This is a genomic window from Caulobacter sp. UNC358MFTsu5.1 (assembly GCF_000712075.1).
GTDB lineage: Bacteria > Pseudomonadota > Alphaproteobacteria > Caulobacterales > Caulobacteraceae > Caulobacter.
In genome coordinates this window covers 56,234-111,116 of sequence record NZ_JONW01000009.1, presented here as the reverse complement: position 1 = coordinate 111,116, position 54,883 = coordinate 56,234, and the positions used below count along the sequence as shown (strand labels likewise).

Annotated in this window: 58 protein-coding genes (1 of these 58 only partly in view); 34 read left to right on the top strand and 24 right to left on the bottom strand. The window is 69.0% G+C overall.

Annotated elements, in window-relative coordinates:
- Together astB and BR39_RS0117945 are read left to right on the top strand one after the other, a co-directional pair.
- A protein-coding gene (gene astB, locus BR39_RS0117950; RefSeq protein ID WP_029914752.1) for an N-succinylarginine dihydrolase crosses the window boundary here: on the top strand, positions 1 to 612 show its final stretch. Its footprint begins 732 nt before the window's first position; 612 of the gene's 1,344 nt are visible here — the last part of the coding sequence; its start codon lies off the left edge, out of view; the stop codon is at positions 610 to 612.
- Positions 613 to 614: 2 nt separating this feature from the next.
- Entirely contained in the window at positions 615 to 1,127 is a 513-nt protein-coding gene (locus tag BR39_RS0117945; RefSeq protein ID WP_029914750.1) for a GNAT family N-acetyltransferase, read from the top strand.
- Here the strand turns inward: BR39_RS0117945 and BR39_RS0117940 are convergent.
- On the bottom strand, positions 1,124 to 1,927 hold the full coding sequence (locus BR39_RS0117940; protein ID WP_035018648.1) for a LytTR family DNA-binding domain-containing protein: 804 nt from the start codon (positions 1,925 to 1,927) through the stop codon (positions 1,124 to 1,126). The genes BR39_RS0117945 and BR39_RS0117940 overlap by 4 nt on opposite strands.
- Positions 1,928 to 2,110: 183 nt before the next feature.
- On the opposite strand from BR39_RS0117940, the gene BR39_RS0117935 reads away from it, so the two are divergent.
- Positions 2,111 to 3,301 carry an acyltransferase family protein gene (locus BR39_RS0117935; protein ID WP_231499502.1) on the top strand — a complete coding sequence of 397 codons (1,191 nt, stop codon included), beginning with the start codon at positions 2,111 to 2,113 and terminating at the stop codon, positions 3,299 to 3,301.
- Here BR39_RS0117935 and phhA read toward each other — a convergent pair.
- On the bottom strand, positions 3,259 to 4,140 hold the full coding sequence (gene phhA, locus BR39_RS0117930; protein WP_029914744.1) for a phenylalanine 4-monooxygenase: 882 nt from the start codon (positions 4,138 to 4,140) through the stop codon (positions 3,259 to 3,261). The genes BR39_RS0117935 and phhA overlap by 43 nt on opposite strands.
- Positions 4,141 to 4,323: 183 nt before the next feature.
- Here phhA and BR39_RS0117925 point away from each other — a divergent pair, with 183 nt between their 5' ends.
- Positions 4,324 to 6,129: a DUF3422 family protein gene (locus BR39_RS0117925; RefSeq protein ID WP_029914742.1), complete on the top strand. Its 1,806-nt coding sequence runs from the start codon at positions 4,324 to 4,326 to the stop codon at positions 6,127 to 6,129.
- Here the strand turns inward: BR39_RS0117925 and hspQ are convergent.
- The gene (gene hspQ / locus BR39_RS0117920; RefSeq protein ID WP_029914740.1) at positions 6,126 to 6,455 is read right to left on the bottom strand and encodes a heat shock protein HspQ; all 330 of its coding nucleotides are present in this window, start codon (positions 6,453 to 6,455) and stop codon (positions 6,126 to 6,128) included. The two genes, BR39_RS0117925 and hspQ, sit on opposite strands and share 4 nt — an antisense overlap.
- 160 nt (positions 6,456 to 6,615) lie before the next feature.
- On the opposite strand from hspQ, the gene BR39_RS0117915 reads away from it, so the two are divergent.
- The 7 genes from BR39_RS0117915 (at position 6,616) to guaA (ending at position 13,637) form a co-directional block, all read left to right on the top strand.
- Positions 6,616 to 7,743 (top strand): Ppx/GppA phosphatase family protein, encoded by a 1,128-nt coding sequence (locus BR39_RS0117915; RefSeq protein WP_029914738.1) that lies wholly within the window; start codon positions 6,616 to 6,618, stop codon positions 7,741 to 7,743.
- Positions 7,740 to 8,447 (top strand): RlmE family RNA methyltransferase, encoded by a 708-nt coding sequence (locus BR39_RS0117910; protein WP_029914734.1) that lies wholly within the window; start codon positions 7,740 to 7,742, stop codon positions 8,445 to 8,447. The genes BR39_RS0117915 and BR39_RS0117910 overlap by 4 nt, the downstream gene beginning before the upstream one ends.
- Positions 8,448 to 8,547: 100 nt before the next feature.
- The gene (locus BR39_RS0117905) at positions 8,548 to 8,760 is read left to right on the top strand and encodes a hypothetical protein (protein WP_029914733.1); all 213 of its coding nucleotides are present in this window, start codon (positions 8,548 to 8,550) and stop codon (positions 8,758 to 8,760) included.
- Between the two features lie 100 nt (positions 8,761 to 8,860).
- Positions 8,861 to 10,324, top strand: a complete 1,464-nt coding sequence (gene guaB / locus BR39_RS0117900) for an IMP dehydrogenase (RefSeq protein WP_029914732.1) — start codon at positions 8,861 to 8,863, stop codon at positions 10,322 to 10,324.
- 3 nt (positions 10,325 to 10,327) lie between these two features.
- Positions 10,328 to 10,723, top strand: a complete 396-nt coding sequence (locus tag BR39_RS0117895; protein WP_029914731.1) for an MAPEG family protein — start codon at positions 10,328 to 10,330, stop codon at positions 10,721 to 10,723.
- Between the two features lie 8 nt (positions 10,724 to 10,731).
- Positions 10,732 to 12,012, top strand: coding sequence for an RsmB/NOP family class I SAM-dependent RNA methyltransferase (locus BR39_RS0117890; protein ID WP_029914730.1), 1,281 nt, complete (start codon positions 10,732 to 10,734; stop codon positions 12,010 to 12,012).
- 62 nt (positions 12,013 to 12,074) lie between these two features.
- Positions 12,075 to 13,637 carry a glutamine-hydrolyzing GMP synthase gene (guaA, locus tag BR39_RS0117885; RefSeq protein WP_029914729.1) on the top strand — a complete coding sequence of 521 codons (1,563 nt, stop codon included), beginning with the start codon at positions 12,075 to 12,077 and terminating at the stop codon, positions 13,635 to 13,637.
- A 60-nt stretch (positions 13,638 to 13,697) separates the two neighbouring features.
- On the opposite strand, the gene BR39_RS25885 is transcribed toward guaA, so the two are convergent.
- Complete coding sequence (locus tag BR39_RS25885; RefSeq protein WP_231499501.1) at positions 13,698 to 14,591, bottom strand: sensor histidine kinase; 894 nt, start codon at positions 14,589 to 14,591, stop codon at positions 13,698 to 13,700.
- Between the two features lie 9 nt (positions 14,592 to 14,600).
- Here BR39_RS25885 and BR39_RS27085 point away from each other — a divergent pair, with 9 nt between their 5' ends.
- Positions 14,601 to 14,762, top strand: coding sequence for a hypothetical protein (locus BR39_RS27085; RefSeq protein WP_231499500.1), 162 nt, complete (start codon positions 14,601 to 14,603; stop codon positions 14,760 to 14,762).
- 249 nt (positions 14,763 to 15,011) lie between these two features.
- Here BR39_RS27085 and BR39_RS0117875 read toward each other — a convergent pair whose 3' ends face one another.
- Both BR39_RS0117875 and BR39_RS0117870 read right to left on the bottom strand, forming a co-directional pair.
- A complete protein-coding gene (locus BR39_RS0117875) occupies positions 15,012 to 15,449 on the bottom strand; it encodes a D-Ala-D-Ala carboxypeptidase family metallohydrolase (protein WP_029914727.1) in 438 nt (145 codons plus the stop codon).
- Between the two features lie 74 nt (positions 15,450 to 15,523).
- A complete protein-coding gene (locus tag BR39_RS0117870; protein WP_029914725.1) occupies positions 15,524 to 16,114 on the bottom strand; it encodes a hypothetical protein in 591 nt (196 codons plus the stop codon).
- Positions 16,115 to 16,212: 98 nt separating this feature from the next.
- Between BR39_RS0117870 and BR39_RS0117865 the strand changes: the two genes are divergently transcribed.
- Positions 16,213 to 16,782: a 2'-5' RNA ligase family protein gene (locus BR39_RS0117865; RefSeq protein WP_029914724.1), complete on the top strand. Its 570-nt coding sequence runs from the start codon at positions 16,213 to 16,215 to the stop codon at positions 16,780 to 16,782.
- A gap of 119 nt (positions 16,783 to 16,901) precedes the next feature.
- On the opposite strand, the gene BR39_RS0117860 is transcribed toward BR39_RS0117865, so the two are convergent.
- The gene (locus tag BR39_RS0117860; RefSeq protein WP_035018646.1) at positions 16,902 to 18,272 is read right to left on the bottom strand and encodes a PLP-dependent aminotransferase family protein; all 1,371 of its coding nucleotides are present in this window, start codon (positions 18,270 to 18,272) and stop codon (positions 16,902 to 16,904) included.
- A 65-nt stretch (positions 18,273 to 18,337) separates the two neighbouring features.
- Between BR39_RS0117860 and BR39_RS0117855 the strand changes: the two genes are divergently transcribed.
- Positions 18,338 to 18,733, top strand: coding sequence for a DUF983 domain-containing protein (locus tag BR39_RS0117855; protein WP_029914720.1), 396 nt, complete (start codon positions 18,338 to 18,340; stop codon positions 18,731 to 18,733).
- Between the two features lie 112 nt (positions 18,734 to 18,845).
- Here BR39_RS0117855 and manD read toward each other — a convergent pair whose 3' ends face one another.
- Positions 18,846 to 20,057 carry a D-mannonate dehydratase ManD gene (gene manD, locus BR39_RS0117850; protein WP_029914718.1) on the bottom strand — a complete coding sequence of 404 codons (1,212 nt, stop codon included), beginning with the start codon at positions 20,055 to 20,057 and terminating at the stop codon, positions 18,846 to 18,848.
- A gap of 366 nt (positions 20,058 to 20,423) precedes the next feature.
- Between manD and BR39_RS0117845 the strand changes: the two genes are divergently transcribed.
- The 3 genes from BR39_RS0117845 to BR39_RS0117835 all read left to right on the top strand — a co-directional run bounded on the left by BR39_RS0117845 (position 20,424) and on the right by BR39_RS0117835 (position 25,499).
- Positions 20,424 to 22,646, top strand: coding sequence for a TonB-dependent receptor (locus BR39_RS0117845; RefSeq protein ID WP_029914717.1), 2,223 nt, complete (start codon positions 20,424 to 20,426; stop codon positions 22,644 to 22,646).
- A 140-nt stretch (positions 22,647 to 22,786) separates the two neighbouring features.
- Entirely contained in the window at positions 22,787 to 24,733 is a 1,947-nt protein-coding gene (gene uidA / locus BR39_RS0117840) for a beta-glucuronidase (protein ID WP_029914714.1), read from the top strand.
- Between the two features lie 7 nt (positions 24,734 to 24,740).
- Entirely contained in the window at positions 24,741 to 25,499 is a 759-nt protein-coding gene (locus BR39_RS0117835) for a FadR/GntR family transcriptional regulator (RefSeq protein ID WP_029914713.1), read from the top strand.
- Here the strand turns inward: BR39_RS0117835 and BR39_RS0117830 are convergent.
- Both BR39_RS0117830 and BR39_RS0117825 read right to left on the bottom strand, forming a co-directional pair.
- Positions 25,496 to 25,735 (bottom strand): hypothetical protein, encoded by a 240-nt coding sequence (locus tag BR39_RS0117830; RefSeq protein WP_029914710.1) that lies wholly within the window; start codon positions 25,733 to 25,735, stop codon positions 25,496 to 25,498. The genes BR39_RS0117835 and BR39_RS0117830 overlap by 4 nt on opposite strands.
- Positions 25,736 to 25,744: 9 nt before the next feature.
- On the bottom strand, positions 25,745 to 26,485 hold the full coding sequence (locus BR39_RS0117825; RefSeq protein ID WP_029914708.1) for a thioredoxin family protein: 741 nt from the start codon (positions 26,483 to 26,485) through the stop codon (positions 25,745 to 25,747).
- Between the two features lie 75 nt (positions 26,486 to 26,560).
- Between BR39_RS0117825 and BR39_RS0117820 the strand changes: the two genes are divergently transcribed.
- The 14 genes from BR39_RS0117820 (at position 26,561) to der (ending at position 36,368) form a co-directional block, all read left to right on the top strand.
- Positions 26,561 to 27,004 carry a MarR family winged helix-turn-helix transcriptional regulator gene (locus tag BR39_RS0117820; protein ID WP_029914706.1) on the top strand — a complete coding sequence of 148 codons (444 nt, stop codon included), beginning with the start codon at positions 26,561 to 26,563 and terminating at the stop codon, positions 27,002 to 27,004.
- 112 nt (positions 27,005 to 27,116) lie between these two features.
- Complete coding sequence (locus tag BR39_RS0117815) at positions 27,117 to 27,473, top strand: ArsC family reductase (RefSeq protein WP_029914704.1); 357 nt, start codon at positions 27,117 to 27,119, stop codon at positions 27,471 to 27,473.
- Positions 27,474 to 28,133, top strand: a complete 660-nt coding sequence (locus BR39_RS0117810; protein ID WP_029914702.1) for an HAD hydrolase-like protein — start codon at positions 27,474 to 27,476, stop codon at positions 28,131 to 28,133. It begins immediately after the preceding gene.
- A gap of 47 nt (positions 28,134 to 28,180) precedes the next feature.
- A complete protein-coding gene (locus tag BR39_RS0117805) occupies positions 28,181 to 28,372 on the top strand; it encodes a hypothetical protein (protein WP_029914700.1) in 192 nt (63 codons plus the stop codon).
- A 36-nt stretch (positions 28,373 to 28,408) separates the two neighbouring features.
- Positions 28,409 to 28,855, top strand: a complete 447-nt coding sequence (locus BR39_RS0117800) for a hypothetical protein (RefSeq protein ID WP_029914698.1) — start codon at positions 28,409 to 28,411, stop codon at positions 28,853 to 28,855.
- Complete coding sequence (locus tag BR39_RS0117795; RefSeq protein WP_029914696.1) at positions 28,855 to 29,370, top strand: RNA polymerase sigma factor; 516 nt, start codon at positions 28,855 to 28,857, stop codon at positions 29,368 to 29,370. Before BR39_RS0117800 ends, BR39_RS0117795 begins: the two co-directional genes overlap by 1 nt.
- Positions 29,367 to 29,684: a hypothetical protein gene (locus BR39_RS0117790; protein WP_029914693.1), complete on the top strand. Its 318-nt coding sequence runs from the start codon at positions 29,367 to 29,369 to the stop codon at positions 29,682 to 29,684. The genes BR39_RS0117795 and BR39_RS0117790 overlap by 4 nt, the downstream gene beginning before the upstream one ends.
- Before the next feature lie 158 nt (positions 29,685 to 29,842).
- The gene (locus BR39_RS0117785) at positions 29,843 to 30,238 is read left to right on the top strand and encodes a DUF6249 domain-containing protein (protein WP_029914691.1); all 396 of its coding nucleotides are present in this window, start codon (positions 29,843 to 29,845) and stop codon (positions 30,236 to 30,238) included.
- 28 nt (positions 30,239 to 30,266) lie between these two features.
- A complete protein-coding gene (locus tag BR39_RS0117780; protein ID WP_029914689.1) occupies positions 30,267 to 30,854 on the top strand; it encodes an RNA polymerase sigma factor in 588 nt (195 codons plus the stop codon).
- Positions 30,847 to 31,212: a hypothetical protein gene (locus tag BR39_RS0117775; protein ID WP_029914687.1), complete on the top strand. Its 366-nt coding sequence runs from the start codon at positions 30,847 to 30,849 to the stop codon at positions 31,210 to 31,212. Before BR39_RS0117780 ends, BR39_RS0117775 begins: the two co-directional genes overlap by 8 nt.
- Positions 31,213 to 31,315: 103 nt before the next feature.
- On the top strand, positions 31,316 to 32,143 hold the full coding sequence (gene panB, locus BR39_RS0117770; RefSeq protein ID WP_029914686.1) for a 3-methyl-2-oxobutanoate hydroxymethyltransferase: 828 nt from the start codon (positions 31,316 to 31,318) through the stop codon (positions 32,141 to 32,143).
- A gap of 166 nt (positions 32,144 to 32,309) precedes the next feature.
- The gene (locus BR39_RS0117765; protein ID WP_029914684.1) at positions 32,310 to 33,062 is read left to right on the top strand and encodes a tetratricopeptide repeat protein; all 753 of its coding nucleotides are present in this window, start codon (positions 32,310 to 32,312) and stop codon (positions 33,060 to 33,062) included.
- Positions 33,063 to 33,073: 11 nt separating this feature from the next.
- On the top strand, positions 33,074 to 34,489 hold the full coding sequence (locus tag BR39_RS0117760) for a PQQ-binding-like beta-propeller repeat protein (protein WP_029914682.1): 1,416 nt from the start codon (positions 33,074 to 33,076) through the stop codon (positions 34,487 to 34,489).
- A gap of 109 nt (positions 34,490 to 34,598) precedes the next feature.
- Positions 34,599 to 36,368: a ribosome biogenesis GTPase Der gene (der, locus tag BR39_RS0117755; protein ID WP_029914680.1), complete on the top strand. Its 1,770-nt coding sequence runs from the start codon at positions 34,599 to 34,601 to the stop codon at positions 36,366 to 36,368.
- Here der and BR39_RS0117750 read toward each other — a convergent pair.
- On the bottom strand, positions 36,365 to 37,267 hold the full coding sequence (locus BR39_RS0117750) for an NAD(P)/FAD-dependent oxidoreductase (protein WP_029914678.1): 903 nt from the start codon (positions 37,265 to 37,267) through the stop codon (positions 36,365 to 36,367). The genes der and BR39_RS0117750 overlap by 4 nt on opposite strands.
- A gap of 94 nt (positions 37,268 to 37,361) precedes the next feature.
- On the opposite strand from BR39_RS0117750, the gene BR39_RS0117745 reads away from it, so the two are divergent.
- A complete protein-coding gene (locus tag BR39_RS0117745; protein WP_029914676.1) occupies positions 37,362 to 37,934 on the top strand; it encodes an alpha-ketoglutarate-dependent dioxygenase AlkB in 573 nt (190 codons plus the stop codon).
- Here the strand turns inward: BR39_RS0117745 and BR39_RS0117740 are convergent.
- From BR39_RS0117740 to radA, 6 genes are all read right to left on the bottom strand, one after another.
- Positions 37,931 to 39,424, bottom strand: a complete 1,494-nt coding sequence (locus BR39_RS0117740; protein WP_029914674.1) for a methyl-accepting chemotaxis protein — start codon at positions 39,422 to 39,424, stop codon at positions 37,931 to 37,933. The genes BR39_RS0117745 and BR39_RS0117740 overlap by 4 nt on opposite strands.
- Positions 39,425 to 39,707: 283 nt before the next feature.
- Complete coding sequence (locus BR39_RS0117735) at positions 39,708 to 40,460, bottom strand: SDR family NAD(P)-dependent oxidoreductase (RefSeq protein WP_029914672.1); 753 nt, start codon at positions 40,458 to 40,460, stop codon at positions 39,708 to 39,710.
- 66 nt (positions 40,461 to 40,526) lie between these two features.
- The gene (locus BR39_RS0117730; protein ID WP_029914670.1) at positions 40,527 to 41,510 is read right to left on the bottom strand and encodes a bile acid:sodium symporter family protein; all 984 of its coding nucleotides are present in this window, start codon (positions 41,508 to 41,510) and stop codon (positions 40,527 to 40,529) included.
- A gap of 110 nt (positions 41,511 to 41,620) precedes the next feature.
- Positions 41,621 to 43,120: an amidophosphoribosyltransferase gene (purF, locus tag BR39_RS0117725; protein ID WP_029914668.1), complete on the bottom strand. Its 1,500-nt coding sequence runs from the start codon at positions 43,118 to 43,120 to the stop codon at positions 41,621 to 41,623.
- The gene (locus BR39_RS0117720) at positions 43,117 to 43,740 is read right to left on the bottom strand and encodes a CvpA family protein (RefSeq protein WP_029914666.1); all 624 of its coding nucleotides are present in this window, start codon (positions 43,738 to 43,740) and stop codon (positions 43,117 to 43,119) included. The genes purF and BR39_RS0117720 overlap by 4 nt, the downstream gene beginning before the upstream one ends.
- A complete protein-coding gene (gene radA, locus BR39_RS0117715) occupies positions 43,737 to 45,119 on the bottom strand; it encodes a DNA repair protein RadA (protein WP_029914664.1) in 1,383 nt (460 codons plus the stop codon). Before radA ends, BR39_RS0117720 begins: the two co-directional genes overlap by 4 nt.
- 172 nt (positions 45,120 to 45,291) lie before the next feature.
- Between radA and BR39_RS0117710 the strand changes: the two genes are divergently transcribed.
- The gene (locus BR39_RS0117710; RefSeq protein WP_029914662.1) at positions 45,292 to 46,479 is read left to right on the top strand and encodes a Yip1 family protein; all 1,188 of its coding nucleotides are present in this window, start codon (positions 45,292 to 45,294) and stop codon (positions 46,477 to 46,479) included.
- A 9-nt stretch (positions 46,480 to 46,488) separates the two neighbouring features.
- Here the strand turns inward: BR39_RS0117710 and alr are convergent, their stop codons facing one another.
- On the bottom strand, positions 46,489 to 47,571 hold the full coding sequence (alr, locus tag BR39_RS0117705) for an alanine racemase (RefSeq protein WP_029914660.1): 1,083 nt from the start codon (positions 47,569 to 47,571) through the stop codon (positions 46,489 to 46,491).
- A gap of 131 nt (positions 47,572 to 47,702) precedes the next feature.
- Here alr and BR39_RS0117700 point away from each other — a divergent pair, with 131 nt between their 5' ends.
- A complete protein-coding gene (locus BR39_RS0117700; protein WP_029914658.1) occupies positions 47,703 to 48,422 on the top strand; it encodes a hypothetical protein in 720 nt (239 codons plus the stop codon).
- Positions 48,423 to 48,426: 4 nt separating this feature from the next.
- Here the strand turns inward: BR39_RS0117700 and BR39_RS0117695 are convergent, their stop codons facing one another.
- The 6 genes from BR39_RS0117695 to rpsF form a co-directional block, all read right to left on the bottom strand.
- Positions 48,427 to 49,110: a MarC family protein gene (locus BR39_RS0117695; protein WP_029914655.1), complete on the bottom strand. Its 684-nt coding sequence runs from the start codon at positions 49,108 to 49,110 to the stop codon at positions 48,427 to 48,429.
- 74 nt (positions 49,111 to 49,184) lie between these two features.
- Positions 49,185 to 50,708: a replicative DNA helicase gene (locus BR39_RS0117690; protein ID WP_029914653.1), complete on the bottom strand. Its 1,524-nt coding sequence runs from the start codon at positions 50,706 to 50,708 to the stop codon at positions 49,185 to 49,187.
- A gap of 170 nt (positions 50,709 to 50,878) precedes the next feature.
- Positions 50,879 to 53,293 (bottom strand): TonB-dependent siderophore receptor, encoded by a 2,415-nt coding sequence (locus BR39_RS0117685; RefSeq protein WP_029914651.1) that lies wholly within the window; start codon positions 53,291 to 53,293, stop codon positions 50,879 to 50,881.
- A 198-nt stretch (positions 53,294 to 53,491) separates the two neighbouring features.
- Positions 53,492 to 54,076, bottom strand: a complete 585-nt coding sequence (gene rplI, locus BR39_RS0117680) for a 50S ribosomal protein L9 (RefSeq protein ID WP_029914649.1) — start codon at positions 54,074 to 54,076, stop codon at positions 53,492 to 53,494.
- Between the two features lie 13 nt (positions 54,077 to 54,089).
- On the bottom strand, positions 54,090 to 54,365 hold the full coding sequence (gene rpsR / locus BR39_RS0117675; protein WP_029914647.1) for a 30S ribosomal protein S18: 276 nt from the start codon (positions 54,363 to 54,365) through the stop codon (positions 54,090 to 54,092).
- A gap of 15 nt (positions 54,366 to 54,380) precedes the next feature.
- Positions 54,381 to 54,761 carry a 30S ribosomal protein S6 gene (gene rpsF, locus BR39_RS0117670; RefSeq protein WP_029914645.1) on the bottom strand — a complete coding sequence of 127 codons (381 nt, stop codon included), beginning with the start codon at positions 54,759 to 54,761 and terminating at the stop codon, positions 54,381 to 54,383.
- Between the last annotated feature and the right edge of the window lie 122 nt (positions 54,762 to 54,883).

Sequence of the window (54,883 nt, the reverse complement as noted above, 5' to 3'; positions counted from 1 at the left end):
GCGTTCCACAACGACGTGGTCTGCGTCGGCACGCGCGAGTGCCTGCTGTTCCACGAGCGGGCCTTCGAGGACGGCGCGGCGATGCAGGACGGGATCCGCCGCGCGGCCGACGGCCTGTTCGAGCCGGTCTTCGTCGAGGTCTCCGAGGCCGACCTGCCGATGGACGACCTGGTGAAGAGCTATCTCTTCAACTCCCAGCTCCTGGTCCTGCCGGGCGCGGACCGGCTGGTGCTGCTGGCGCCGGGCGAGACGCGGGACAACCCGCGCGCCCACGCGGTCGCCCAGGGCCTGGCCAGCTCGAACGGCCCGATCGGACGGGTCGAGTATGTCGACGTCCGCCAGAGCATGCGCAATGGCGGCGGCCCGGCCTGCCTGCGCCTGCGGGTGGTGCTGACCGACGCCGAGCTGGCGGCGACGAACCCGGGGCAGCGCTTCGACGCGGGCCTGCACGACCGCCTGAACGCCTGGGCCGGGCGCCGCTACCGCGACCGCCTGGCGCCCGCCGACCTGGCCGATCCGGCGCTGATCGTCGAGAGCCGCGAGGCGCTGGACGAACTGACCAGGATCCTCAACCTTGGCGGCGACTTCTATCCGTTCCAGCGAGCCGCCTGACCATGAGCGACTTCACCGTCCGGCCCGCGCGGCCCGAGGACGCGCCGGCCATCCTGGCCCTGCACCGCAAGGTCGCGGCCCAGCCGGGTGGCCTGGCGCGCCGGCCGGACGAGGTGACCGCCGACTATGTCGCCCACGCCATGGCGACGGCCGCCGACGGCGGGGTCAATCTGGTGGCGGTCGACGCCGGCGGCGGGATTTGCGGCGAACTGCATGTCGAGCGGATGAAGGTCGGCATCTTCACCCATGTGCTGACCGACCTGACCGTGGCCGTCGATCCGGACTGGCAGGGCAGGGGCGTCGGCTCGGCCCTGTTCCGCGTCCTGATCGAGACGGCCCGAACCCTGACCCCGCCGGTCGGCCGCATCGAGCTGTGGACCGGCGCGAACAATCTCGGCGCCCAGAGGCTGTACGAGCGCCTGGGCTTCAGGATCGAAGGCCGGATGATCGGGCGAGGCCGCTATCCCGACGGCCATGTCGAGGACGACATCGTCATGGGCCTGATGCTGGATTAACGGCGCAGGGCGGCCAGGGCCTGGGGGAAGCGGCGCGACAGCGGCGCCTCCACGGCGCCGAGCTCGATCGCGAAGTCGCCCGAACCTTCCGGGCGCAGCCCCGTCACGCGGGCCGGATTGACCAGCCACGAACGATGGGTCCGCAGGAAGCCGTGCCGCGCCATGTCGGCCTCGAGCGCGCTCAGCGAGGACCGCATCAGGGGCCGCCGATCGTCGGCGAGCACGAACTCGGCGTAGTTCCCCGCCGAACGCACGGCCAGGATCTCGGACACCGGCACCCGCACCAGCCGGGCGCCGTCGCGGATGTCGAAGGTCGGCGCGGGCGCCGCCGTCTGCGTGTGGTCGGCGGCCTCGCGGGCGCTGCGCCTCAGCGACAGGTAATAGATGATCGAGGCCAGGCCGTAGGCCATCAGGTCCTTGCGAAACTCGTAGGGGAACTCGGTCGACAGCGGCCCGAACTGGTAGGGACCGCCCATGAAGGCCAGGTAGGCCAGCTTGCGCAGGGCCACGAAGCCGCTGACGTGCAGCACCGAGTAGAGCACGACCGCCGCCAGGTGGACCGGCGCGGCGCGCCACCAGCGCGGCTTCTTGCGAAACGTCCAGACCGCGACCCCGGCGGGGATCGCGAAGATCAGCATGGTGATGAAGGCGCTGCTGCCTTCCCAGATCGCTGGCCCCAGGATTCCCAGGCGCGGCGCGTCGTGGCGGAGGGTCAGGACGTTGACCACGGCGATACAGGCGATGAGGCCCACACCCAGCAGCCAGGCCTGGGCGACGCCCTGACGCTCTTCGCCGCTCATCCCGAAAAGCGCGCCGCTGGTCCCCGTGGGTTTTCCGTTCGTCCCTGCCGGCGGCCGCCCGTCCCCGGGCCCTTGGCTGCCGGCGGCCGCCCGGGTCACGACGTTCGCATCGTTTTTCAAGCCGGACGCCTTGTCATGCCTTCGCCCGTCATGTCTTCGCCAGTCATGTCTTCGACTGTCTCAATGCCCGATCGCCGCTACGACCTCGACTGGATTCGGGTCGGCGCGTTCTTCCTGCTGATCCTCTACCACGTCGGAATGTTCTATGTGCCCTGGGATTGGCACGTGAAGTCGCCGCATCCGGTGGAAGCGCTAGAACTGGCCATGTTCCTGACCAATCCCTGGCGGCTGACGCTGCTGTTCCTGGTCTCGGGCGCGGCCACCCGGTTCATGGCCGACAAGGTCTCGGTCGGCAAGCTGACCGGGGCGCGGGTGGCGCGCCTGCTGCCGCCGCTGCTGTTCGCCATGGCCGTGATCGTGCCGCCGCAGTCCTACTACCAGGTCGTCGAGTACATCGCGGCCCATCCGGGGACGTCGCTGACCGTCGACCACTTCTGGGTCCGCTACATCACCGCCTCGGGCCACTGGTGCAGCCCGGACGGCTGCCTGATCACCCCGACCTGGAACCACATGTGGTTCGTCGCCTACCTGCTGTTCTACACCCTGGTGCTGGCCGGGCTGCTGCTGGTCTGGCGCCGGCTGGGGGCGCACATCCAGGCGGCGGCCGAGACGGTGCTGCGGGGACCCGGCCTGATCCTGTGGCCGGTGCTCTTCCTGGGCCTGCTGCGCGCCACCCTCTATCCGCGCTTCGGCGAGACCCATGCCCTGATCGGCGACCACTATGTCCACGCCGTGTCGGGTTCTGCCTTCCTGCTGGGCTTCGGCCTGGCCAAGTCGGACCTGCTGCGCCGGAGGCTGATCGCGGCGCGCTGGCCGGCCCTGGCCCTGGCGGTCGCGGCCTACCTGGGCTGGGCGAGCTACGCCTTCGTCTACCGCAACGACACGCCGATCCCGTCCGACGGGCTGCGGATGGCGATGCGCCTGGTCCATCCCCTGGACGCGTGGTGCTCGATCGTCGCCATCCTGGGTTTCGGCGCCAAGCACCTGAACCGCGGCGGACCGGCCCTGCGCTACCTGACGCTCGGGGTGTTCCCGTTCTACCTGGTCCACCAGACCCTGATCGTGGTGATGGCCCACAACCTGGCCAAGCTGGGCCTGCCCCAGCCGCTGGAGGCCACGATCCTGATCGTCCTGACCTTCGCCGGCTGCTTCGCCACCTACGAGATCGTCCGCCGGGTTCCGGGGTTGAGGATCCTGTTCGGCCTGAAAGGTCAGCCGGCCGCCGAGGCCAGCCGCCCGCCGGCCTTCGCATAGGCCTGGGTGCCGGCGGTGATCACCCGATCGCCGCCGGCGATCTCGGCGATGCCCAGCTCGCTGGCCCCGGCCAGGCGCCCGTAGAGGGCCCCGAAGTCTTGCAGGGTCACCTCCTGCAGGGTCTGGATCGAGGGGATGACGAAATAGACCTGCTGGAAATCGTCGATCCGGTAGGGCGTGCGCATCACCCGCTCCAGGTCGAAGCCGATGCGGTTGGGGGAGGGATCGTCGAGGGCGAAGATCGACTCCGTGCGCGAGGAGACGATGCCGGCGCCGTAGATCCGCAGCCCGGCCTTCGTCTCCATCAGACCGAACTCGACCGTGTACCAGTAGAGCCGCGCCAGGTTGGTCAGCCGTCCCAGCCCCAAGGCCCGCTGGCCGCCCTGGCCGTAGGCCTGCATGTAATCGGCGAAGGTGGGGTCGGTCAGCATCGGCACGTGGCCGAACACGTCGTGGAAGACGTCGGGCTCCTGCAGGTAGTCCAGCTCGTGCGGCTTGCGGATGAACTGGCCGGCCGGGAAGCGGCGGTTGGCCAGGTGGTCGAAGAACACGTCGTCGGGCACCAGGCCCGGCACGGCCACCACGCTCCAGCCGGTGAGGCGCTGGAGTTCCTCGTTGATCCGCTTGAAGTCCGGAATGCCCGAGCGATGCAGGTCCAGGGCGTCCAGGCCGCGCAGGAACTCGTCGCAGGCCCGGCCGGGCAGCAGGTCGGTCTGGCGCTCGTAGAGGGTGATCCAGACGTCGTGCTCGGCCTGGGAATAGGCCTCCCATCCCTGATCGATGGTCCAGTCGGCGGCCGCGCCGGGCGGGGGTTCGGGCAGGATGTGCAGAGCGTCCATGGCGACAGTCTAGGCCGCGCCGGAGAGTAAAACCTTCCGACCATGCCTCTTCAGAACGGTGTTTCGAGAAGGGTTTTGCGCGGCCGGCGACGCTGGAAGACGAAAGATGTCGCCTAAGGCGTTGCGCGCGGAGGTAGAGCTTACTAACGTCACCGTAGCACGCAACCTTGGGGGAGGAGCGCGATGCCATACGAGAGTCCGCTGGTCGAGGCGGCGAGGCAGTCCCACCGGCGAGCGCCCAGGCCCTGCGGCGCGCCGGCCGTCACCGCGCACATCGGCTTCTGGCACCGCCTGCCGGCCAGTTCGGGCGAGACGGCGGCCGAGCACATCCGCAACGGCGCCGCGGCGCTCGGCGCGGCCTATCGGGAAATCAACGCCGCCATCCACCGCTTCCAGGAGCTGCTGGGCATTCCGGCCGAGCGCCGGAAGCGGTTTATCGACAGCCATGGCGGCGATGCTCCGGAGCACTATTTGCCGTTGGAGTTCGAATTCGGCGGCCTGATCGGCAAGGCGGTCTTCTCGCGTAACAGCGAAGCCGTCAGCGCCACCTTCATCATCGACCTTTCGAAGGAACCCGGAGATCAGCTCTATCCGCTGCCGGGACGTTGGGTCCGCGAGGCGGCGGACAAACTGAAGGCCGGCTTCGCCGATCTGGCGGGGCAGTTGCCCAAGCCGAGCGATCCTGGCCGGCTCCAGGCGCACGCCGATTATCTGTACGACGGCTTTTGGACCCTTTTCTTCCGCAATCTCGAGATCGAGGCGATCGTTGGCCGAGGCGATGGGGGCTGGCAGAAGTTCGTCGACGTGCGCGGCGTCGTGCTCAATGTGGGCGACGAAAACAACGTCCACCGGGTAAAGGCCGAGCCGCTGCCGCACGACTTCCTCAACGTAGTGCCCGGCTTCGACAGCGCGGAATCGGCCGAGGCCCTGCATCGGATCTGGCCGTTCGTGCAGGCGTCCCACACCGAGGCGCGGGACGTCGAATTCGTGATGAACAAGGTACTCGCCGGGCGGGCCCTGTTCGTCTCGGCGTTCGGCGACCTGGGCGTCGGGATCGCCCGTCCGAAGTCGCCGCCGGCGCGCCTGGGGTCGGGCGTCGTGCGCTATCTGGTGATGACCAACGGCCTGGGCGCGACGCGGCTTCGGCCGGGCAGCCAAGTGGAGGTGCCGTTCAACCGCTGGCAGATCGGACGGCTGGTCTTTCGACTGCACGAACTGGCGACGATGCGAATGATGGCCCTGCGCGATCTGCGGCTGGTCAAGGGCGCTGGTCAACAGGCGATGGTGCTGGGCAGCCGGCTCGACGACCTCTATCGGCGACAGACCCAGGGCAAGCGGACCACCCGCGATCAGATCAACGACCTCTTCAAGGCGCTGAACAACCTGGGCTCTGACGCTGTCGGGGGGTTGAGTTACCGGATCAACCGATCACGCCTGATGGCCCAGGGCTACAAGCAGACGCTTTTGGACCTCGAGATCGAGCGGGTCGACGGCTGCCAGCCCTACGACGAGTTCGTGCGTCGCCGGCTGTACCACGAGTTCGACACGATCGACCGCATAGGCATCCGGGTGGAGAGCCTGTCCAAGCGGGCCGCCAATCTGCTCTCGCTGGTCGATACGACCAACCAGCTGGACTACGGACGCGACATCGCCACGTTCACCTCGAAGGTGGCCGAGGGGCAAGTCCTAATGGCTGAAAGCCAGAAGTCGATGGCCGAAAGCGAGCGGCAGATCGAACATCTGCAAGGCACCGCCGAAATTCTCGTCGCCGCGGGCGCCTGGTACTATGTCGCCAGGGGGCTGACCGGCATCGCGATCTTCAAGTGGGTTGAAGGCTTGCCTGTCTGGGCCCCATGGCGATCAACATTCATCCTCGGCGACTGCATCGCGGCGGCGGACGAGGTGACCAGCTTTCTGCTGTCCGGCGTATTGGTGACCCTGATCCTCCTGTGGCGGAGGTCCGCTCGGAAGAAACAGCGACGCCGCTAGTGCGAGATCCGCGGCCGCAGCTTGTACGCCCCGTGGTCGAAGCTCTCGAAGATCACCGCCGTCTGGGGGTGGCCCACGGGCTCGCCGGTGTCGTCCGCCAGCAGGTTCTGCTCGGAGACGTAGGCGACGTAGGTGTTGTCGTCGTTCTCGGCCAGCAGGTGGTAGAACGGCTGGTCCTTGGTCGGCCGGATATCCTCGGGAATGGAGTTCCACCATTCCTCGGTGTTGGCGAACACCGGGTCGACATCGAACACCACGCCCCGGAAGGGGAAGATGCGATGCTTGACCACCTGGCCGATCGCGAATTTGGCGAGTCTCGGGTTCATGTCGCGCAGTTTACACGAGTCTCCTGACTAGAACCTGAACGTAGAGTTCCGTGGCCGGATAACAAGGCGAGGCCTTCCGGTGGGGGAATCCGGCCGCTATGCTCGCTCCCGAAGTGAGGCGGTTCGGCTCGAATCGCCTGCGAGACAAGGTGGAACGACCATGTCGGAGGCGCCGCGAGCGCCCGGCGCGCCTCAGCCTTCGGGCTCGGGCCGGCGCCGGCCGCCAGGCGAGCAGTCGTGCTATGCGGCGCTCGACCTGGGTACGAACAACTGCCGCCTGCTGGTGGCCACGCCTTCACCGCGCGGCTTCCGCGTCGTCGAGGCCTACTCCCGGATCGTCCGGCTGGGCGAGGGGCTTTCCCAGACAGGACAGCTGTCCGACGAGGCCATGGATCGCTCGATGGCGGCCCTGAAGGTCTGCGCCGAGAAGATCCGCCGCCGCAAGGTGGTGCGGGTCAAGGCCGTGGCCACCCAGGCCTGCCGGGGCGCGGCCAATGGCCCCGATTTCGTGCGCCGGGTCGCCGAGGAGACGGGCCTGCGGCTGCAGATCATCACGCCCAAGGAAGAGGCCCAGCTGTCCGTGGCCGGCTGCATGAGCCTGTTCGACCGCGACGCCGAGGCCGCTCTGGTGGTCGATGTCGGGGGCGGCTCGACCGAGCTGTCCTGGGTGGACCTCAAGGGCGAGGGGCTGGACAGCAAACCCCGCCAGTTCGCGACCTGGAAGCTGCCGATCAAGGCCTGGCTGTCGATCCCGATCGGCGTGGTCACCCTGGCCGAGCGCTTCCCCGAGGGCGAGCGGGCGGAGGAGGGCTGGTTCCGGGCCATGGTCGACGCGGTCAAGGCGCGGATCGAAGCCTTCCCGCACGCGGAGCCGATGCGACGGCTTTTCGAGAGCGGCCGGGCCCACATGGTCGGCACCTCGGGCGCCATCACCAGCCTGGCCGGCCTGCACCTGGGCCTGCCGCGCTACGACCGCAACATCGTCGACGGCCTGTGGATGCAGCGCCAGGAATGCGAGGCGGCGGCCGACCGGCTGCTGGCCCTGACCGCGCGGGAGCGGGCCCTGGAGCCCTGCATCGGGGCCGATCGCGCCGACCTGGTGCTGGCCGGCGCGGCGATATTGCAGGCCGTCCAGGAGCTTTGGCCGTGTTCGCGCGTGCGTGTCGCCGACAGGGGGCTTAGAGAGGGGCTCCTGATGTCCCTGATGTCCGATCAGCAGAAGAAGCCGCGCCGGCGTCGGCGAGGCGGCGCCGGTCGGTCGTCCCGCCCCTCGACGGTGAACGCATGAACGACGAACCTCCCCGCAAGCGCATGGTCAAGCCGCCGGCCGGCGGCAACGAGAGCGGCCGCGCCAAGCCGGCGCGCCTGAAGACCGCCTTCGGCCGCACGCCCAGCCAGCAGGCCTGGCTGGAGCGCCAGATCAACGACCCGTTCTCGGCCAAGGCTCGCGCCCTGGGCTATCGCAGCCGCGCGGCGTTCAAGATCAGCGAGATCGACGACAAGTTCCATTTCTTCCGCAAGAACGCGCGGGTGATCGACCTGGGCTGCGCGCCCGGCGGCTGGCTGCAGATCGCCGTCGAGCGCGGCGTGACCCAGCTGGTCGGCGTCGACCTGCTGCCGGTCGACCCGGTGGCCCCGGCCCACATCCTGGAGATGGACTTCACCGACCCGTCCTGTCCGCCCAAGCTGATCGAGCTGCTGGGCGGCGCGCCCGACCTGGTGATGTCGGACATGGCCCCCAACACCGTCGGCCACCGCGAGACCGACCACCTGCGGATCGTGGGCCTGATCGAGATCGGCGCCGAGTTCGCCATCGAGGTGCTCAAGCCTGGCGGCGCCTTCGTGGCCAAGGCCTTCCAGGGCGGCGAGACGGCCGAGGTGATCGCCCGCCTGAAGAAGCACTTCGACAAGGTCGTGCACTTCAAGCCCAAGGCCAGCCGCAGCGACAGTTCCGAGGTCTTCCTCGTGGCGACCGGGTTCAAGGGCCGGTAAGCCCTCCAGGCCCGGCTAGGGTGTTCGACCGATTGTCGGGCGGCGCCGGCGGGCCTGTTCTCTGCGGCGCGCAGTCACGCGCAGTCGTGAGAGTAGCCCGATGTCCAAGTCTTTCAGCCTCGCCGTCGCCCTGGCCTTCGCCCTGTCGGCTTTCGGCTCGTCCGCCCTGGCCGACAAGCAGTGCCGCGACTCCAAGGGCAAGTTCATCAAATGCCCGGCGGCCGCTTCCGCGCCGGCCAAGCCCAAGCAGTGCAAGGACGCCAAGGGCAAGTTCGTCAAATGCGGCTCGCCCGGCGCCAAGCCGGTGAAGTAGGGCGCCTGGCGCTCGCGAACTTTCGTCCCATTTCTGCGGTCGGGCGGGTCGACAGGTCGTCGTCCCGACGCTATACCCGCGCCGCAAAATGGAGACTCCAATGGAGATTCGCGAAGGGCTCACCTTCGACGACGTTTTGCTCGAACCCGGTCCGTCAGACGTCATGCCCACCCAGGTGACGACCGAGACCAAGTTCACGCGTGAAATCAGTCTGAACATCCCGCTCGTGTCCGCCGCCATGGACACGGTCACCGAAAGCCGGCTCGCCATCGCCATGGCCCAGGCCGGCGGCATGGGCATCCTGCACCGCAACCTGACGGTGGAAGAGCAAGCCGACCACGTGCGCGAAGTGAAGCGTTACGAAAGCGGCATGGTCATCAACCCGCTGACCATCAATCCCGAAACCACCCTGGCCGAGATCCGCGAGATCAAGGCCCGGCGCAAGATCTCGGGCTTTCCCGTGGTGGAGGCCAAGAGCGGCAAGCTGGTCGGCATCCTGACCAACCGCGACATGCGGTTCGAGGGCGACGACAAGGTCCCGGCCTCGGCCCTGATGACCCGCGAGAACCTGATCACGGTCTCGGAAGGCATCGATCATCGCGAGGCGCGCGAGCTGCTGCGCAAGCACAAGATCGAGCGCCTGATCGTCGTCGACGACGCCTACCGCGCCGTCGGCCTGATCACCGTCAAGGACATCGAGAAGGCCCAGGCTCACCCCCTGGCCGCCAAGGACGACAAGGGCCGGCTGCTGGTCGGCGCGGCCTCGACCGTCGGCGACGCCGGCTTCGAGCGCTCGATGGGCTTGGTGGAGGCCGGCGTGGACGTCGTCGTCATCGACACCGCCCACGGCCACTCCAGCCAGGTCGCCCAGGCGGTCGCCCGCCTGAAGCGCGAAGCCAACCGCGTGCAGATCGTGGCGGGCAACATCGCCACCTACGACGCCGCCCGCGCCCTGATCGACGCCGGCGCCGACGCGGTGAAGGTCGGCATCGGTCCGGGCAGCATCTGCACCACCCGCATCGTCGCCGGTGTGGGCGTGCCCCAGCTGACCGCCATCGCCGAAGCCGTCCGCGCGGCCCGCGACAGCGGCACGCCGGTGATCGCCGACGGCGGCATCAAGTACTCGGGCGACCTGGCCAAGGCCATCGCGGCCGGGGCCTCGACCGCCATGATGGGCTCGATGTTCGCCGGCACCGAAGAGGCGCCCGGCGAGGTGTTCCTGTACCAGGGCCGCTCGTACAAGAGCTATCGCGGCATGGGTTCGGTGGGCGCCATGGCCCGCGGCTCGGCCGACCGCTACTTCCAGAAGGACATCACCGACAGCTTCAAGCTGGTGCCGGAAGGCATTGAAGGGCAAACGCCTTTCAAGGGCCCGATCGCCCCGGTGCTGCACCAGCTGGTCGGCGGCCTGCGAGCCGCCATGGGCTATGTCGGCGCGCCCGACATCCTCGAATTCCAGCGTCGAGCCCGCTTCGTGCGGATCACCGGCGCCGGCCTGCGTGAGAGCCACGTCCACGACGTGATGATCACCCGGGAAGCGCCGAACTATCCGAGCGCGGTCTAGGCCGTGCGGATGGCCCTCGAACTTCAGATGCTGGGCTGGGCCGTCGTGATCGGCCTGGTCCACCTGCTCTGGGCGGCCGCGGCCGCCCAGCCGCAGCGTGGTCTGAAGTGGAACATCGGGCCGCGCGACACGCCGGTGGTGCTGACGGGAATGGCGGGGCGCCTGGAGCGCGCCTTCGCCAATTTCCGCGAGACCTTCCCGTTCTTCGCCGCCGCCGTGCTGGTCGCCTATCTGGGCGGACGCCTCGGCATGCTCTCGGCCCATGGAGCGGTGCTCTATGTCGGGGCGCGGGCGGTCTACATCTTCCTCTACGCCTTCGGCGTGCCGGTCGTCCGGTCGCTGGTCTGGCTGGCTTCCCTGATCGGCATCGGCCTGATCCTGGCGGCCTTGGTGATCTGAAAGCAAAAATGCGCGACGGCGGCAGACTAGCAGCGGCGATCGAGGTCTTCACCGAGATCGAGACGCGTCATTTCCCCGTACGGATGGCGCTGAAGCGCTGGGGCGAGAGCGCCCGGTACGCCGGCTCCAAGGACCGCGCCTTCGTGTCGGGCCTGGCGCTGGACGCCCTGCGCCGCAAGCGCTCGCTGGGCTGGATGATGGGCGACGACAGCCCGCGCGGCGTGGTGCTGGGCGTGCTGGCCCACGACTGGAAATGGCCGGTCGACCGCATCGCCGAGGCGGCCGGCGAGGAGCACGGCCCCGGCGCCCTGACCGACGCCGAGCGCGAACGCGTCGCCTCGCCGCGCGCGCTGGACGACGCGCCGCCCGCCGTGGCCGGCGACTATTCCGACTGGATGGACGCCTCGCTGGCGCGGGCGCTGGGCGAGAGCCGGGCCGCCGAGATGGCCGCCCTGTCCGAGCGCGCCCCGGTCGATCTGCGCATCAACCTGCTGAAGACCGACGTCGAGCGCGGCGCCAAGGCCGTCGCCCTGATCGGCGCCGAACCCGCGGGGGTGCTGGACACCGCCTTCCGCATCCCCGCGCCCCAGGCCGCCGACCGCACGCCGTCGGTCGAGGCCGTGCCCGCCTTCTCCAAGGGCTGGTTCGAGGTTCAGGACCTGGGCTCGCAGATCGCCGCCGCCGTGGCGGGCGACGTCAAGGGCAAGCAGGTGCTGGACTTCTGCGCCGGGGGCGGGGGCAAGACCCTGGCCCTGGCCGCCGCCATGGACAATCGCGGCCAGATCTACGCCCACGACAGCGACGCCCGCCGCCTGGCCGACACCATCCGTCGCGGCCAGAGGGCAGGGGTCCGCAACCTGCAGATCCGCTCGCCGATAGAGGGCGCGCCGCTGAAGGGCCTGGAAGGCAAGCTGGACCTGGTGTTCGTCGACGCGCCGTGCACCGGCTCGGGCACTTGGCGCCGCCACCCCGACGCCAAGTGGCGCCTGTCGCCCGACCAACTGGCCAAGCGCCAGATCGAGCAGGACGCCGTGCTGGCCGACGCCTCGGACTTCGTGAAGCCCGGAGGCCGCCTGATCTATGTCACCTGCTCGCTGCTGGCCGAGGAGAACGAGGACCGCGTGGCGGCCTTCGTCGAGCGCCATCCGGGCTTCTCGGTGAAGCCCGTCACCCTGGCCGGCGTCGAGCAGCACATCACGCCGGAAGGCTATCTGCGCCTGACCCCGCATCGCGCCGGCACGGACGGCTTCTTCGCCGCCGTGATCGAGCGCGGGTCCTACGCGCCCTGAACCTGGATTGCTCCCGCAGGGGAGACCGAACCGAAACGACGAACGCTGGAGAGCCTGACCCTATGACCGCCGAACCCCATCACCAGCGCGTCCTGATCGTCGACTTCGGCAGCCAGGTGACCCAGCTGATCGCGCGCCGGGTGCGCGAGGCCGGCGTCTATTGCGAAATCCATCCGTTCGACAAGGCCGAAGGCCTGGTCGACGACTACAAGCCTTCGGCGATCATCCTGTCGGGCGGCCCCGCCAGCGTGCTGGAGGCCGACAGCCCCCGGATCGGGACCAAGCTGTTCGATCTGGGCGTGCCGATGCTGTGCGTCTGCTACGGCGAGCAGCTGCTGTGCGACGTGCTGGGCGGCAAGGTCGAGGGCGGCCACGCCGGCGAATTCGGCCGCGCCGAGCTGACCATCGGCAAGCAAAGCCCGCTGTTCCAGGGCCTGGCCGAGGTCGGCGGACTGGAAACCGTGTGGATGAGCCACGGCGACCGCGTCACCGCCATCCCGGAAGGCTTCGAGGTGATCGCCACCTCGACGGGCGCGCCCTTCGCCGCCATCGCCAACGACGCCCGCAAGATCTACGGCGTGCAGTTCCACCCCGAGGTGGTCCACACCGTCAACGGCGCCAAGATCTACAAGAACTTCCTGTTCAACATCGCCGGCCTGAAGGGCGACTGGACCATGGCGGCCTTCCGCCAGGAGATGGTCCAGAAGATCCGCGACCAGGTCGGCGACGGCAAGGTGATCTGTGGCCTGTCGGGCGGCGTCGACAGCTCGGTGGCCGCCGTCCTGATCCACGAGGCGATCGGCGCCCAGCTGACCTGCGTCTTCGTCGACACCGGCCTGCTGCGCAAGAACGAGGCCGAGCAGGTCGTGACCCTGTTCCGCGACCACTACAACATCCCGCTGATCCACGTGGACGCCGGCGACCTGTTCCTGGGCGAACTGGCGGGCGTCTCCGACCCCGAGACCAAGCGCAAGACGATCGGCAAGCTGTTCATCGACGTCTTCGACAAGGAAGCCGCCAAGATCGAGGGCGCGGCGTTCCTGGCCCAGGGCACGCTCTATCCGGACGTGGTCGAGAGCGTCTCGGCGCGCGGCGGTCCGTCGGCGGTGATCAAGAGCCACCACAACGTGGGCGGCCTGCCGGACTACATGAAGCTGAAGCTGGTCGAGCCGCTGCGCGAGCTGTTCAAAGACGAGGTCCGCGCCCTGGGCGTCGAGCTGGGCCTGGCCCCGGCCTTCGTCGGCCGCCACCCGTTCCCCGGCCCGGGCCTGGCCATCCGCATTCCCGGCGACATCACGCCCGAGAAGGTCAAGGTCCTGCAGGACGCCGACGCCATCTATCTGGAAGAGATCCGCAACGCCGGCCTCTACGACAAGATCTGGCAGGCCTTCGCCGTGCTCCTTCCCGTCAAGACGGTCGGGGTCATGGGCGACGCCCGCACCTACGAGAACGTCCTGGCCCTGCGCGCGGTCACCTCGACCGACGGCATGACCGCCGACTTCTTCGAATTCCCGTGGGACGTGCTGGGCAAGACCGCCACCCGGATCATCAACGAGGTCCGCGGCGTCAACCGCGTGGTCTACGACGTGACCTCCAAGCCGCCCGGCACGATCGAGTGGGAGTAGGTTTCCGGCTTTGACGCGCTTTCTTCACGCGAACCGGTTCCCACTTCGCTTGAAAGCGCTCTAGCCGGCCGCCTTCGGCTGGAACGGCGCCCAGGCCTCCACCAGCAGGCCTGGGACCGCGTTGTTCAGCGAGATGTGGCCGTTCACGAACTCCAGCCTCAGGCGCATGCCGGCCAGGCCGACGCCGGCCGTCGCCTGGGTGTTTTCGGGCAGGCCGACGCCGTAGTCGCGGATCGACAGCAGCACCATCTCGCCCGCCTGGCGCAGGCCGATGGTCGCCCGGGGGCTGCCGGCGTGGCGATGCACGTTGGCCAGGGCTTCCTGGGCGACGCGATAGAGCGCCACCTCGATCGACCGGGCCATCTTGGGGAAGTCGTCGGCGATATCGATCTGCAGGGCCAGACCGGTGCGGCGGGCGAAGCCTTCCGCCATCTGCCGGATGGCCGGCCCCAACCCCATCTCCTCCAGGCCCGGGGGATGCAGCACGTAGGACAGGCTGCGGATTTCCTCCAGCGCGTTGGCGAGCAGGGCCTCGACCTCGACGCGGGTCTTCTCGGCGCGGCCTTCGGCCTTCATCGCGCCCAACATGAGCTTGGCGCCGGTCAGGTATTGGGCCGTGCCGTCGTGGAGTTCGCGCGCGATCCGCCGGCGCTCGTCGTCCTCGGCGTGGAGCAGGGCGGCGGTGGCTCGTCCCAGCGCGGCCTGGGTGTGGCGTTGGACCGTGATGTCCTCGTGCGCCAGGACGATCAGGGTCCGATCGTCGCGCGAAATCCGCGTCGCGGTCAGCCGGGTCCACAGCGGGCCGTTGTCCAGGAAGATCTGGTATTCAAAACGCAGGGGACCAGGCTCGCCGGCAAGCAGATCGCGCAGACCCTGTCTGGCTTCCGCTGCGTCAGGCGCGTCGAGGCTCTCGCAGAACGAGATATAGTCGAGGCCTAGTCCGTAGTTTTCCACAGGCAATTCGTGAAACTCGGCGAACTGCATCCAGGCGTCATTAACCGCGATGATTTCGCCCTGGTCGTTCAGGATCGCAACATTCGCGGCAACGGCGTCGAGTATGGATTCGTGCAAGCTAAACGCGGACCATTCGCTCATCTCGTGAGCCGTATGCATTTCGGTATTTAGCCCTGTGTTTTGATTGTTCGTCTCACGCAAGCCACTGTGCAGGATTCGCGCGACGAGGCACGCGAAGAGAACGCATATATTTCATCGCCGCGCATCCGGAGTTTCGGATTTATATTTCAACCGGCGCGATCAGACGTGTGCGGAACACCCGTCGCGAAATGCGGGCGAAAGCCATCGGTTCCTGAAACGCCCGGAAGCGAAGGTTCGCCCCGCCGCGTACGGGAAATACCGGCGCGTGAGATCGGAAGCCTAGGGTTCCAGGCCGTTATAGACCGTCGAGCCGGGACCGCCGGGCTGGCGCAAGACCTGCTGGCGCAGCCTGGGATCGAAGCTGATGTGCACGCAGCGGCTCTTCTCGTAGATCAGCTGGTCGAACTTCAGCCCGCTGTCGCGGATGGTCTTGGCGGCTTCCAGGTCGGTGAGGCTGTCGACATGGAAGTCGGCGGCGTGGCCCAGGGCGTGGGCCGAGTTGGGCACGCCCCCGACCGCGGCGTTCACCTGGGGATTGCGATAGGCGCTGGTGATCTCGATCGGCCGGTTGAACAGCGCCCGGACCCCCTCCATCCGTTCGGCCAGCCGCTTGAGGTTCTCCAGATGCGCGGGCGTCGGGTCGTTCTTCACGCCCATCGACAGGGCCTTGCTGGAGATCGTGAATTCCTCGAGCGAGAAATGCGCGCTGAGTTTCATGAGCGCCCCTCCTGGTGCCGTCAGAGGTTAGCGTTTACGCGACACAATCCAAGCGGGAATTTCTCAAGGGGCGCCTACTGAATGTGGCCGTAGTGGCGGGCGACGTAGATCACGAAATAGATCAGGGCGCCGCCGGCGAAGAGCGTGTGGAAGCGCAGGTTGCGGATGAAGCAGCCGGCCAGGCTGAGCCCGACCATCAGGGCGATGCGGATCGGATATTCCGGGCTGAGGCTCAGGAAGTGCGCCACGCCCTTCAGCAGGGTGTCCAGGACGTCCATGAGAAGGCTGACGATCAGCAGGCCGAAGAACCAGGCCCGCCGCGACATGAAGTAGTCGCCGTAGCCGTCGTACTCGCTGATCTCGGTGGGGAAGATCACGCTGCACAGCAGGAAGATCATCGCCGCTTCCGAGATCAGGAAGAGATAGGTCTCGAAGGTGAGGGCCCGCAGTTCGGTCAGCTGGAACTGCCACCACCAGAAGGCGGTGATCGAGACCATCATGTAGAGCACCCAGCACAGGTGGGGCCACCACAGGTGCTCCTTCTTGGGATGCTGGATCAGGCCGGCGACGCCGTTCAGCAGCCGCGCCAGGCTGAGGCCCATGATGATGCTGATCATCGTGCGGGCGTGGACCAGGAGATCGTGGGTGGGCGGGGCGACCTGCATGCCGCAAGATGACCACTCGGCGCGGTTGTGCGCTAGCCCCTGGTTTCGCGTGTTGGGAGGTCGTGGCGCCGGTCCCGGAATCCGGGCAGGGTGCGGGGGTGTCCGACCAGTTCTCCCTCTTCGACGTGCCGCCGGCCACCGACCGGCTGTTCTTCGCGATCTTTCCCGACCCGGCGACGGCGGCCGACATCGCCCGGCGGGCCGATGCGCTGCGCACGGCGCACCGGCTGAGCGGCCGGCCGCTGGCGGCCGAGCGCTTCCACATCACGCTGCACCATCTGGGCGACCATGCCGGCGTGCGGCGCGACATCGTGGCCATGGCCGGCGAGGCGGCTCAGGCGATCGCGACCGCGCCCTTCGAGGTGGCCTTCGACCGCGCCGCCAGCTTCCACAACGGCGGCAACAATCCCTTCGTCCTGCAAGGCGGCGACGGGCTGGAGGCGCTGAAGGCCTTCCAGCGCGACCTGGGCCTGGCGATGGCGAGAGCCGGCGGCGGCAAGTGGGTGGACAAGACCTTCACCCCGCACGTGACGATGCTCTACGACCGGCAGCTGATCGGCGAGCAGGCGATCGAGCCCGTCAGATGGACCGTGGGCGGCTTCACCCTGGTCCACAGCCTGCTGGGGCGAACCGAGCACATTCCGCTGGCGCGGTGGACGCTGGGCTGAGCCCGCGAAGGAAATTCGCGTCCAAGCTGAACCAATCGCCGTTTCGCGCATTGTCCAGCTGTATCCCCCCTTGATTTGAACTGACCCCGGCGCCGTCAGGCTCCGGGGTTTTTGTTGGTTCAGACGATCGCGGTCGGCTTCAGCAGGGCCGCGACATTGCCCAGGGCCTCGCGCAGCTGCGCCGCCTTGGCCGGACCGCCCAGCGAAATGCGCAGGCCGCCGGGGGCGTCGGGCGTCGCGGCGAAGGCGTCGGCCGTGACCAGGGCCAGGCCGCGCGCCGCCGCCAGGGCGCGAAGGCCGGCCGGGTCGACGCCGGCGGGCAGGTCCAGCCAGACGTGGAGGCTCTCGGCGTCGCCGCGCGCCGCGGGCAGGACCTCGGCGGCGATGGCGCGGCGGGCGCGGGCCTCCAGCCGCACGCCCGCCAGGATGCGGTCGGCTAGGCCGTCGCGGATCCAGCGGACGGCGACGGCCGTGGTCAGGGGCGAACCCATCAGGGCGGTGGCGCGCAGCGCCTCGGCCACCCGCGCGGCCATCGGGCCGGGCGGCGCCGCCAGGAACGCGGTCCGCAGGCCGGGCGTCAGGGTCTTCGACAGGGTGGCGATGTGCAGGGTGTGTTCGGGCGCCAGGGCGGCCAGGGCGGGCAGGGGACTGTCGAACAGCCGGCTGTAGGGATCGTCCTCGATCAGCCAGGCGTCGCTGGCCCCGACGATGGCCGCGATCGCCCGGCGCCGCGCCAGGCCCATGGTCGTGGCGACCGGATTGCGGGTGGTCGGAACCAGATAGATGGCGGCCGGCCGCTCCTCGGCGCAGAGCCGCTCCAGCGCCTCGGGCAGGAATCCTTCGTCGTCGACCGGGCAGGGGACGAGCCTCACGCCCAGGCGCTCGGCCAGGGCGATGATCCCGGGATAGGTCAAGGGCTCGACGACGATGCGGTCGCCGGGCTTGGCGAGGGTGGTCAGGACGGCGGTCAAGGCCGACTGGGCGCCGGGACAGACCACGATCCGCTCGGGGCCGATCTCGCCCAGCACCGGCGCCAGCCAGGCCGCGCCGGCGGCCCGCTGGCCCGGCGCGCCGGCCCCGGCGTGATAGGCCATCAGGGTCGCGACGTCGGTGCGCTCGAGGACCGCGGCGGTCGTCTCCTTGAGCAGGGCGGCCAGCGACACGCCCTGGGGCGGGGGCGGCAGATTCATGCTCAGGTCGACCAAGCCGGCCTCGTCGTCCACGGCGCGGCGACGCACGAAGGTGCCGCGCCCCACCGCGCCCTCGACCAGTCCGCGCGCCCGGGCGGCGCCGTAGGCGCGGGTCACGGTGGTGAAATCGACGCCCAGCTGGTCGGCCACGGCGCGCTGGGGCGGCAACTGGTCGCCGGGCTGCAGCTCGCCCTCGCGGACGGCGGTTTCCAGGGCCTCGACCAGGGCCAGGTAGATCGGTCGGCCGCCGCCCGTGGCGACGTGCCTCAGCCAGCCAGCCGTGGGCCGGTCGCGGGTCATGGTTGCTTTTCCATGGCGCGATACATACATTCTATTGGTAATGTATGCAACAAGGCGCGCATTGTATGGACCGGCCCCTTCTCACCCACTATGACAACCCCACCAGCCTGCAGGCGGGGCTGACGTGCCGCTGCCCCCGCTGCGGCGAAGGCAAGCTGTTCGCGGGCTTCCTGCGGCTGGCCAAGCGTTGTGACCGCTGCGGCCAGGACTTCAGCTTTGCCGATCCGGCCGACGGCCCGGCCTTCTTCGTCATGACCGGCGTCGGCATCGTGGTGATCGCGATCTGGGCCTGGGCGGTCGTCGCCTGGAACCCGCCGCTGTGGGTGCAGTTCGCGACCGTGTTCCCGGCCCTGCTGGCCGGCTGCCTGGGCACGCTGCGCCCCGTGAAGGCCTGGCTGGTGGCCGAGCAGTACATCCACAAGGCCAGCGAGGGCGGCGCCTCCAGCGTCGAGCAACGCTAGGAACGGCAAGGGGAGGGGACGCCCGCGGCGGGGGCGGTGCGGACATCCCCTCCGTCGCGCCGCGCGAAGGCGGCGCGCGATCCCGTCCGGCAGGCGGACGGGACATGCGGGATCACCAGTTGAACAGGGTGCCATCCTCGAGGCGGTTCACCGGCAGGCTGGCGGGGCGGTAGGGGAACTGGGCGGCCAGGTCCTCGTCGATGTCCACGCCATGGCCGGGCGCTTCGCCGGGGTGCAGCTCGCCGTCCTTGAAGGTGTAGGCGTGCGGGAATACCCGGTCGGTATCGGCGGTGTGGCGCATGTATTCCTGGATGCCGAAGTTCGGGACCCACAGGTCGAAGTGCAGGGCCGCGCCCATGCACACCGGCGACAGGTCCGTGGCGCCGTGGAAGCCGGTGCGCACATTGTTGATCTCGGCCAGGCCGGCGATGCGCTTCAGGTGCGAGATCCCGCCGGCGTGGACGATGGTCGTGCGGATGTAGTCGATCAGCTGCTCGTCGATCAGCTGCTTGCAGTCCCAGATCGAGCTGAACACCTCGCCCACGGCCAGGGGCGTGGTGGTGTGCTGGCGGATCAGGCGGAAGCTGGCCTGGTTCTCGGCCGGGGTGACGTCCTCCAGCCAGAACGGACGGTAGGGCTCCAGGTCTTTGCCCAGACGGCCGGCCTCGATGGGCGTGAGGCGGTGATGGCTGTCGTGCAGCAGGTGCACTTCCTCGCCAAGCGCCTTGCGCGCCGCCTCGAACAGCTTGGGCACGGTGGGCAGGTACTTGCTGGTCGACCAGACGTTCTCGGTGGGCAGGGCCGCGTCGGCCGGCTCGTAGAACAGCTTGTCGCCCGAGACGCCGTAGGTGCTGGCCAGGCCCGGCACGCCGGTCTGCAGGCGGATGGCCTTGTAGCCCATGGCCTTGTAGTTCAGCGCCTCATTGATCGTGTCCTCGATCGTCGCGCCGTTGGCGTGGCCGTAGACCATCACGCCGGTGCGGCTGGCGCCGCCCAGCAGCTGGTACAGCGGCAGGCCAGCGACCTTGGCCTTGATGTCCCACAGCGCCACGTCGACGGCGGCGACGGCCGACATCGTCACCGGGCCCCGCCGCCAGTAGGCGCCGCGGTAGAGGAACTGCCAGATGTCCTCGATCTGGTGAGCGTCGCGGCCGATCAGGCAGGGGATGACATGGTCGGTCAGATAGCTGGCCACGGCCAGTTCGCGCCCGTTCAGGGTGGCGTCGCCGATGCCGTACACGCCGTCGGAGGTCGTGATCTTCAGGGTGACGAAGTTGCGTCCCGGGCAGGTGACGATGACCTTGGCGTCGATGATCTTCAGCATGCGGGCCTTCCGTAAATCCTGACTGGCGCGCGCGGCGTGCAGGGCCGCGCCGCGCTCCCGCGAGCCCCCGAGGATTCGCGAAAGAGTTCAAAAGTGGCCTGGCCAATTGCGTCGTTTCCACCCCTGGTGTCAAGCGAGCGCCGCCCGACGCGTCTTGAATCCCCGCACCTCTCGAACACTTTCCTCCGCGAAATCATCAAATATAACGGTCACATGGCCGGAATCGCGAAAATTTCGGAAACCGGTGTCATCGAATTTGGAGGAGAGGCCAGGGGAATATCTTGAAAGTGTCCTGGCCACTTGTTAGGTTCCCGACCATCGACACGGCGAACAAGCCACCAAACGAGTCGAGAAGAGGGGAAATCCATGAAGCGGCTGCTCTGCTGCGCGTCCACGCCCGCGCTCCTGCTGGCCATGTCCACCACGGCCTTCGCCCAGGCCGCGCCCGACGCCATCGCGCTGGACGAGGTGGTCGTCACCGCCCAGAAGCGCGCCGAGAACGTCCAGAACGTGCCCCTGGCCGTTTCGGTCGTCACCGCCCGTCAACTGGAAAGCGCCGGCGTCAAGGAATTCACCGACGTCTCGCGCGTCGCCCCGTCCCTGACCATCCGCCAGGCCGACCAGCCGATCAACGCCTCGGTGGCGCTGCGCGGCATCGGCACCTTCGCCTACGGCATCGGCGTCGAGCCCAGCGTCGCGGTCCAACTGGACGACGTGCCGGTCTCGTTCCAGGCCCGGGCCTTCTCCGACCTGACCGACGTCGAGCGCGTGGAAGTGCTGCGCGGTCCGCAGAGCACCCTCTACGGCAAGAGCGCTTCGGCCGGCCTGATCAACATCACCACCCGCGACCCGACCCCGCAGTTCAGCGTCCTGGCCAACGCCCTGGCCACCGACGACCACGAATACCGCGGCGCGGTCAGCCTGTCGGGCCCGATCGGCGAGACCCTGGGCTTCCGCCTGAGCGCCAGCCGCAGCGAATACGAAGGCAACGTCAAGAACCTGTACGACGGCAAGAAGGTCAACGGCCGCGACGAGACCTCGGTCCGCGGCAAGCTGGTCTGGCGGCCCATCGAGGACCTGAAGGTCACGCTGGGCGCCAGCTATATCGACGGCGTCGCCACCTCGAACGCGACGATGCGGGTCTATACGCCGGGCGCCACCCTGCGCGGCACGCCGGGCCTGACCGCGAACGTCACCATGCCGGGCGTCGTGCCGGGCGAGGAGAACCTGACGGTCAGCAACGACACGCCGCCCTATGCGAAGAGCGAGGGCTTCGGCCAGTCGCTGAAGGTCGAGTACGACCTGCCCCAGGACTTCACCCTGGTCTCGATCACCTCGCACGACCAGTTCCGCCTGGACGACCAGCTGGACTCCGACCGGACGTCCTATGCCGGGATCAAGAACTCCCAGGGCGGGTACTTCAAGGCCAAGGCCAACACCCAGGAGTTCCGCCTGCTGTCGCCGGGCGACGGGCCGTTCCGCTACACCCTGGGCCTGTTCTACGGCGACAACGACCTGCGCCGCAGCTTCAAGCGGGGCCCGGTCTTCTCGCTGGCCCAGTGGTACGCCATGGCCACTTCGGAGAACAAGGCGGCGTTCGGCCAGGCTGAATGGACCTTCCTGCCCAAGACCACGGCGATCGTCGGCCTGCGCTACCAGAAGGAAGACATCGGCTACTATTTCAACGATATCCAGAACGGCAACGCCAAGTTCTCGGGCGGCGACAGCGACAAGTCGGCGACCTATCGCCTGGGCCTGCGCCACCAGCTGACCGACGACGTCATGCTGTTCGGTTCGTACGCCACAGGCCACAAGGGCCAGACCTACGACCTGACGACCGGCTTCAACCAGGCCCGCGCCGACGTCGGTCCAATCGCGCCGGAAGAGTCCAAGTCGTTCGAGGTCGGGGTGAAGAGCCAGCTGCTCGATCACCGGGTGATGCTGAACGCCACCGCCTTCCACGTGAAGTACGACGACTACCAGGCCCAGGGCATCGACACGATCGGCGGCACCCAGAACTTCCGCCTGACCAACGTCGGCAAGGTGCTGACCAAGGGCGTGGAGGTCGAGGCGACGGCGATCGTCACCCGCGAGCTGCGGTTCAACGCCTCGGCCGCCTATGTCGACGCCAAGATCACCTCGTTCCCGAAGGCGGCCTGCTGGCCGGGCCAGACCGCGGCCCAGGGCTGCGTCGCCGGCTCGCCCTCGTTCCAGGACCTGAAGGGCGCGACCCTGCCCAACGCGCCCAAGTGGAAGCTGAACGCCGGCATGGACTTCACCCAGCCGCTCGGCAGCTACGAAATGCTGTTCTCGGCGGCCTACGCCTATCAGACCAAGGTCAACTTCTCGCTGAACACCGACCCGGGCACGGTCCAGAAGGCCTACGGCGTGGTCAACGTCTCGGGCGGCTTCCGCAAGCCGGACGACGGCTGGCAGGTCGTGGCCTTCGTCAACAACGTGTTCGACAAGAGCTACGGCGTGAACGGCGCCAACCAGTACGGCAACTTCGGCAGCCAGACGGTCACCGAACTGCAGCCGGCGCGCGACTTCCACCGCTATGCGGGCGTGCGCCTTTCTCTGAATTACTAGGGGCGCTGAACTACTAGGACTTTCTCCCGGGGTCCTCGAGGCGGGCTTCGGCCCGCCGCCTTTCTTCTTTCTGGTCCTGGCGGCGGGATTCGCCGCTAGGTTCGACTTCAAAAGACGTTTCAACAGGCGAGGGCGTACGGATGGCTGACAATTCGGGCAAAGACGGCGGCGAGGCCCCGCGGGGTCAGGTCACCCGCAGGAGCATGGTCGGCGTGTCGGGCGGCATGGTGCTGGCCGGCGTGGCGGCCGGCGCCACCCAGGCCCAGGCGCGGGCGGCCAAGCCGGGTCCGGCCGTGGGCGCCCCCAGCATCCTCTATCCCCACGAAAGCGCCACGCGCTCGACCAAGAGCCTGGCGGCCACCTGGCGCTTCCGCACCGATCCCAAGGACGTCGGCGAGGCCGAGGGTTGGCAGAAGGGGCTGAAGGACTTCCGCCTGATCCCAGTCCCGGCCAGCTGGAACGACATCTTCGACGACGTACGCAACTATGTCGGCTCGGCCTGGTACGAGACCGACTTCCGCGTCGACAAGGGCTGGGCCGGCCAGCGCATCCACCTGCGCTTCGGCTCGGTGAACTACACCGCCAAGGTCTGGCTGAACGGCAAGCCGCTGGGCGGCCACGTCGGCGGCCACCTGCCGTTCGCCTTCGACATCACCGACGCGGTGTCGCTGGACGGCGAGAACGTGCTGACCGTGCTGGTCGAGAACAAGATCCAGCTGGACCGCGTGCCCGCCACGCCCGACCGCGCGCGCTGGCACATGCATACCGTCCACTTCCCGCAGACGGCCTACGACTTCTTCCCCTATTCGGGCATCCACCGTCCGGTGCTGCTGTTCACGACGCCCGACGTCCACCTGAAGGACGTGACGGTGAAGACCACCCTGGACGGCAAGGTCTCGATCGACCTGGAGACCAGCGCCCCGTGGTCGGGCAAGGCCAGCGTGACGATCTCCGACGACAAGGGCGAACAGAAGGGCTCGGTCGCGCTCGGCGCCGGTAAGGGCTCGATCGTCGTGTCGCTGAAGACCCCGCGCCTCTGGAGCCCCGAGGACCCGCACCTCTACACCCTGACGATCCGCCTGGAGAACGGCGCGGCGTCCGACGAATACGCCTTCAAGATCGGCGTGCGCACCATCGAGGCCAAGGGCGACAAGCTGCTGCTGAACGGCAAGCCGGTGTTCCTGCGCGGCTTCGGCAAGCACGAGGACTTCCCGATCCACGGCCGCGGCCTGGACGTGCCCTCGATCATCCGCGACTTCGAGCTGCTGAAATGGCTCGGCGGCAACAGCTTCCGCACCTCGCACTATCCCTACAGCGAGGAAGCGATGATGCTGGCCGACGAGCACGGCCTGCTGGTCATCGACGAGACCCCCGCCGTCAGCCTGGTGTTCGCCGATCCGCCGGAGATCCAGGAGGCGCGGTCCAAGCAGCTTCGGCAGGACATCGTCGATCTGGTCCGTCGCGACAAGAACCACCCCTGCGTGATCATGTGGTCGCTGGCCAACGAGCCGCTGGTGAAACCCTTCCACACGACCGATCCCGAGCCGCCCGGCGGCAACGAGACCGGCCTGAAGTTCTTCTCGCCGCTGTTCGACCTGACCCGCCAGCTGGACTCCACCCGGCCGGTGACCATCGTCAGCGTCCAGGGCGGCTCGACCGACTGGCAGGCCCTGGGCGACGTGATCTGCACCAACTCCTACCAGGGCTGGTACTCGCTGTCGGGCCAGCTGGACTTGGCCGAGGAGGCGCTGAAGAACGACGTCGCCAAGCTGCGCGCCCGCCACCCGAACAAGCCGATCATGTTCACGGAGTTCGGCGCCGACGCGGTGGCCGGCATGCACGCCCATCCGCCCGAGATGTGGACCGAGGAATACCAGGCCGACATGGTCGAGATGTATATCCGGGTGCTGGGCGAATACCCGTTCATCTTCGGCACCCACCCCTGGGCCTTCGCCGATTTCCGCACCTCGCAGAGCATCATGCGGATCGGGGCGCTGAACCACAAAGGCTTCTTCACCCGCGAGCGGAAGCCCAAGCTGGTGGCCCATCGCGCCCGCGCGCTGTGGAGCAAGCCGGCCAAGGTCTGATCCCGCCGTGGCCGAGCCCGTCGCCGACTCGCGGAAGCTGCGCCAGCACATCGCCAACCTGATCGCGGCCTCGATCCGCGACGGGCGCTGGGCGACGGGCGAGCGGCTTCCGTCCGAGCGCGACCTGGCCGACGACCACAAGGTCAGCCGGCCGACCATCCGCGAGGCGATGATCATCCTGGAGGCGCGGGGCCTGGTCGAGGCGCGGCACGGGGCGGGGGTCTATGTGGCCGACGCCCCGCGCCCCGAGGTCTCCGCGCCCCGGCTCGAGGTCAGCGCCTTCGAGCTGGTCGAGGCCCGGCGGCTGATCGAAGGCGACGCCTGCGCCCTGGCGGCGGCGGTGATGACCGACGACCAGCTCGACGAGCTGACGGTCATCCTGCACGACATGGCCGAGGAGCATGACTTCGGGGCGCTGGCCGACCTGGCGGACCGGCGCTTCCACGTCGCCATCGCCAAGGCCAGCCGCAACGGCGTGCTGGTGGCCATGGTCGAGAACCTGTGGGATCTGCGCTACCAGCCGGCCTGCCGCGAGCTGCTGGAGCGGGCGGGAAGGATGCGGGCCCAGCCCCTGGTCAACGACCACCAGGAGATCCTCGACGCCCTGAAGGCCCGCGATCCGGTCGCGGCCCGCACGGCGATGCGCGAGCATCTGGGGCGGGTGATCGACAACCTGATGGCCGTGGTCGAGGCCGACGCGCTGGAGGAGGCGAGGGCGCTGATCCGGGCCCGCCGCAGCGAAGTGGCGCGCCGGGCCGGCGTCTAGCGGAAGCGGGGCGGCCCCGAGCAGAGCGGCGCGGCGACGATCTCGGCCAGCACCGTGCGGTCGTGGGCCAGGGCCCGCTGGCGATAGTGCTCGAGGTGCTGCGGGACCAGGACGGCCAGGGCCGTGACGGCGCCGCCGGCGACGATCGCCATCGGCCACGCGCCCAGCAGCGCCCGCAGGCCGCGCGCCGAGGCCCCGGTCAGAACGGCCAGCAGTCCCAGCGCGCAGCACAGCATGGCGGACGCCTAGGCCGGGATCGCTTCGGCGTGGCAGGCCTTGACGGGCTCGGCGTCCTCGTACTCGTCATGGCGACGCATCCAGTCGCCCATGTTGCCGGACTCGTTGCGGCCCAGGGGCGCGCGATCGAGGATCATGTAGGTCCCGATCAGCTCCTCGCCGCCGCGGCCGTAGCTGGAATAGGTGTGGAACACCTGGCCGGTCTCGTCCTTGAAGAACGAGCTCATGCCCGGGGCCTCGCCCGAATCCGGGCTGGCGGGCTCGAAGTTGTAGGTGGCGCCGGCCGCGATGGTCTCCGGCGTGAAGGAGACGCCGAAGTCGTAGTTGAACTCGCCGCCGAACGACGAGACCCAGGGGAATTTCCAGCCCATCCGCGCCTTGTAGGCGGCGACCTTGTCCAGCGGCGCGCGCGACACGGCGATCAGGGTCACGTCGTGATGGTTCAGGTGGGGCAGGGTCCCGTCCAGATGGTCGACCAGGAACGAGCAGCCTGGACAGCCGGCCTCCCATTCGGGCGGCAGCATGAAGTGGTAGACCACCAGCTGGCTGCGCCCGTCGAACAGCTGGTCCAGGGTCTTGCGGCCGGTCGGGGTGTCGAACGTGTAGGTCTTGTCGATCTTGACCCAGGGCAGGGCCAGGCGCTCGGCGGCGTTGCGGTCGCGCAGCCGCGTCTCTTCCTTTTCATGGACCAGCAGCGCCTTGCGCGCTTCCAGCCATTCCTCTCGCGACGCGACCTTCGGGTTCGCCATCGTCCTTCTCCCTGTTCGTGAGCCCGCCCGGCCTCCGGCCTTGACAGATAACGTTGATATCAACATAATTAGACCGTGTCAAAGCCCCTGCAGGTCCCGTACGCCGCCACCCTCCACGTGAAGGACACCTGTTTGTGCCTGCACGCCCAGCGCGCGGCGCGGGCCCTGGCGCGGCGCTTCGACGACGCCTTGCGCCCGTTCGAGCTGACCAGCGGCCAGTTCTCGCTGCTGATGTCGCTGAACCGGCCCGAGCCCCCGACCATCGGTTCGGTGGCCGGCCTGCTGGCCATGGACCGCACCACCCTGACCGCCAATCTCAAGCCGCTGGAGCGACGCGGCCTGCTGACGGTGGCCATCGACCCCAAGGACCGCCGCAACCGCCGGCTGGCCCTGACTCCAGCGGGCATGTCGGTGCTGGCGCGCGCCTTGCCGGTCTGGACCTCGACCCACGCCGAGGTCGAGGCGGGACTGCCGCAAGGCGGCGACGCCCTGCGCGCGGGGCTTCTGGCCCTGGCCTGACCCGGATCGGGACGCCCGGGGTGTTCACCCAGGTCTTTTTCCGTTTTGCCCGATGGCGCGCGAACTCTAGGCTGTCAGACTCGAGAATCTGACGCGCACGGAGCAATCAGGCGTGACGACCACGATCTACGGCATCAAGGCCTGCGACACGATGAAGAAGGCGCGGGACTGGCTGGACGGTCACGGCGTGGCCTACGCCTTCCATGACTACAAGACCGTCGGGATCGACCGTCCGCGCCTGGAAACCTGGAGCAAGGCCGTGGGCTGGGAAACCCTGCTCAACAAGGCCGGCACCACCTTCCGCAAGCTGCCGGACGCCGACAAGCAGGGCATCGATCAGGCCAAGGCCATCGACCTGATGCTGGCCCATCCGTCGATGATCAAGCGGCCGGTTCTTGCGACGGGCGATCAACTGCTGGTCGGATTCAAGCCAGACGTGTATGGTCGCGCCATGGGTTCGGGGGGCTGAATGGACGCCCAGATCGATCTGGTCATCTTCGATTTCGACGGCACGCTGGCCGACAGCACGGCCTGGGCCATCCGCGCCGTACGGCCGCTCGCCGAGCGCTTCAAGTTCAAGGCGGTCACCGAGGACGAGATCGCCATGCTCCGCGGCCGCACCAGCCGGGAGATCATGGCCTATCTGGGCCTGCCGCTGTGGAAGGTCCCGCTGGTCGCGGCCCACGGCAAGAAGATGATGGCCGCCGAAGCCCACGCCATCCCGCTGTTCTCCGGCACCGGCGACCTGCTGCGCGCCCTGTCGGCCGCCGGGCTGCGGCTGGCGATCGTCAGCTCCAATTCCGAGACCACGATCCGCTCGATCCTGGGCGCCGAGCTGGCGGGCCTGGTCGACCATTACGGCTGCGGGGCCGCGATCTTCGGCAAGGCCGCCAAGTTCAAGGCCGTGGTCAAGGCCGCGCGCATCCCCAAGGACCGGGTGCTGTGCATCGGCGACGAGACGCGCGACATCGAGGCCGCGCGCGAAGCGGGCCTGGCCTGCGGGGCCGTCGAATGGGGCTACGCCACGCGTCGCGCCCTGGCCGACCACGGCCCGACCATGATGTTCTCTGCCATGGACGAAATTATTTCGCGGGTCGCCGCATCCAATCAGCAGGTCGGCGCCGACTAGTCTTCAGAAAAGGCGCGAAGGGTCGCGTCGATCTGGAGATGAGACCGATGGAAGAGCTGTTCCGCTCTTATTGGTGGCTGGTGTTCCCCTTGAGCTGGATCGCGTTCGGGGCCTTCCAAAGCTGGCTGGCCTATCGCGCGCGCCGCGACACCATGGCCCTGCTGAAATCCTACGCCGAGGCCGGCCGGGAGCCGCCCGCCGAGCTGGTGGCGCGCCTGCGCGTCCGCGGCGCCTGCTGAACCTGAAGGCGTCCGGGACGCCTGGAGACCAAGACCATGGAAGAACTCTTTCGATCCTACTGGTGGCTGATCTTTCCGCTGAGCTGGTTCGTGTTCGGCGCCTATCAGAGCTGGCTGTCCTACAAGGCCAACCGCGACACGCTGGACCTGATCAAGACCTACGCCCAGTCGGGACGCGAGCCGCCGCCGGAACTTCTGGCCAAGCTCAGCAAGCGCTGGAACGACGGCAACGGGCTGGGCGAAGCGGACGACGACAACGACGATCGCGGCCATCGCCGCTACCACCGTCGCCGCTACCGCCGCTATCACGGGTGGTCCCGTGTGGCGCTCTTCGGTTGCCTCTGCGCCGGCTTCACCTTCGCGTCGTTGACTGGCTTCTACGGGGAGGCGGGCCCGGCCTTCATCATCGTCGCCTTCGTGATGGGCGCCCTGGCCGTGTCGTCGGTGGTGTCGATCCTGGTGGATCGAGAGCCTCGCCTCTGATGGACGCGCCGCTGGTCCGGGCCGCGCGGGGCGGGTCGCAATCCGCCTTCGCCCGGCTGGTGGCGGCGCACGAGCGATCCTTGCGCGGCTTCCTGCGCAAGAGCGGCTTCGGCGACGCCGACGACATCGCCCAGGAAGCCTTCCTGGCGGCCTGGTCCGGGCTCAACCGGTTGCGCGACGACGAGGGCTTCCGGGCCTGGCTGTTCGGCATCGCCTGGCGCAAGGCCCTGGACCACAGCCGCTCGGCCCGCCGCGCCGCCCGCCGCGACGAGGCCTGGCGCGGGGACCAGGCCGAGGAGGCCCCACGACAGGCCGATCCGGCCGACCGCATGGCCCTGGAGGCGGCCCTGGCCGACCTGCCGCCGGATCAAAGGGCCTGCGTCACCCTGTGCCTGGGCCAGGGCTGGTCGCACGGCGAGGCGGCCGAGGTGCTGAACCTGCCCCTGGGCACGGTGAAGTCGCATGTGAACCGAGGACGTGAGAGACTGTTATCAGTACTGGGAGACGCGTCATGACCCCCGACGAACGCCTGGCCGCCTTTTTGTCCGAGGAGGCCGCTCCGGCCCAATCCGGTTCGGCGCGCCCATCGGTCGACGCGATGTTCGTCGCCGAGGTGATGCAGGCCGTGGGCCGGCGCGAGCTGCGGATCAAGCTGGCCTCGGCCGCCGTGACCGCCGTGGCCGCCGGCGCGGTGCTGTGGGCCTGCGCCCCGGCCCTGGACCTGGCGGTCCAGACCCTGGCGCCCGTCTTGCTTCCGGTCGCCGGGATCCTGACCGTGGCGGCGGGTGTCGTCGTCGCCCTGGGCGGCCAGGGCCTGGCGCGCCGCTAGACGCTGGATTTCCCCGGGAATCGGCCGAAACCTTCAAAAGACGCAGCCTTACGAAAGTTTCATCCGACCCGGCGCCTCCAATCGGCATGGCCCAGGTCTCTTACCTTACAGAAGGCGAGGGCAGACGCTCCCGCCACACATTCGAGGGGACTTAGGTCATGGACCTTGGAATTCTGATCCCGCTGGCTCCGTTCCTGATGGTCGCGGCCATCGTGATCGTGCCGGCCTGGCTGCGGACGCGCGAGCGCCGCGAGATGCAGGCGACCGTCCGGGCCGCCATCGAGAAGGGGCAGCCGCTGCCTCCGGAACTGGTCGAGGCCCTTTCCAAGGACGTTCGTCCGCGGATCGTCTCGTCGGCGCACCGCGACATGCGGATTGGCGTGATCCTGCTGTTCGTCGCCGGCGGCGTCGCCCTGACCGCCCTGGCGCTGGGCCAGATCAACGACTACGCGATGTATGGCACGCTGGCCGGCTCGGCCATTCCCGGCGCCATCGGCCTGGCCTTCGTGATCCTCAGCTTCTTCAACCCCAACAAGCGTCCGCCGCAGGACTGACGATCGCGGGGAAGAGGGGACCAAACCAATGGGCACTGAACGCCCACCCACCGGCCACGACGTCGAACTGGCCGCCCTGGCGGCGGCCGGCGACCGGCGGGCCTTCGGCGAGCTGGTGCGCCGCCACGGCTCGGCCGTGCGGGGCCTGCTGCGCCGGCTGGGGGCCGATCCGGCCACGGCCGACGACGTCGCCCAGGACGCGTTCCTGGTCGGCTACGAGCAGATCGCCGAATATCGCGGGGAGGGGGCCTTCGCGGGCTGGATCAAGAAGATCGCCGCGCGGCTCTATCTGCGGAAGGTCAAGCGCGAGGCCCGCCTGGTACTGACCGAGACTCCCGAGGAGGAGGCTCCGGTCGGGCCCGACGGCTCCGCCGCGACGGCCGACCGCCTCGATCTGGACGAAGCCCTCAAGTCGTTGTCGAAGGCCGAGCGGCTCTGCGTTTCCCTCTGCTACGGGGCCGATTGGTCGCACGCCGAGGCGGCCGAGGTCTTGAACATCCCCCTTGGGACGGTCAAATCCCATGTCAAACGTGGTCTGGATAAACTCAGGGCCCGGATGGCCGCGCCGTCCGGGAGCGCATCGAACGACTCCGCCAGGAGAGAAAGCCATGGCTGACCTGGATTTCGAAACCCAGCTGGCGCGCCTCTACGGCCAGGCTCCGGCGTTCCGCGACGCCGACCTGTTCGCGCAACAGGTCACCGACCGGCTGGATCGGGGCTGGGCGCTGCGCCGCGTGCTGATCGGCGCCACCGGCGTCGTGGCCGGCGTGGCGGCGGCCGCGCAGCTGGTCAGCGCGCGATTCTCCACCGAGTTCTCGGAGATGTCGCACGAAGGCGCGCAGCAGCTGGGCAAGTTGACCCAGCGCTACGACCAGCTGTTCACCCTGGGCGGATCGGAGACCCTGTGGCTGGCGGTCGCCCTGGCCGGCCTGGCCCTGGCGTTCGCCGTCACCCGGCTGATGGACGAGGTCTAAGCCCCGCTTCCGGCGCGGTTTCGGTCAAGTTTTCAACGATCATGTTGCGGCGCCGAACATTCTGGCGGAAAACGGCACGCTTTTTTCCGCTGGAGTGCCCGTCCTGTCCGCCCACCGTGAAGAGAAGGTCCGTCGCCTGGCGGCGCCCGACATCGCCGCGCGCAAGGGCGGCGAGCCCATCGTCTGCCTGACGGCCTACACCGCGCCGATCGCCGCGGCGCTGGACGAGTCGTGCGACCTGCTGCTGGTCGGCGACTCGCTGGGCATGGTGGTCCACGGCCTGCCCAACACCGTGGGCGTGACCATGGAGATGATGATCCTGCACGGCCAGGCGGTGATGCGTGGCTCGCGCAAGGCGATGGTGGTGGTCGACATGCCGTTCGGCTCGTACGAGGGCGCGCCCGAGGAGGCGTACGCCAACGCCGTGCGGATCATGAAGGAGACCGGCTGCCAGGCGGTGAAGGTCGAGAGCGGCTCCACCGTGCCCGCCACGATCGCCTATCTGGTCCAGCGCGGCATCCCGGTGATGGGCCATATCGGCCTGCGCCCCCAGGCGGTGCTGGTGGACGGCGGCTTCAAGGCCAAGGGCAAGGACGAGGCCGGCCGGCTGAAGGTGCTGGAGGAGGCCCGCGCCACGGCCGAGGCCGGCTGCTTCGCGATCGTGGTCGAGGGCGTGGCCGAGGGCCTGGCCCGCGAAGTGACCGCCGCCGTCTCGGTTCCGACCATCGGCATCGGCGCCTCGGCCGGCTGCGACGGCCAGGTGCTGGTTGTCGACGACATGCTGGGCCTGTTCGACTGGACCCCCAAGTTCGTGCGCCGCTACGCCGACCTGAAGGGCGAGATCGAGCGGGCCGCCGCCGACTACGCCCGCGACGTCAGGGCCCGCACCTTCCCGGGCGAGGCCGAGACCTACTACGCGAAGAAGACCTAGGCAGCTCGCGCGCCGGTTCCGCCCCGTTGCGGCTGGCGTGGACACGCTATAGGTTCGCCGCCTCGGTGGGTTTCGCCCGCCATGGTTTTCATTTCGCGTGTCGATTCCGGAGCGATCCGGCGTCGACGCCTCAGGGCGCAGTTTCGCCCCTACCGGAGCCTCGTTCGTGGTCGATGTGTTTGACGAGGTCGAAGAGCAGCTGCGCTCCGACCGCTACAAGTCCCTCGCGCTGAAGTCGCTGCCCTGGGTGGGCGCGCTGGCCGCGGTGGCGATTCTGGGCACGGGCGGCTGGCTGGGCTGGACCAACTACCAGCAGAACCAGACCAACAAGGCCACGGAAGCCTATCAGGCGGCCCTGACCACCGGCCAGAAGCAGGGTCCGGTCGCGGCCTTCCCGGCGTTCGAGGCGATCTCCAAGACGGGCACGCCGGCCTACAAGACCCTGGCCCTGCTGCAGATGGGCGGCGTGCGCCTGGAACAGAACAAAACGGCCGAAGCGGTGGCTTATTTCGACCAAGCGGCCAAGCTTGCGCCCAATCCGGTGCTCGGCGACCTCGCCGGCCTCAATTCCGCCTTGGCGCTCCTCGACACGGCTTCCTACAAGGACGTCGAGGCGAGGCTGACCCCGTTGATGGGCGAGAAGAGTCCATATCGTGTGCAGGCCAAGGAAGCCCTGGCCTTCGCCAAGCTGCGGGCCGGTGATCTGGCCGGCGCGCGCGCCGACTTCCTGGTGCTGTCCAACTCGCTCGACAACTCCTCGGACGAGATCCGCGAGCGGGCGCAGGGCGCCATGGCCATGATCGATTCCGGCTCGGCCAAGGACCTGCCGGCCATCGCCAAGGCCGCCGCGGCCCTGCCGCCTCTCTCCGCCCCGCCGCCCGGCGCGCCCATCGACGTCGCCCCCGCTACCGCCCAATGAGCCGCCGCCCCATGACGACCAAGCGCTATCTGCTTCTCACCGCGATGATGACCGCCGCGGTGTCGGTGGCCGGGTGTTCGACGATCTCGAAGATCAATCCCTTCGACAAGAAGGAAGCCAACAAGACCCTGGCCACCCAGGGCCAGCGGATTTCGGTCATCGCCTTCGACCAGAAGGTCGAGGCGTCCGAAGCCCTGAAGGGCTCCGACTTCTTCCTGCCCGAGCCGGCGCCCCAGGCCGACTGGCCGCTGCCGGGCGGCAACGCCGAGCAGTCGGTCGAGCACGTGGCCGCCGCCGCCAACTTCGACATCGCCTGGCGCAAGGGCTTCGGCCAGAAGGCCAACCGCAAGTACCACGTCACCGCCCCGCCCGTGGCCGCCGACGGCAAGATCTTCGTCATGGACGGCGAGGCCACCGTCGTCGCCATCGACGCCCGCAGCGGTTCGACCGTCTGGAAGAAGGACCTGCGTCCGGCCAAGGCTCCCGGCAAGAAGCACGGCTTCATGGGCCTGGGCGGCAGCGCCGGCGATCGCACCGGCTTCGGCGGCGGCGTCGCCTACGCCAACGGCAAGCTGTACGTCTCGTCGGGCTTCCGCTTCGTGGCCCAGCTCGACGCCGCCACCGGCGCCGAGGCCTGGCGCCAGCAGACCAGCACGCCGATCCACGCCGCGCCGACCGTCGCCGACGGCCGGGTGTTCGTGATCTCGACCGACAACGAACTGCTGACCTTCAACGCCGCCGACGGCGCGCCGGGCTGGACCTATCAGGCCCTGATCGAGCCGGCCCGCATCCTGGCGGCCACCAGCCCCGCGATCAGCGGCGACACGGTGGTGGCCGGCTTTGCCTCGGGCGAACTGGTGGCCCTGCGCGCCACCAACGGCAACGACCTGTGGAGCGAGGCCCTCAGCCGCGCCAGCCGCACCAACGCGCTGTCGGAAATCCGCGACATCGCCGGCCGTCCGGTGATCTTCAAGGGCGATGTGTTCGCCGTCAGCCACTCGGGCGTGTTCGCCGCCACCGACCTGCGCACGGGCCAGGCCCGCTGGAGCCTGCCGGTCACCGCCATCACCAGCCCGTGGGCGGCCGGCGACGTGGTCTATGTGGTCGACAAAAGCGGCCAGGTGATCTGCGTGTCGCGCGAGGCCGGTCAGGTCTACTGGATCCGCGACCTCAACAACACCGAACAGCTGAGCAAGAAGCAGAAGAAGAAGCGCGCCAAGCACCCGCTGCTGTGGTCGTCGCCGATCCTGGCTTCGGGCCGCCTGATCACCGTGTCGAGCGAAGGCCAGGCCGTCGCTCTGAACCCCAAGACCGGCGAGACCCTGAAGACCCTGAAGATCGGCCAGCGCACGCTGCTGGGCCCGATCGCCATGGGCGACACGGTCTATGTGGCCACCGACGAAGCGGACCTGATCGCCATCCGCTAGGCGTCCCCGAGCCTCGCTCGGACCCACAATCCAAGCCATGCGAACCCGGGCCAGCCTTAGCTGGTCCGGGTTTGTCGCTTTTGTCCCCGAAATCGACTAATCACAGCCCATGCCTTTGAAACTCGCCATCGTCGGTCGCCCCAATGTGGGCAAGTCGACCCTGTTCAACCGTCTGGCCGGCCGCAAGCTGGCCCTGGTCGACGACCAGCCCGGCGTCACCCGCGACCGCCGCTTCGCCCACGGCCGCCTCGGCGACCTGGACCTGGAGCTGATCGACACCGCCGGCTTCGAGGACGTCACCGACGAGAGCCTGGAAGCGCGCATGCGCGCCCAGACCGAGCTGGCGATCGAGGAGGCGGATGTCAGCCTGCTGGTCTACGACGCCCGCGAGGGCCTGACGCCGCTCGACAAGATCTTCGCCGAGATCCTGCGCCGCCGGAACAAGCCGGTGCTGGTGGCGGCCAACAAGTCCGAAGGCAAGGCGGGCGACCACGGCGCGGCCGAGGGCAACGTCCTGGGCCTGGGCGAGCCGATCCAGATCAGCGGCGAGCACGGCGAAGGCATGGCCGAGCTGTACGCCGCCCTGCTGGCCGTCGCGCCCGAGGAGCTGCAGAGCGACCACGACGAACTCGACGACGAGAACCCGATCAAGATCGCCATCGTCGGCCGCCCCAACGCCGGCAAGTCGACCCTGATCAACCGCCTGATCGGCGAGCAGCGCCTGCTGACCGGCCCCGAGGCCGGCATCACCCGCGACTCCATCTCGGTCGACTGGGACTGGGGCGGGCGCAAGGTCCGGCTGGTCGACACCGCCGGCCTGCGCAAGAAGGCCAAGGTCAACGAGAAGCTGGAGAAGCTCTCGACCCAGGACACCATCCGCTCGCTGACCTTCGCCGAGGTCGTGCTGCTGGTGATGGACGCCACCCATCCGTTCGAGACCCAGGACCTGCAGATCGCCGACCTGGCCGAGAGGGAAGGGCGCTGCGTGGTCTTCGTCCTGGCCAAGTGGGACCTGATCGAGGACCCCGGCCAGATCCTCAAGGAGTTCAACGAGCACGCCGAGCGCATGCTGCCCCAGCTGCGCGGCGCGCCGGTGGTGGCGCTGTCGGGCGAAACCGGCCGGGGCGTCGAACGCCTGATGCCCGCGGTGCTGAAGAGCCACAAGGACTGGTCGACCAAGGTCAAGACCCGCGATCTGAACGACTGGCTGCAGATGGCCATGCAGCGCCACCCGCCGCCCAGCGTCGGGGGCAAGCGCATCAAGCCCAAGTACATGGCCCAGACCAAGGCCCGCCCGCCGACCTTCGTGCTGTTCTCCAGCCGCGCCGACCAGATGCCCGAGCAGTACCGGCGCTACCTGATCAACAGCCTGCGCGAGAGCTTCGACCTGCCGGGCGTGCCGTTGCGCATCACCCTGAAGTCGGGCGCCAACCCCTATGCCGAGGGCGAGGCCAAGGGCCACTCGGGCAAGGGCAAGCGGGAGTTCGAGCGCAAGGAGCGCGAGAAGGAGCGGATCCGCGCCTCGCGCAACACCGTCAAGAAGTCGGTGCGCGTGGCCGAGGCGGCCGCGGCCGCCGCGGCGGAGGCCGCGGGCCTGCCGCCGCCGGCCAAGAGCGCCGGCAAGCCCGCCTCGAAGGCCTCCAAGGCGCCCAAGCCGGCCGAGATCGCCGCCGCTCCGGCGGTCGAGCCCGGCAAGGCCGCGGTGAAGTCGGTCAAGAAGCAGGGCCCCAAGGTTCAGAAGAAGTCGGCCACGCCCAGCTACAAGGTCGGCTTCAAGGCCGCAGGCGGCAAGGCGGCGGGCTCCAGGACCGCCGTCCGCCGCCCCGTGGCCGGGGCCCGCACCGTGCGCGGCAACAAGGCGCCGCCGAAGGGGCGCTAGCCGCCCTTGAGCCGGTTGTGCATGGCCGTCGCGGCGATCGCCGCCTCGCCCTGCGCCGTTGTGATCTGGTTGAGGCCGCGCACCATGTCGCCGGCGGCGTAGAGGCCCGGGATCGAGGTCTGCTGGTGGTCGTCGACCACCAGGCGTCCCTGGTCGTCATGGCGCGCGCCGGCCGCCAGGGCCAAACCCGTCCGGGGCGTCACGCCCAGGGCGCTGTAGAGCGCGTCGAATTCGACGCGGCCCGCACCCGAGAAGCACAGGGCGCGAGGCCGGTCGGGCTGAAGCTCGACGTCCTCGATCGGCGCCTCGATCACCGCCACCCCGGCCCGGGCCAGCAGGGCCCGTTCCTCGGCGGGCAGGGCTTCGGGCGCGGCGATGTGGATCAGCGTCAGCCGGTCGGCATAGGTCCGCAGGAACAGCGCCTCCCGCGCCCCCAGCGCCCCGTGGCCGATCACCCCGACCCGTTGGCCGGTGACCTCGAAGCCGTCGCAGATGGGACAGATGCGCAGCAGGGTCCGGCGCACGGACTCGTCGACCTGGGGCAGGTCCGGCGCGTTGTCCTCCACGCCGCAGGCCAGCAGGACGGTGGGCGCTCGCAGGGGCCGGCCGTCCAGCGCCAGCTCGAAACCGTCGTCCACGACCGTCAGGCCTTCGACAGCGCCCTGTTGGATGACCGCGCCGTAGCGCAGCGCGTGGTCCCTCTGCAGCGCCAGCAGCGCCGTTCCGGCCACGCCGTCCGGAAAGCCCGGATGGTTGTGGGTGATGGGAATCCAGGCGGCCCGGCTGTCGCCGCCGTCGACGACCAGGACGCGTCGCCGGAAGCGGCCCAGATAGAGGGCGGCGGTCAGGCCGGCGGGACCGGCCCCGACGACGATCGCGTCCAGGCGTTCAGGGTTCATGATCGGCCATCGGGCGCCTCCGCCGGCCATAGACGCGCCAGACCGCCAACGGTTGCACTGGAACGCGGGGCCGACCGACGCCATTTGCCGTGACATGGACGCGCGCCAAGCCAGCCTGTTCGACGATCCGGCGCCGGGACCGCCGGGTTTCGTCTATCGACCCGACGCGATCACGCGGGCGGAGGAGGCGGCCCTGGCCGAGGCGGTCGGCCGGCTGGACCTGCGCGCCTTCGAGATGCGCGGCTACAGCGCCCGCCGCCGCGTGGCCTATTTCGGCCGCCGCTACGACGACGGCGCGCGCGGACTGACCGACGGCCCGCCGATCCCGGATTTCCTGCAGGCCTTGCGAGAGAAGGCCGCCGACCTGGCGGGCGTGGCGCCGGACGCCCTGGTCCACGCGTTGATCAACGAATACCCGCCCGGCGCGCCGATCGGCTGGCACCGCGACCGGCCCGCGTTCGGCCAGGTGGTCGGCTTCTCGCTGCTGTCGCCGGCCGCGATGCGCTTTCGCCGGGCGGGGGAGGGCGGCGGCTGGGAGCGGCGGTCCGTGACGCTGGAGCCCCGCTCAGCCTACGGACTGGCTGGAGAGGCCCGCTCGGTCTGGGAGCACAGCATCCCGCCGGTGGCGGCGCTGCGCTACTCCATCACCTTCCGGACCCTGGCCTAGAACTCTTCCCACTCCGGCGCGACCGCGGCGTTCGAGCCCGGGCGCATCTGGGGCACGGGGCGCGCCGCGGGACGAGGCGTTTCGGCGGCGGCGCGCGGACGAGCGGCCGGCGCGGCGCGACGGTGCACAGCCTCGCCGGTGTGGAAACGCGACACCAGCTCGGCCAGGCCGACGGATTCGGTCCGCAGGTTGGCGGCGGCGGCGGTGGCCTGCTCGACCATGGCCGCGTTCTGCTGGGTGACCTGGTCCATCTGGTTGATCGCCGAGTTCACCTGGTTCAGGCCCGTGGCCTGTTCCTGCGAGGACTGGGCGATCTCGGAGATCAGGGTGTCGATCTCGGCGACCTTGCCGACGATGCCGCTCAGCGCCTGGCCGGTGTCGCCGACCAGCTGCACGCCGCGCGCCACCTGAGAGGTCGAGTTGGCGATCAGGGTCTTGATCTCCTTGGCCGCCTCGGCCGAGCGCTGGGCCAGGGCCCGGACTTCCTGCGCGACGACGGCGAAGCCGCGACCAGCGTCGCCGGCCCGGGCGGCTTCGACGCCCGCGTTCAGGGCCAGCAGATTGGTCTGGAAGGCGATCTCGTCGATCACGCCGATGATCTGGGTGATCTGGCCCGAGCTCTGCTCGATCTCGCCCATGGCGGCGACGGCGTCGCGCACGACCTCGCCCGATCGCGCCGCCTCTTGCCGGGCCCCGGACGCGGCGTCGGACGCTTCCTTGGCGCCGACGGCGCTGCGGCGGACGGTGGCGGTGATCTCGTCCAGGGCGGCGGCGGTCTCCTCGAGGCTGGCGGCCTGCTGCTCGGTGCGGCGCGACAGGTCGTCGGAGGCGGCCGAGATCTCGTCGGCGCCGCCGCGCAGGCCATCGGTCGAATCGACGATCTGGCCGATGGCCGCGCGCAGGGCGTCCACGGCGGCGTTGTAGTCTTCCTTGATGGGCAGGAAGCGGCCTTCGAAGGTCTCGGTGATCCGGGCGGTCAGGTCGCCGCCGGCCAGGCGCTTCAGGTAGCCGGCCAGCGAGCAGACGACGGCGCTCTGCTCTTCCTCGGCCTTGCGGCGCTTCTCGTTCTCGATGCGCTCGTGCTCGACCCCGGTGATATCGACCGCGAACTTGATGACCTTGGAGGGCTTTCCGGCGGCGTCGAAGATCGGGTTGTAGTTGCCCTGGATCCAGACGTCCTTGCCGCCCTTGCCGACCCGCTGGAACTTGTCGGAGAAGAACTCGCCGCGGCCCAGATTGGCCCAGAAGGCCTTGTAGTCGGCGCTGGCGCCGTAGGTCGGATCGACGAACATGCTGTGGTGGCGGCCGACGATCTCGTCCAGCCTGTAGCCCACGGTGTCCAGGAAATTCTTGTTGGCGGTGATGATCGTGCCGTCCAGCTTGAACTCGATCATCGCCTGCGAGCGATCGATGGCGGCGACGGTGGCCTCAAGGTCCGCGAGGCGTTCAGTCGCCTTCGGGTCCGGACGTTTGGGCGAAAAAAGCGACATCAATGAACTCCCCCGCGCGCGACCGCACCGGGGGTCGCACTACACGGCAAGCGTGCGTCGCCTGGGTTGAGGAGGCGTTAACGCTGACGCCGAACGCAGCCTTCCTCGGCGCGACAGTTTGGCGCAACACCTCGTGATCCGATGAAATTATCAAATTCCAAGAGGTTGAATTCATTAGATTTGTCGACTTATCGACTTTCGACGCTCCGGCTGACCGCCAAAAGGAAGCGCCGCCAGGGGGCTGCCTACGGGTTAACAGCGATCACTGATCGCTCACGGCCGTTCAACCGATGCTGGCTGATTCCTGGCCGCGGTCCTTGAACTTCAGGACGCCCTTGGGCGGCTCGCGGTCGGGGCGGGCCAGATCGACGATCAACGGGACGATGGTGTCCGGCGCGGGCACGGTCTGCGGATCCTCGCCCGGGAAGGCCCCGGCCCGCATGCGGGTGCGCATGGCGCCGGGATCGACACAGACGGCGCGTACGGAGGTGTTCTCCATCTCGTCGTCATAGCAGGCGACGACGGCCTCCAGCCCGGCCTTGGAGGCCGCGTAGCCGCCCCAGAAGGCGCGGTGGGTCTTGGCGACGCTGCTGGTCAGGAAGACGGCCCGGCCGGCCTCCGAACGGCGCAGCAGCGGGTCCATGGCCCGGATCAGGCGCCAGTTGGCCGTCAGGTTCGTGGCCATGATCATGTCCCAGCCCTTGGGGTCCAGGTGGCCCACCGGGGTCAGGGCGCCCAGCACGCCGGCCGCGCCCACCAGGATGTCCAGCTTGCCGAACCGCTCGTAGAGGGCCGCGCCCAGCTGGTCCAGGCCGTCGGGCTCGCGCAGGTCCAGCGGGACCAGGGTGGCGTGCTCGCCGGTGGCGCCGAAGATCGCGTCGTCCAGGGCCTCCAGCGCCCCCTGGGTGCGGCCCAGGGCGATGACGTGGGCACCCGCCTGGGCCAGGCCCAGGGCGATGGCTTCGCCGATGCCGCGGGTGGCGCCGGTGACGAGGGCGATGCGGCCGGCCAGCGGCTTTTCGGAGTCGGAAGTCATGGGCGGGTTCTAGTGGCTAAGCCGCCAAATGGGAACCGGAACCGCCCCTTAAGCAGCCCGGTCGCGTCAGGCCCCGTCGGCCGGCCGCGCGCCGTAGCGCTGGGCGATCACCGAGCAGGCCATCAACTGGATCTGGTGGAACAGCATCAGCGGCAACACGAGGATGCCGGCCGTCGCGCCGGGGAACAGGATGCCGGCCATCGGCACGCCGGTGGCCAGGCTCTTCTTGGAGCCGCAGAACACGATGGCCACCTCGTCGGGCTTGGAGAAGCCCAGGGCGCGGGCGCCGAACACGGTGGCCAGCATCACCACGGCCAGCAGGACGCAGCAGACCGCCAGCAGCAGGAAGAGTTCGGGGATCGAGACGATCTTCCAGATGCCGCCGACCACGGCGGCGCTGAACGCCGAATAGACCACCAGCAGGATCGAGCCGCGATCGACCTGGCCGACCAGGGCCTTGTGCTTCTCGATCCAGCCCTTAACCCACGGGCGGACGATCTGGCCGGCCACGAACGGGACCAGCAGCTGAACGACGATCGACTGGATCGAATCCCAGCCCCCCACGTCGCCGTGGGCGTGCATCAGCAGGCCCACCAGAACCGGCGTCAGGAAGATGCCCAGCAGGTTCGAGGCCGAGGCCGCGCAGACGGCGGCGGCGATGTTGCCCCGGCCGATCGAGGTGAAGGCGATCGACGATTGGACGGTCGAGGGCAGGCAGCACAGGAACAGCATGCCGGCCGACAGGGTGGGGGACAGCGCGCCCGACTTGCTGATCGCCAGGCCCAGGGCCGGGAACAGCACGAAGGTGAAAGCCAGGATCGTCAGGTGCAGCCGCCAGTGGGTCAGACCCGCGACCACGGCCTCGCGCGACAGCTTGGCGCCGTGCAGGAAGAACAGCACCGCGATGGCGATCTTGACCACCCAGGCGACGACGGTCGCCGCCTCGCCGCGCACTGGCAGGATCGAGGCCAGCACCACCATGCCGAACAGGGCCAGGATGTAGCCGTCGATCTTCAGCTTGGCGAGCAGGGCGGAAACGGGATTGGCCAAGGCGCAACTCTCTCGAACGTCGTCGCCCTCGGGCGACCCGGGCGGCGGACCGGGTTAGCCCAGCTTGGGGTCCCCGAACAAGTCGGGGACGACGATGGCGGGCTGGTCGCCTAGGCGCTGAGCAGCGACAGCTGCTTCTCGGCCTGGTCGTTGCGGCCCTCGGCGATCTCGCGATCGGTCAGGCGCGTGGGATAGTCGCCGGTGAAGTAGTGGTCGGTGAACTGCGGCTGGGCCGGGTCGCGCGGACCGGCTTCCAGAGCCTGATACAGGCCGTCGACGGACAGGAAGCCCAGGCTGTCGACCTCCAGGAACCGCGCCATCTCCTCCAGCGACTTGTTGGCCGCCAGCAGCTGGTCGCGCTCGGGCATGTCGATGCCGTAGAAGTCGGGCCACTTGATCGGCGGGCTGGCCGAGCGGAGGTGGACCTCCTTGGCGCCGGCCTCGCGGACCATGCGGACGATCTTCAGCGAGGTGGTGCCGCGCACGATCGAGTCGTCGATCAGGATGACGCGCTTGCCTTCCAGCACGGCGCGGTTGGGGCTGTGCTTCATGCGCACGCCCAGTTCGCGCACGCCCTGGGTGGGCTGGATGAAGGTGCGGCCCACATAGTGGTTGCGGATGATGCCCAGGTCGAAGGGCAGGCCGCTCTGCTGGGCGAAGCCGATGGCGGCCGGCACGCCGCTGTCGGGCACCGGCACCACGACGTCGGCCTCGACGCCGGTCTCGATGGCCAGGCGCTGGCCCATGCGCTTGCGCACGTCGTAGACCGAGCGGCCGTTCACGACGCTGTCGGGGCGGGCGAAGTAGACGTATTCGAACACGCAGGGGCGGGCGGCGACGTTCTGGAACGGACGCAGCGACTTCACGCCGGTCTCCGAGATCACCACCATCTCGCCGTGCTCGACGTCGCGCACGAAGCGGGCGCCGATCATGTCCAGGGCGCAGGTTTCCGACGCCAGGATCGGCTGGCCGTCCAGGTCGCCCAGCACCAGCGGGCGGATGCCCAGCGGATCGCGCAGGCCGATCATCTTCTTGTTGGTGATGGCCACGATGGCGTAGCCGCCCTCGATCTGGCCGACGGCGTCGATGAAGCGGTCGACGATGCGCGCCTTTCGCGAGCGGGCGATCAGGTGGAGGATCACCTCGCTGTCGCTGGTCGACTGGAAGATCGCGCCTTCCTGCACCAGCCGCTCGCGCAGGGTCAGGAAGTTGGTCAGGTTGCCGTTGTGGGCGATGGCCACGCCGCCGGTCTCGAGGTCGGCGAACATCGGCTGGACGTTGCGGATGCCGCTGCCGCCGGCCGTGGAATAGCGGGTGTGGCCGATGGCCATGTTGCCGGGCAGGCGCTGGACCAGGTCGTTGCCGGTGAAGGCGTCGCCGACATGGCCCATGTGGCGTTCGGTGTGGAAGCGCTGGCCGTCGAAGGCGGCGATGCCGCAGGCTTCCTGGCCCCGGTGCTGCAGGGCGTGCAGGCCCAGGGCGGTGACCGCGGCGGCGTCGCGCACGCCGTAGACGCCGAAGACGCCGCATTCGAGGCGCAGGGTGTCGTCTTCCGGATCACGCCAAGGCTTGGACGAGAAGCGGTCGGTCGACTGGCCGAAGGACGTCATCGCGATTTCTCCACCAGCTCGTCGACGGAGCGACGCTGGTCCTTATCATAACCCGGATCGCCCGACTTGCGTTCGGACGGTTTGTCGCTGGCGCCGTCATGGACGGCGTCCTCGATGGCGGGGGCCAGCTTGCCGGCCAGACCCGCGCCCTTGGGGGCGAACACCTTCAGCACCCGGCCGGCGGCGTTGGACAGCGGATACAGCGCCGACTTCGACATCCAGTGCGGGACGCGGTCGGGCGGGGTGGCCATGTGGAACACCAGGCTGAACACGCCCAGCACGACCAGGCCGCGCAGCAGGCCGAACGCCAGCCCCATCAGGCGGTCCAGCGTGCCCAGGGCGCCGTCGGCGTGCAGGGTCTTGGTGATCTGGGCGCCCACCAGGCGCAGCAGCACGAAGATGATGACGAAGCCGACCAGGATGGCGGCCGCCGTGGCCGCCCAGTCCGGGTCCATCATCCCCCGGAACAGCGGGCCGGTGAACCGCAAGGCCAGCAGGGCCAGCAGCGCGGCGACGATGAAGGCCAAGGCCGAGGTCAGTTCCCGCGACGCGCCGCGCGCGAAGCCGACGACGCACGAAACCAGGAGGATCACGCCGAAGATGATGTCGAAAGGCGTCACGTCAGCTGGCCCCAGATCTCGTCGCCGATGCGGCGCACCGCGTCGGCCAGCCGGGCCACGCCGGCGACGGGCAGGGCTCCGCCGCCTTCGGGAAGGCCCGACAGCGGTCCCAGAGCTCGACCAAAGCCGAGTTTCGCGGCCTCTTTCAAACGTGTCTCCATACGGCTCACGGGCCGCACTTCACCGGACAGGCTGACCTCGCCGAAGACGACGCAGTCCTGAGGCAGGGCGATGTCGAGGGCCGAGGAGGCCAGAGCCGCCGCCGCAGCCAAGTCCGCCGCCGGCTCGGTGATCCGCAGGCCGCCAGCGACGTTCAGATAGACGTCCTTGTTGCCAAAACCAAGGCCGCAGCGTGATTCCAGCACAGCCAAAACCATGGCCAGCCGCCCGGAGTCCCATCCGACCACGGCCCGCCGGGGCGTTCCGTACGCGGACGGGGCGACCAGGGCCTGGAACTCGACCAGGACGGGTCGCGAGCCCTCGATGCCGGCGAACACCGCCGCGCCGGCCGCCCGCTCGCCGCCCTCGTTGAGGAACAGGGCCGAGGGGTTTTTGACCTCGCGCAGGCCAGCGTCGCCCATCTCGAACACCCCGATCTCGTCGGTGGCCCCGAAACGGTTCTTGGCCCCGCGCAGCACGCGGAACGGATAGCCGCGCTCGCCCTCGAAGCTGAGCACGGCGTCGACCAGGTGCTCGACCACCCGCGGGCCGGCGATCTGGCCGTCCTTGGTGACGTGGCCGACCATCAGGATGGCCACGCCCTGCTTCTTGGCCAGGCGCACCAGCTCGCTGGCGCAGGCGCGCACCTGGGTGACCGTGCCGGGGCCGGCCTCGTGGGCGTCGCTCCACAGGGTCTGGATCGAATCGATGACCACCAGGTCGAACTTCTCGCGCTTCAGCCCGTCCAGGATGTCGCGCAGGCTGCTTTCGGCGGCCAGTTTCACAGGGGCCTGGGCGAAGCCCATGCGGTCGGCCCGGCCGCGGATCTGGGCCACGGCCTCTTCGCCCGAGATGTAGGCGCAGTTCACGCCGGCCAGGCTGGCCTTGGCCATCACCTCCAGCAGCAGGGTCGATTTGCCCACGCCCGGGTCGCCGCCGATCAGGATGGCCGAGCCGGGCACCACGCCGCCGCCGCAGACCCGGTCGAACTCGTCGACGCCGGTGATGATGCGGGGCGGGGCGGGGGTGTCGCTCTCCAGGCCCGTGAACTGCAGCCCGCGCACGCGTGTGGCCTTGGTGCTGGACAGGGCGCCGGGCGCGCGGGTCCCGACCTCCTCGACCAGGCTGTTCCAGCTCTGGCAGGCCGAGCACTGCCCCGACCACTTGGTCGAGACCGCGCCGCAGGACTGGCAAGCGTAGACGGCGCCGTCGCGGGCCATGGGAACTCCTGATTCGAGCGTGACTGGAGACTACAGCCTGGGCGCCGGGTGCGCCAAAGCCGGACGCATCGTCGCCGCGCCTTCGTCAAGGAACGCTGTTCTCAATGTCACGAAGCCGTGGCAGACAACTCACCGCGCCGGGGGGTGTTCAGGATTCGCCAGAGGAGGGCGCATGACTGTCATCGAACCCGGGTCCACGTCGTCCGATCTCGTCGGCCGCGTCAAACGCCTGTTGCTGTCCCCGTCGGCCGAGTGGGAGCGCATCGACGCCGAGCCGGCGACGATCAAGGGCCTCTATGTCGGCTATGTCTGCATTCTGGCCGCCATCCCGCCGCTGGCCGGCCTGATCGGCGGCCAGGTGTTCGGCGTCGGGGCGCTCGGCTTCTCGTTCAAGCCGTCGCTGGTGTCTGCGCTTGTCACCGCCGTCGTCAGCTATGGGCTGAACCTGCTGTCGGTGTTCCTGGTCGCCCTGATCATCGACGCCCTGGCGCCCAGCTTCGACGGCCAGAAGGACCGCGTTCAGGCCTTCAAGGTCGCCGCCTACAGCTACACCGCCGCATGGGTCTTCGGGATCTTGGGAATCTTCCCGCCGCTGGGCGCGATCGCCGCCCTGATCAGCCTCTACGGCTTCTATCTGCTGTATCTGGGCCTGCCGCGGCTGATGAAGGCCCCGAAGGAGAAGGCGGTGGGCTACACCGTCGTCACGGTCATCTGCGCCATCGTCCTGTCGATCATCATCGGCGCCGTCACCGGCGCGATCGCGGGCGCGGCGATGTTCGGGGCGGCCAACCGCGTCGCCGGCGCCGGTCACGCCTCGGGCACGATGGAGATCAACGGCGCCAAGGTCGACATGGGCAAGCTGGAAGCGGCCAGCAGGCAGATGGAGGCCGCCTCCAAGCAGATGAATTCGGGCAAACCGGTTCCCACCGTGCCGGCCGACACCCTGAAGGGCCTGCTGCCGGGCGGCGTGGCGGGTTTCTCGCGCATCAGCCTGGAAAGCCAGTCGGGCGGCGCGGCGGGCATGTCGATGAGCTCGGCGCGCGGCGAGTACACCAAGGGCGACGCCAACTTCACCCTGGCGGTCACGGACCTGGGCGCGATGGCGGGCATGGCCGCCATGGCCGGCGCGGTGGACGCCCAGTCCTCCGAAGAGACCGCGCACGGCTACAAGAAGGTCGGCAAGGTCGGCGGCCGGATGACCACCGAGGAGTGGGACCGTGAAAGCAAGTACGGCCAATACAGCGTGCTGGTGGGCGACCGCTTCACGGTCGAGGCCAACGGCACGGCCGACAGCATCGACTCGCTGAAGCAGGCGGTGGCCGCGGTCGACATGGGCCGGCTGGAAGGCCTGGCCCGCTAGTCGGCGGCGTCAGCCGCCCGTGACGGTCCGTCGGGCGCGGGGCGCGATGCGGGTCAGGAGCTCGTAGGCCGTCGTGCCGGCCGCCGCCGCCGCGTCGTCGACGGGCAGGTCCGGGCCGATGATCTGCATCATCGCGCCCGGGCGGGCGGCGTCGCAGTCGGTGATGTCGACGGCGATCAGGTCCATCGACACCCGGCCCAGGATCGGCCGCCGGGCGCCGTCGAACCACACCGCCCCACGCGGATGGGCCGCGCGCGGCACGCCGTCGGCGTAGCCCGCCGCCAGGATGGCGACGCGGGTGGTGTCCTCCGCCGTGAAGGCCGCGCCGTAGCCGATGCTCTCGCCCCGCGGCACCACCCGGGCCTGGAGGATCGGAGCTTCCAGCGTGGCCACGGCCTTGATCCGCGCGTCGGGCACGTCGCGCGGGCCGCCGCCATAGAGGCTGATGCCCGGCCGGCACTGGTCGAAATGGTAGTCGCCGCCCAGGAAGATCCCGCCCGAATTGGCCAGGCTGCGGCGCGCATTCGGGAACAGGGCGGCGGCCTCGGTGAAGCGGGCCAGCTGGCGGGCGTTCAGCGGGTGGCCCGGCTCGCCGGCGCAGGCCAGGTGGCTGATCACCAGGCCGATGTTCAGGAACTTCAGCCGGTCCATGGCCCCGGTCAGGACCACGGCCTCCTCGGGACGCAGGCCCAGGCGGTTCATGCCGGTGTCGATGTGCAGGGCGGCGTCCAGCACCCGGCCGCGGGCGTGGCTGTTCCAGGCCTCGATCTGCGGCAGGCTGTTGAGCACCGGCGTCAGCCGGGCCGCCTCGATGGCGGGCGCCGAGCCGGGGGTCACGCCGTCCAGCAGGTAGATCGTCGCCTTGCGGTCGCCCAGGGCCCGACGCAGGGCGAGGCCTTCCGACAGCCGGGCCACGTAGAAGGCGCGCGCGCCGTCGTCCCACAGGAAACCGGCCACCAGGGCCGCGCCCAGGCCATAGCCGTCGGCCTTGACGGCCGGCGCGATCTCGCCGCCGCCGGCGGCGGCCTTGAGCACGGCGTGGTTGGACGCCAGGGCGTCGAGGTCGAGGGTGAGGAGGCTGGCTTCGGTCACGGGGCGGCTCTAGCACCCTTGCGACCTTCGGGAGAAGTGTGTTTGCCGTGCAGGACTCGTCCTTCACCTGAGGTTGCGCTAGCCATGACGCAGCCGACTCGTCTCGAGCCGGCGGGTATCGGGGCTGTCGGATGAAGAAGTTGCTGGGCTTGGCCGTGGCGTGGACCGTCGCGGGCACAGGGGTCGCTGCGGCCCAGCAAGGCGCGCCGCCCCTCTGGTCCGGCGCCTCCGGGACGGAAGTCGTGGCGGGGTCGGCGCAGAACAAGCTGGGACTGATCCAGCCGGGCGAGGTCTTCGCCCGCCAGATCCGCCAACCGATCCGCAGAGGCGTTCTCGCTAAGGATTTCCCGTTCGGCCAGGGCAAATACGCGGGCGTGATCAAGGCCGGCGCACCGCTCTATGGCGAGGTGTTCCTGACCATTCCGCGCGTCGGGGAGAACCTGCCGCCCCGCCGCAAGGACGATCTGGTCTGGTGCGTGGCGGGCGCCGCGCCGGTCCTGTGCTTCCGCTGGAACGGTCCCAACGACACGGAATATGCCGGCGTGATCGGCGGCTTGATGTTCGATCGGGCGCCCTTCGGCAATTGGCACGCCGCGCCGGGCCTCGAGATCCGCGAAGACCCCGCGCCCCTGAATCCGCCCTATGAGGAACTGATGGTCCTGAAGGTGGTCGGCGAGACCGGCTTCGTGGTCAGTAAGGTCGAGCAGATGGGCGACCGGAAGCATGTCACCGACGAGACCCACTACTGGGACGACCCCGTCGAACGCGACGCCAGGCTCAAGCTGCGCTTCAGCCCGGTGAAGAACGCCAAGGGCGAGGTCGTCGCGGCGAGGGCGACGCCCGCGCCCTGACGACTCAGCGCCCGGCCAGGAACTGGGCGACCAGGGCCTCCACGCCGCTGGCGACGATCTGCACCCCGATGCACATCAGCAGGAACGCCATCAGCCGCGACATCACCCGCGCGCCGTTGACGCCCAGGAAGGCCAGCACTTTGTCCGAGGCGCGGTAGAAGCCCCAGACCATCAGGGCGATGACCACCACGGCCAGGCTGGCGCCCAGGAAGAACGGGATCACCGAGTGGCCCTGGGCGGGCCGCTGGGAGGAGAGGGCGATGGCCACCGAGATCGCGCCGGGCCCGGTCGTGAACGGCATGGTCAGCGGGAAGAAGGCCATGTCCTCGGCCCGGCTCTTCAGCGGCGCGGCCTGGTCGGCCTTGCGGTCCTCGTGCTCTTCCGGGGTCATCAGCAGGGCCCAGGCCCGGATGGCCACCACCAGGCCGCCGGCCACGCGCAGCGCGCCCAGGCTGACGCCGAAGAAGTTCAGCACGTAGCCGCCCAGCAGCAGCGAGCCCAGCAGGATGAAGAAGGCGTAGAGCGCGATCGTCGGGGCCAGCCGCCTGCGGGTCTCGGCCGGGTGGTCGACCAGCATCTGGTGGAAGATCAGCGCCGCCCCGACCGGATTGACGATCGAGAACAGGGCCGGGAAGGCCAGCAGGAAGGCGCCGACCAGGGTCGACACCGGCAGGGGGCTGAACTCCATCAGGCGGTCTCGTGGTCGGCGAACGGGAAGGGCACCCTGGCCCGATCCGTCCGCCCGCGTCAAACCGAAGGCGGCTACTCGTCGTCGCCGCTGCGCATCTGGTGGAAGTAGTGGTCGCGGGCCAGGTTGCCGAAGCGCGTGGTGTCGCTGTTGAACGACAGGCGCACCGTGCCGATGGGACCGTGACGCTGCTTGGCGATGATCACCTCGGCCAGGCCCTGCAGGCGGTCCATGTCCTCCTGCCACTGCAGGTGCTCGGGCGTGCCTTCGCGCGGCTCGGAGCGGCCGACATAGTAGCTTTCGCGGTAGACGAACCAGACCATGTCGGCGTCCTGCTCGATCGAGCCCGATTCACGAAGGTCGGACAGCTGCGGACGCTTGTCCTCGCGCTGTTCGACCTGACGCGACAGCTGCGACAAAGCGATGACCGGGCAGGCCAGTTCCTTGGCCAGGGCCTTCAGGCCCATGGTGATCTGCGAGACTTCCTGCACGCGGCTGGCGTTGGACGACAGGTCCGAGCCGGTGACCAGCTGCAGGTAGTCGACCACGATCAGGTCCAGGCCGACCTGGCGCTTCAGACGGCGTGCCCGGGCGGTCAGCTTGGCGATGGAGATGCCGCCGGTGGCGTCGATGTAGAGCGGGGCTTCCTGCAGCTCGATGGCCGCGTCGCGCACCCGGCCGAACTCGCTGGCGTCGATCTCGCCCTTGCGGAGCTTGTCGCCCGACACGCCCGAGGCGTCGGCCAGCATACGCAGGGCCAGCTGCTCGGCGCTCATTTCCAGCGAGTAGAAGGCCACCACGCCGCCGCTGACGGTCTTCTTGGTGCCGTCCGGCTGGGGCTCCCAGGCGTACTTCTTGGCGATGTTGAAGGCGATGTTGGTGGCCAGGGCGGTCTTACCCATCGACGGACGGCCGGCGAGCACGATCAAGTCCGACGGGTGCAGGCCCCCGATCTTGGTGTCCAGGTCGATCAGGTCGGTCGAGACGCCCGACATGCCGCCGTCGCGGCTGTAGGCCTCGGCGGTCATCTCCACGGCGCCGCGCAGGGCGTCGCCGAAGCTGACGAAGCCGGACGACGCCGTGCCGCTTTCGGCCAGGGTGTAGAGCTGCTGTTCGGCCGCCTCGATCTGGTCGCGGGCCGGCAGCTTGACGTCGTCCTTGCCGGTCCCGCCGTGGGCGGTGGCGGCGATCTCGCCGCCGATGCGGATCAGGTCGCGGCGCAGGGCCAGGTCGAAGACGGCCCGGGCGTAGTCGCCGACATTGGCGGCGGGCGGGGCGCGGTCGACCAGGTCGGCCAGGTAGCGCAGGCCGCCCAGCTCGTCGAAGGCCGGATCGTGCTTGAACTCGTCGGCCAGCAGGATCGGCTCGGCCAGCTGGCCCTTGCGGATGTGGGTCTCGATCGAGCCGAACAGCCGCTGGTGGAAGGGCTCGTAGAAGTGGCGGCCCTGCAGGCTGTCGGTCAGGCGCTCATAGGCCGCGTTGTCGTACAGCAGCACGCCCAGCAGGGCCTGTTCGGCCTCCAGGTTGTGGGGCGCGACGGCGACGACGATTTCGCCCGAAGACGGCGGGCGGAGGTCTAGAGCAGGAACGAGGGACATCGGCGGAAGTTAACGCGAACGGTTGTTGGGCGCGACCGGCCCCGCTTCAGATGAACGGGGATGTTTTGTGTATGTTCTATAGGATCACGACCCGTCAAAAGCGGACGTAGGAAGGGCGCGGCGATCGCTCGCCGCGCCCCTGGAACGCTTAGTCGAAGCCGGTCAAGGACTTACCAGCTGTAGCTCAGACGCGTGTAGAGGAAGCGCCCGTTGAAGCCGAACGGCGAGTAGCTGGGGAAGCCCACCACGCCGGTCGTGTTGACCGGGGCCGGCGCCTGGTTGGGATACTCGTCGAACAGGTTGTTCACGCCCACGGCCCAGGTGATGTCCTTCAGGAACGTGTAGCGCGCCTCGGCGTCCCAGACGGTCTTGGCGCCCGACTTGTAGTCCAGCGACGGGGTGGCGTTGGGGATCAGCACCGAGCCGTAGGCCGTGCCCCGCAGGGTGGCGCCCCACGGGCCGTTGCTCCAGTCGCCGCTGGCCACGAACTTGTGGTCGGGCGTGCCTTGCTCGTAGGTCAGGACGTTGACCCGGGCGAACAGGGGCGGGGGCACGGGCAGGCCGGACAGGGTGCTGGTGGTCGGCACCTTGTTGACGTCGGTCTGATTGTAGTTGGCCGCCAGGGTCAGGTCGAAGCGACCGGCCGCGTCGGCGTCCAGGCGATAGCGCGCCACCACGTCGACGCCCTTGCTGGTGGTGTCCACGCCGTTGACGAAGAACCGCGCCGTGGTCACGCCGAACGGCTGCAGCAGGTTGTAGATCGCCTGCTGGGTGGGCGTGCCGCCGTTCACGCCCTGGATGTTCTCCGAGAGCACGATGCGGTTGTCGATGTCGATCTGGTAGGCGTCGACCGTCAGCTCGAACGGGCCCTTGTGATAGACCGCGCCCAGCGAATAGTTCTTCGACTTCTCGGGCTCCAGCGGCTTGGCGCCCAGGGCGGCGGCCGTAGCGCTGGTGGCCGGGAAGGTGCCCACGTCCACCGCCGCGCCGCCGGCGATGATGTTGATCGAAGTGGTGGTGAAGTACTGCTGCTGCAGGGCCGGGGCCCGGAAGCCGCTGGAGAAGGCGCCGCGCAGGGCGAAGCTGTCGGTGAAGTCGTAGCGCGCCGCGATCTTGCCAGTCGTGGTCGAGCCGAAGTCGGAATAGTCCTCGTAGCGGGCGGCCAGGTCGACATCCAGCTTGTCGGTGATCTGGTTGTCCAGGTCGACATAGAGGCTGGTGGCGTTGCGGCTGACGTCGACCTCGTTGGCGGGGCGGAAGCCCGGGAAGCCCTGGGCGCCGGCGCCCTTGCCGTTGCCGCCGTTGACCCACGAGGCGGTCTCGCCGGCTTTGATCCTGTAGCTCTCGTCGCGGTACTCGATCCCGAACGCCAGGGTGCTGGGCTTGGCGAAGCCGAACAGCTCCAGCGGCCGGTTGACGTCGATGGCCGCCACCGTCTGCTCGTAGCGCATCGAGCCGTCCTTGAAGCGGGTCGGCGAGCTCGGGCCCAGCGAGGCGTTCAGCGAGTTGATCGTGCCGTACTCGACCTTGTTGGCGCCGTTGGTGACGCTGGCGTCGACGTTGAAGCCGGCGATCACGCCCTTGGCGCCGAAGGCCAGGTTGTAGTCGTCGATGTCGGTGGTGATCCGCGGCACGTAGCCGGTCGGATAGACGCTGACATAGTTGTTGGCGTTGTCGGCCAGGCGCGGGAAGGCCGAGCTCTCGCCCTTGCGGTTCTGATAGCCGGCCAGGCCGTACAGGCTCCAGTCCTCGTTCAGCGGCAGGCCGAAGTTGGCGTAGATCGTCTTGGTCTCGACCTGCGGGTCGCCGTAGACGCCGGTCACCTTGCTGGGCGTGACGCGGGGATCGTAGTCGGCGCGGTTGGTCGGGTTGCGGAACGAATACTCGCCCGTGACGGTCAGATAGCCGTCGTTGGGCAGGGCGAAGCCTTGCCACAGCGAGGCGCTGTAGGTCGGGCCGTCGTGCGCCGTGCGGCCGTCCTGGTTCCGCGTGGTCTTCACGTCGGTGTTGTAGATCCCGTAGGTGGCGCTGGCGCCGCCGCCGTGGCTGGCCTGGCGCAGGCGCAGGTTGATCACCCCGGCGATGGCGTCCGAGCCGTACTGGGCGGCCGCGCCTTCACGCAGGATCTCGACGGTCTCGAGGGCCGCGGTCGGGATGGTGTTGAGGTCGAACGGGGCCGAGCCGCGGCCGATCGAGCCGTTGATGTTGACCAGGGCGGCGGTGTGGGCGCGGTGCCCGTTCAGCAGCACCAGGGTCTGGTCGGGCGACAGGCCGCGCAGGGTGGCCGGACGCACCGAGTCGGTGCCGTCGGTGACCGCCGGGCGGGGAAAGTCGATCGACGGCGCCAGATTGGCCAGGGCCTGGGCCAGTTCCGGCGTGCCTTGGCGGCTCAGGGCCTTGTTGTCGACGACGTCGACCGGCGAGACCGTGTCGAGCCGCGAACGGGCGACCCGGGTGCCGGTGACCACGACCTGGTCGACCGCGGTCGACTCGTCGGCGGCGGGCGCGGCGGCGTCCTGGGCATGGGCGACGCCGGCCACGGCCACGATCGACGTGGCGGCCAGCAGGAAGTTTCTGAAGCGCATAGCGAATCCCCTCGCTTGGCTTCCGGCGGCGATCGACGCCTTGTCCGGAAGCGGAGGAGCCTGTCTCCCCCATATCGAAAGGATGGGAATGCGTGCGTTCGCCCGCAAGCTGAGCAATTCTTGACGAACGCGCAGAAAAAAACGGCGCGGATTTCTCCGCGCCGTTCTTCCAGTTTTTCTAGACGCTACTAAGCCGGATTAGGCTTCGTAGTGGTCGCCTTCGAACGAACCGGCGCCGCCTTCGGCCATGTCTTGGGCGGCTTCGGCGTCAGCGGCGCGGTCTTCCTCGAACTGAGCGGCGATGACGTTCTCGCCGCGCGCTTGGCGGTCGGCTTCGTCTTGGCTGCGCGCGATGTTGAGGGTGACCGTGACGGTCACTTCAGCGTGCAGCTTCACCTTCACTTCGTGGACGCCCAGCGTCTTGATCGGCTTGTCGAGGACGATCATCGAGCGATCGACCTTGCCGCCTTCGGCCTTGATGGCGTCGGCGACGTCGCGACCCGCGACCGAACCGTACAGCTGGCCGCTTTCGCCGGCCTGACGGATCATCACGTACTGATGGCCGTCGATGCCTTCACCGGCCTTGCCGGCGTTCTCGCGGTTCTTGACGTTGCGAGCTTCGATCTCAGCGCGCTGAGCTTCGAAGGTCTTCAGGTTGGCCGAGTTGGCGCGCAGGGCCTTGGAACGCGGCAGCAGGAAGTTACGGGCGAAGCCGTCCTTCACGGTGACCACGTCGCCGAGGACGCCGGTGCCTTCGACGCGTTCGAGCAGAATGACTTTCATCGTGGTGTCTCCCTTACTTCACGACGTAGGGGAGCAGAGCCAGGAAGCGGGCGCGCTTGATGGCCTTGGCCAGTTCGCGTTGCTTCTTGGCCGACACCGCGGTGATGCGCGACGGCACGATCTTGCCGCGCTCGGAGACGTAACGCTGCAGCAGCTTCACGTCCTTGTAGTCGATCTTCGGCGCGTTGGCGCCCGAGAACGGGCAAACCTTGCGGCGACGGAAGAAGGGGCGGCGGGCGCCGCCACCGGCGGCGGGAGCGCCGGCTTCGGGAGCAGTGGTATCGGTCATGATCTCTCTTCTCCCTTACGCTTGCGGCGCGAAGTCGTCGCGCGGGCGCTCGCTGCGCTCGCCACGTTCGCGGTCGCGACGGGCCAGAACCGGCGACAGTTCCAGGTCCAGCTCTTCGACGCGGATGGTCATGAAGCGCAGGACGTCTTCATTGATCAGCAGCTGACGTTCCATCTCCTTCACGGCCGCGGCCGGAGCGTCGATGGCGAGCAGGGAGTAGTGGCCCTTGCGGTTCTTCTTGATGCGGTAGGTGAGGTTACGGAGGCCCCAGTACTCGATCTTGGCGATGTGACCGCCATTCTCTTCCAGGAGAGCCTTGAGTTGCTCGTTCAGAGCTTCGGCCTGTTGCGGCGAGATGTCCTGCCGCGCGATGACCACGTGTTCGTAGAACGCCATGTTTTCCTTCTTCCGGCTTGGAAGGCGGCGCGGGCGACGGCGGAAGTCCGTCGACCACGATGGATCCTGCATGCCGAGCGGGAAATCCCGACCCAAAGGGCTGCGCGCAAGACCGCCATCCG

Coding starts and splice junctions, on each gene's coding strand:
- BR39_RS0117845 (WP_029914717.1), top strand. CDS start 20,424: ATGAAGCGGCTGCTCTGCTGCGCGTCCACGCCCGCGCTCCTGCTGGCC.
- BR39_RS0117790 (WP_029914693.1), top strand. CDS start 29,367: ATGACCCCCGACGAACGCCTGGCCGCCTTTTTGTCCGAGGAGGCCGCT.
- uidA (WP_029914714.1), top strand. CDS start 22,787: ATGGCTGACAATTCGGGCAAAGACGGCGGCGAGGCCCCGCGGGGTCAG.
- BR39_RS0117935 (WP_231499502.1), top strand. CDS start 2,111: ATGCCCGATCGCCGCTACGACCTCGACTGGATTCGGGTCGGCGCGTTC.
- BR39_RS0117740 (WP_029914674.1), bottom strand. CDS start 39,424: ATGTCGCTTTTTTCGCCCAAACGTCCGGACCCGAAGGCGACTGAACGC.
- phhA (WP_029914744.1), bottom strand. CDS start 4,140: ATGGACGCTCTGCACATCCTGCCCGAACCCCCGCCCGGCGCGGCCGCC.
- guaA (WP_029914729.1), top strand. CDS start 12,075: ATGACCGCCGAACCCCATCACCAGCGCGTCCTGATCGTCGACTTCGGC.
- BR39_RS0117925 (WP_029914742.1), top strand. CDS start 4,324: ATGCCATACGAGAGTCCGCTGGTCGAGGCGGCGAGGCAGTCCCACCGG.
- BR39_RS0117905 (WP_029914733.1), top strand. CDS start 8,548: ATGTCCAAGTCTTTCAGCCTCGCCGTCGCCCTGGCCTTCGCCCTGTCG.
- BR39_RS0117825 (WP_029914708.1), bottom strand. CDS start 26,485: ATGGCGAACCCGAAGGTCGCGTCGCGAGAGGAATGGCTGGAAGCGCGC.
- BR39_RS0117750 (WP_029914678.1), bottom strand. CDS start 37,267: ATGAACCCTGAACGCCTGGACGCGATCGTCGTCGGGGCCGGTCCCGCC.
- BR39_RS0117775 (WP_029914687.1), top strand. CDS start 30,847: ATGGCTGACCTGGATTTCGAAACCCAGCTGGCGCGCCTCTACGGCCAG.
- BR39_RS0117875 (WP_029914727.1), bottom strand. CDS start 15,449: ATGAAACTCAGCGCGCATTTCTCGCTCGAGGAATTCACGATCTCCAGC.
- BR39_RS0117745 (WP_029914676.1), top strand. CDS start 37,362: ATGGACGCGCGCCAAGCCAGCCTGTTCGACGATCCGGCGCCGGGACCG.
- hspQ (WP_029914740.1), bottom strand. CDS start 6,455: ATGAACCCGAGACTCGCCAAATTCGCGATCGGCCAGGTGGTCAAGCAT.
- BR39_RS0117780 (WP_029914689.1), top strand. CDS start 30,267: ATGGGCACTGAACGCCCACCCACCGGCCACGACGTCGAACTGGCCGCC.
- BR39_RS0117890 (WP_029914730.1), top strand. CDS start 10,732: ATGCGCGACGGCGGCAGACTAGCAGCGGCGATCGAGGTCTTCACCGAG.
- BR39_RS0117685 (WP_029914651.1), bottom strand. CDS start 53,293: ATGCGCTTCAGAAACTTCCTGCTGGCCGCCACGTCGATCGTGGCCGTG.
- rplI (WP_029914649.1), bottom strand. CDS start 54,076: ATGAAAGTCATTCTGCTCGAACGCGTCGAAGGCACCGGCGTCCTCGGC.
- BR39_RS0117800 (WP_029914698.1), top strand. CDS start 28,409: ATGGAAGAACTCTTTCGATCCTACTGGTGGCTGATCTTTCCGCTGAGC.
- purF (WP_029914668.1), bottom strand. CDS start 43,120: ATGACGTCCTTCGGCCAGTCGACCGACCGCTTCTCGTCCAAGCCTTGG.
- BR39_RS0117855 (WP_029914720.1), top strand. CDS start 18,338: ATGGACCGGCCCCTTCTCACCCACTATGACAACCCCACCAGCCTGCAG.
- BR39_RS0117940 (WP_035018648.1), bottom strand. CDS start 1,927: ATGAGCGGCGAAGAGCGTCAGGGCGTCGCCCAGGCCTGGCTGCTGGGT.
- BR39_RS0117830 (WP_029914710.1), bottom strand. CDS start 25,735: ATGCTGTGCTGCGCGCTGGGACTGCTGGCCGTTCTGACCGGGGCCTCG.
- BR39_RS0117910 (WP_029914734.1), top strand. CDS start 7,740: ATGAACGACGAACCTCCCCGCAAGCGCATGGTCAAGCCGCCGGCCGGC.
- manD (WP_029914718.1), bottom strand. CDS start 20,057: ATGCTGAAGATCATCGACGCCAAGGTCATCGTCACCTGCCCGGGACGC.
- BR39_RS0117810 (WP_029914702.1), top strand. CDS start 27,474: ATGGACGCCCAGATCGATCTGGTCATCTTCGATTTCGACGGCACGCTG.
- BR39_RS0117915 (WP_029914738.1), top strand. CDS start 6,616: ATGTCGGAGGCGCCGCGAGCGCCCGGCGCGCCTCAGCCTTCGGGCTCG.
- BR39_RS0117760 (WP_029914682.1), top strand. CDS start 33,074: ATGACGACCAAGCGCTATCTGCTTCTCACCGCGATGATGACCGCCGCG.
- BR39_RS0117690 (WP_029914653.1), bottom strand. CDS start 50,708: ATGTCCCTCGTTCCTGCTCTAGACCTCCGCCCGCCGTCTTCGGGCGAA.
- rpsR (WP_029914647.1), bottom strand. CDS start 54,365: ATGACCGATACCACTGCTCCCGAAGCCGGCGCTCCCGCCGCCGGTGGC.
- radA (WP_029914664.1), bottom strand. CDS start 45,119: ATGGCCCGCGACGGCGCCGTCTACGCTTGCCAGTCCTGCGGCGCGGTC.
- BR39_RS0117805 (WP_029914700.1), top strand. CDS start 28,181: ATGGAAGAGCTGTTCCGCTCTTATTGGTGGCTGGTGTTCCCCTTGAGC.
- BR39_RS0117735 (WP_029914672.1), bottom strand. CDS start 40,460: ATGACTTCCGACTCCGAAAAGCCGCTGGCCGGCCGCATCGCCCTCGTC.
- BR39_RS0117700 (WP_029914658.1), top strand. CDS start 47,703: ATGAAGAAGTTGCTGGGCTTGGCCGTGGCGTGGACCGTCGCGGGCACA.
- BR39_RS0117695 (WP_029914655.1), bottom strand. CDS start 49,110: ATGGAGTTCAGCCCCCTGCCGGTGTCGACCCTGGTCGGCGCCTTCCTG.
- BR39_RS0117785 (WP_029914691.1), top strand. CDS start 29,843: ATGGACCTTGGAATTCTGATCCCGCTGGCTCCGTTCCTGATGGTCGCG.
- BR39_RS0117795 (WP_029914696.1), top strand. CDS start 28,855: ATGGACGCGCCGCTGGTCCGGGCCGCGCGGGGCGGGTCGCAATCCGCC.
- guaB (WP_029914732.1), top strand. CDS start 8,861: ATGGAGATTCGCGAAGGGCTCACCTTCGACGACGTTTTGCTCGAACCC.
- BR39_RS0117870 (WP_029914725.1), bottom strand. CDS start 16,114: ATGCAGGTCGCCCCGCCCACCCACGATCTCCTGGTCCACGCCCGCACG.
- BR39_RS0117945 (WP_029914750.1), top strand. CDS start 615: ATGAGCGACTTCACCGTCCGGCCCGCGCGGCCCGAGGACGCGCCGGCC.
- BR39_RS0117860 (WP_035018646.1), bottom strand. CDS start 18,272: ATGACCCGCGACCGGCCCACGGCTGGCTGGCTGAGGCACGTCGCCACG.
- der (WP_029914680.1), top strand. CDS start 34,599: ATGCCTTTGAAACTCGCCATCGTCGGTCGCCCCAATGTGGGCAAGTCG.
- rpsF (WP_029914645.1), bottom strand. CDS start 54,761: ATGGCGTTCTACGAACACGTGGTCATCGCGCGGCAGGACATCTCGCCG.
- BR39_RS0117710 (WP_029914662.1), top strand. CDS start 45,292: ATGACTGTCATCGAACCCGGGTCCACGTCGTCCGATCTCGTCGGCCGC.